General features: G+C 48.0%; 70 protein-coding genes and 2 other annotated features. Of the genes, 1 reads left to right on the top strand and 69 read right to left on the bottom strand.

The features are described 5' to 3' along the window. Positions 1-304 precede the first annotated feature (304 nt). From ITJ88_RS14945 to ITJ88_RS14935, 3 genes are all read right to left on the bottom strand, one after another. On the bottom strand, positions 305-907 hold the full coding sequence (locus ITJ88_RS14945; RefSeq protein ID WP_058266102.1) for a KinB-signaling pathway activation protein: 603 nt from the start codon (positions 905-907) through the stop codon (positions 305-307). A 2-nt stretch (positions 908-909) separates the two neighbouring features. Then, on the bottom strand, positions 910-1,941 hold the full coding sequence (locus ITJ88_RS14940) for an Mrp/NBP35 family ATP-binding protein (RefSeq protein ID WP_023466657.1): 1,032 nt from the start codon (positions 1,939-1,941) through the stop codon (positions 910-912). 144 nt (positions 1,942-2,085) lie between these two features. After that, positions 2,086-2,736 (bottom strand): M15 family metallopeptidase, encoded by a 651-nt coding sequence (locus ITJ88_RS14935; protein WP_195866127.1) that lies wholly within the window; start codon positions 2,734-2,736, stop codon positions 2,086-2,088. Between the two features lie 95 nt (positions 2,737-2,831). Between ITJ88_RS14935 and ITJ88_RS14930 the strand changes: the two genes are divergently transcribed. Continuing rightward, on the top strand, positions 2,832-3,119 hold the full coding sequence (locus tag ITJ88_RS14930; protein WP_195866126.1) for a hypothetical protein: 288 nt from the start codon (positions 2,832-2,834) through the stop codon (positions 3,117-3,119). A 93-nt stretch (positions 3,120-3,212) separates the two neighbouring features. On the opposite strand, the gene rpsI is transcribed toward ITJ88_RS14930, so the two are convergent. The 66 genes from rpsI to ITJ88_RS14600 form a co-directional block, all read right to left on the bottom strand. Continuing rightward, positions 3,213-3,605, bottom strand: a complete 393-nt coding sequence (gene rpsI, locus ITJ88_RS14925; RefSeq protein ID WP_023466655.1) for a 30S ribosomal protein S9 — start codon at positions 3,603-3,605, stop codon at positions 3,213-3,215. Positions 3,606-3,629: 24 nt separating this feature from the next. Continuing rightward, entirely contained in the window at positions 3,630-4,067 is a 438-nt protein-coding gene (gene rplM, locus ITJ88_RS14920; RefSeq protein WP_023466654.1) for a 50S ribosomal protein L13, read from the bottom strand. Positions 4,068-4,235: 168 nt separating this feature from the next. Next, positions 4,236-4,970 (bottom strand): tRNA pseudouridine(38-40) synthase TruA, encoded by a 735-nt coding sequence (gene truA / locus ITJ88_RS14915; RefSeq protein ID WP_035399345.1) that lies wholly within the window; start codon positions 4,968-4,970, stop codon positions 4,236-4,238. Then, positions 4,970-5,761 (bottom strand): energy-coupling factor transporter transmembrane component T family protein, encoded by a 792-nt coding sequence (locus ITJ88_RS14910; protein ID WP_195866125.1) that lies wholly within the window; start codon positions 5,759-5,761, stop codon positions 4,970-4,972. Before ITJ88_RS14910 ends, truA begins: the two co-directional genes overlap by 1 nt. Then, a complete protein-coding gene (locus ITJ88_RS14905; protein WP_195866124.1) occupies positions 5,758-6,612 on the bottom strand; it encodes an energy-coupling factor transporter ATPase in 855 nt (284 codons plus the stop codon). The genes ITJ88_RS14910 and ITJ88_RS14905 overlap by 4 nt, the downstream gene beginning before the upstream one ends. Next, entirely contained in the window at positions 6,600-7,430 is an 831-nt protein-coding gene (locus ITJ88_RS14900; protein WP_029343095.1) for an energy-coupling factor ABC transporter ATP-binding protein, read from the bottom strand. The genes ITJ88_RS14905 and ITJ88_RS14900 overlap by 13 nt, the downstream gene beginning before the upstream one ends. Before the next feature lie 98 nt (positions 7,431-7,528). Next, complete coding sequence (rplQ, locus tag ITJ88_RS14895) at positions 7,529-7,900, bottom strand: 50S ribosomal protein L17 (protein ID WP_023466649.1); 372 nt, start codon at positions 7,898-7,900, stop codon at positions 7,529-7,531. 33 nt (positions 7,901-7,933) lie between these two features. Then, entirely contained in the window at positions 7,934-8,878 is a 945-nt protein-coding gene (locus ITJ88_RS14890; RefSeq protein WP_023466648.1) for a DNA-directed RNA polymerase subunit alpha, read from the bottom strand. Positions 8,879-9,015: 137 nt separating this feature from the next. Beyond that, the gene (rpsK, locus tag ITJ88_RS14885) at positions 9,016-9,411 is read right to left on the bottom strand and encodes a 30S ribosomal protein S11 (protein ID WP_023466647.1); all 396 of its coding nucleotides are present in this window, start codon (positions 9,409-9,411) and stop codon (positions 9,016-9,018) included. A gap of 16 nt (positions 9,412-9,427) precedes the next feature. Further along, entirely contained in the window at positions 9,428-9,793 is a 366-nt protein-coding gene (gene rpsM, locus ITJ88_RS14880) for a 30S ribosomal protein S13 (RefSeq protein ID WP_023466646.1), read from the bottom strand. A gap of 20 nt (positions 9,794-9,813) precedes the next feature. Beyond that, a complete protein-coding gene (rpmJ, locus tag ITJ88_RS14875; RefSeq protein WP_003156543.1) occupies positions 9,814-9,927 on the bottom strand; it encodes a 50S ribosomal protein L36 in 114 nt (37 codons plus the stop codon). A 33-nt stretch (positions 9,928-9,960) separates the two neighbouring features. Next, positions 9,961-10,179, bottom strand: a complete 219-nt coding sequence (infA, locus tag ITJ88_RS14870; RefSeq protein ID WP_012369032.1) for a translation initiation factor IF-1 — start codon at positions 10,177-10,179, stop codon at positions 9,961-9,963. Positions 10,180-10,328: 149 nt separating this feature from the next. Next, positions 10,329-11,081 carry a type I methionyl aminopeptidase gene (gene map, locus ITJ88_RS14865; protein ID WP_023466644.1) on the bottom strand — a complete coding sequence of 251 codons (753 nt, stop codon included), beginning with the start codon at positions 11,079-11,081 and terminating at the stop codon, positions 10,329-10,331. Continuing rightward, positions 11,081-11,728 (bottom strand): adenylate kinase, encoded by a 648-nt coding sequence (locus ITJ88_RS14860; protein ID WP_195866123.1) that lies wholly within the window; start codon positions 11,726-11,728, stop codon positions 11,081-11,083. Before ITJ88_RS14860 ends, map begins: the two co-directional genes overlap by 1 nt. A 71-nt stretch (positions 11,729-11,799) precedes the next feature. Continuing rightward, positions 11,800-13,089, bottom strand: coding sequence for a preprotein translocase subunit SecY (gene secY, locus ITJ88_RS14855; protein WP_058705172.1), 1,290 nt, complete (start codon positions 13,087-13,089; stop codon positions 11,800-11,802). Then, the gene (gene rplO / locus ITJ88_RS14850; protein ID WP_035399353.1) at positions 13,089-13,529 is read right to left on the bottom strand and encodes a 50S ribosomal protein L15; all 441 of its coding nucleotides are present in this window, start codon (positions 13,527-13,529) and stop codon (positions 13,089-13,091) included. Before rplO ends, secY begins: the two co-directional genes overlap by 1 nt. Before the next feature lie 35 nt (positions 13,530-13,564). Further along, positions 13,565-13,750, bottom strand: a complete 186-nt coding sequence (rpmD, locus tag ITJ88_RS14845) for a 50S ribosomal protein L30 (protein ID WP_023466640.1) — start codon at positions 13,748-13,750, stop codon at positions 13,565-13,567. Positions 13,751-13,768: 18 nt separating this feature from the next. Next, entirely contained in the window at positions 13,769-14,269 is a 501-nt protein-coding gene (rpsE, locus tag ITJ88_RS14840) for a 30S ribosomal protein S5 (protein WP_023466639.1), read from the bottom strand. 22 nt (positions 14,270-14,291) lie between these two features. Beyond that, positions 14,292-14,642, bottom strand: coding sequence for a 50S ribosomal protein L18 (gene rplR, locus ITJ88_RS14835; protein ID WP_023466638.1), 351 nt, complete (start codon positions 14,640-14,642; stop codon positions 14,292-14,294). Positions 14,643-14,679: 37 nt separating this feature from the next. After that, positions 14,680-15,216, bottom strand: coding sequence for a 50S ribosomal protein L6 (rplF, locus tag ITJ88_RS14830; protein WP_058705173.1), 537 nt, complete (start codon positions 15,214-15,216; stop codon positions 14,680-14,682). Positions 15,217-15,247: 31 nt separating this feature from the next. Further along, entirely contained in the window at positions 15,248-15,646 is a 399-nt protein-coding gene (gene rpsH, locus ITJ88_RS14825) for a 30S ribosomal protein S8 (RefSeq protein WP_012369023.1), read from the bottom strand. A 31-nt stretch (positions 15,647-15,677) separates the two neighbouring features. Then, positions 15,678-15,947: a 30S ribosomal protein S14 gene (rpsN, locus tag ITJ88_RS14820; protein ID WP_023466636.1), complete on the bottom strand. Its 270-nt coding sequence runs from the start codon at positions 15,945-15,947 to the stop codon at positions 15,678-15,680. A 14-nt stretch (positions 15,948-15,961) separates the two neighbouring features. Further along, entirely contained in the window at positions 15,962-16,501 is a 540-nt protein-coding gene (gene rplE, locus ITJ88_RS14815) for a 50S ribosomal protein L5 (protein WP_023466635.1), read from the bottom strand. 31 nt (positions 16,502-16,532) lie between these two features. After that, complete coding sequence (gene rplX / locus ITJ88_RS14810) at positions 16,533-16,844, bottom strand: 50S ribosomal protein L24 (RefSeq protein ID WP_012369020.1); 312 nt, start codon at positions 16,842-16,844, stop codon at positions 16,533-16,535. Between the two features lie 34 nt (positions 16,845-16,878). Next, positions 16,879-17,247, bottom strand: coding sequence for a 50S ribosomal protein L14 (rplN, locus tag ITJ88_RS14805; RefSeq protein ID WP_012369019.1), 369 nt, complete (start codon positions 17,245-17,247; stop codon positions 16,879-16,881). A 48-nt stretch (positions 17,248-17,295) separates the two neighbouring features. Next, entirely contained in the window at positions 17,296-17,559 is a 264-nt protein-coding gene (rpsQ, locus tag ITJ88_RS14800) for a 30S ribosomal protein S17 (RefSeq protein ID WP_023466634.1), read from the bottom strand. Positions 17,560-17,590: 31 nt separating this feature from the next. Next, positions 17,591-17,794: a 50S ribosomal protein L29 gene (gene rpmC / locus ITJ88_RS14795; RefSeq protein WP_012369017.1), complete on the bottom strand. Its 204-nt coding sequence runs from the start codon at positions 17,792-17,794 to the stop codon at positions 17,591-17,593. Beyond that, complete coding sequence (rplP, locus tag ITJ88_RS14790) at positions 17,781-18,218, bottom strand: 50S ribosomal protein L16 (RefSeq protein WP_012369016.1); 438 nt, start codon at positions 18,216-18,218, stop codon at positions 17,781-17,783. The genes rpmC and rplP overlap by 14 nt, the downstream gene beginning before the upstream one ends. A 33-nt stretch (positions 18,219-18,251) precedes the next feature. Then, positions 18,252-18,908: a 30S ribosomal protein S3 gene (gene rpsC, locus ITJ88_RS14785; RefSeq protein WP_023466633.1), complete on the bottom strand. Its 657-nt coding sequence runs from the start codon at positions 18,906-18,908 to the stop codon at positions 18,252-18,254. 12 nt (positions 18,909-18,920) lie between these two features. Next, entirely contained in the window at positions 18,921-19,253 is a 333-nt protein-coding gene (rplV, locus tag ITJ88_RS14780) for a 50S ribosomal protein L22 (protein ID WP_012369014.1), read from the bottom strand. A 20-nt stretch (positions 19,254-19,273) separates the two neighbouring features. Then, the gene (gene rpsS, locus ITJ88_RS14775) at positions 19,274-19,552 is read right to left on the bottom strand and encodes a 30S ribosomal protein S19 (protein WP_012369013.1); all 279 of its coding nucleotides are present in this window, start codon (positions 19,550-19,552) and stop codon (positions 19,274-19,276) included. A gap of 63 nt (positions 19,553-19,615) precedes the next feature. Next, positions 19,616-20,446 (bottom strand): 50S ribosomal protein L2, encoded by an 831-nt coding sequence (rplB, locus tag ITJ88_RS14770; protein ID WP_023466632.1) that lies wholly within the window; start codon positions 20,444-20,446, stop codon positions 19,616-19,618. A gap of 32 nt (positions 20,447-20,478) precedes the next feature. Further along, positions 20,479-20,763, bottom strand: coding sequence for a 50S ribosomal protein L23 (gene rplW / locus ITJ88_RS14765; RefSeq protein WP_023466631.1), 285 nt, complete (start codon positions 20,761-20,763; stop codon positions 20,479-20,481). Then, positions 20,763-21,386 (bottom strand): 50S ribosomal protein L4, encoded by a 624-nt coding sequence (gene rplD, locus ITJ88_RS14760; RefSeq protein ID WP_023466630.1) that lies wholly within the window; start codon positions 21,384-21,386, stop codon positions 20,763-20,765. Before rplD ends, rplW begins: the two co-directional genes overlap by 1 nt. A 29-nt stretch (positions 21,387-21,415) precedes the next feature. Continuing rightward, positions 21,416-22,042, bottom strand: coding sequence for a 50S ribosomal protein L3 (rplC, locus tag ITJ88_RS14755; protein ID WP_058705174.1), 627 nt, complete (start codon positions 22,040-22,042; stop codon positions 21,416-21,418). Between the two features lie 68 nt (positions 22,043-22,110). Then, positions 22,111-22,419, bottom strand: coding sequence for a 30S ribosomal protein S10 (gene rpsJ, locus ITJ88_RS14750; RefSeq protein WP_029343090.1), 309 nt, complete (start codon positions 22,417-22,419; stop codon positions 22,111-22,113). Between the two features lie 316 nt (positions 22,420-22,735). Then, positions 22,736-23,923, bottom strand: a complete 1,188-nt coding sequence (gene tuf / locus ITJ88_RS14745; RefSeq protein ID WP_195866122.1) for an elongation factor Tu — start codon at positions 23,921-23,923, stop codon at positions 22,736-22,738. A 117-nt stretch (positions 23,924-24,040) separates the two neighbouring features. Next, on the bottom strand, positions 24,041-26,119 hold the full coding sequence (gene fusA, locus ITJ88_RS14740) for an elongation factor G (protein ID WP_195866121.1): 2,079 nt from the start codon (positions 26,117-26,119) through the stop codon (positions 24,041-24,043). Between the two features lie 124 nt (positions 26,120-26,243). Beyond that, entirely contained in the window at positions 26,244-26,714 is a 471-nt protein-coding gene (rpsG, locus tag ITJ88_RS14735; protein ID WP_023466623.1) for a 30S ribosomal protein S7, read from the bottom strand. Between the two features lie 49 nt (positions 26,715-26,763). Further along, positions 26,764-27,183: a 30S ribosomal protein S12 gene (gene rpsL / locus ITJ88_RS14730; protein ID WP_023466621.1), complete on the bottom strand. Its 420-nt coding sequence runs from the start codon at positions 27,181-27,183 to the stop codon at positions 26,764-26,766. A 125-nt stretch (positions 27,184-27,308) separates the two neighbouring features. Then, positions 27,309-27,560, bottom strand: coding sequence for a ribosomal L7Ae/L30e/S12e/Gadd45 family protein (locus ITJ88_RS14725; RefSeq protein ID WP_023466620.1), 252 nt, complete (start codon positions 27,558-27,560; stop codon positions 27,309-27,311). 80 nt (positions 27,561-27,640) lie between these two features. Then, complete coding sequence (gene rpoC / locus ITJ88_RS14720) at positions 27,641-31,240, bottom strand: DNA-directed RNA polymerase subunit beta' (RefSeq protein WP_304999658.1); 3,600 nt, start codon at positions 31,238-31,240, stop codon at positions 27,641-27,643. 20 nt (positions 31,241-31,260) lie between these two features. Further along, positions 31,261-34,818: a DNA-directed RNA polymerase subunit beta gene (gene rpoB, locus ITJ88_RS14715; RefSeq protein ID WP_064300988.1), complete on the bottom strand. Its 3,558-nt coding sequence runs from the start codon at positions 34,816-34,818 to the stop codon at positions 31,261-31,263. A gap of 231 nt (positions 34,819-35,049) precedes the next feature. Continuing rightward, the gene (locus ITJ88_RS14710) at positions 35,050-35,646 is read right to left on the bottom strand and encodes a class I SAM-dependent methyltransferase (protein ID WP_023466614.1); all 597 of its coding nucleotides are present in this window, start codon (positions 35,644-35,646) and stop codon (positions 35,050-35,052) included. A gap of 82 nt (positions 35,647-35,728) precedes the next feature. After that, positions 35,729-36,097: a 50S ribosomal protein L7/L12 gene (rplL, locus tag ITJ88_RS14705; protein WP_023466613.1), complete on the bottom strand. Its 369-nt coding sequence runs from the start codon at positions 36,095-36,097 to the stop codon at positions 35,729-35,731. A gap of 76 nt (positions 36,098-36,173) precedes the next feature. Then, entirely contained in the window at positions 36,174-36,680 is a 507-nt protein-coding gene (rplJ, locus tag ITJ88_RS14700) for a 50S ribosomal protein L10 (protein ID WP_023466611.1), read from the bottom strand. Between the two features lie 50 nt (positions 36,681-36,730). Beyond that, positions 36,731-36,882, bottom strand: a sequence feature (ribosomal protein L10 leader region). A 55-nt stretch (positions 36,883-36,937) separates the two neighbouring features. After that, entirely contained in the window at positions 36,938-37,624 is a 687-nt protein-coding gene (rplA, locus tag ITJ88_RS14695; protein WP_064300983.1) for a 50S ribosomal protein L1, read from the bottom strand. Positions 37,625-37,741: 117 nt separating this feature from the next. Next, on the bottom strand, positions 37,742-38,167 hold the full coding sequence (gene rplK, locus ITJ88_RS14690; RefSeq protein ID WP_023466609.1) for a 50S ribosomal protein L11: 426 nt from the start codon (positions 38,165-38,167) through the stop codon (positions 37,742-37,744). Positions 38,168-38,316: 149 nt separating this feature from the next. Next, positions 38,317-38,868, bottom strand: a complete 552-nt coding sequence (nusG, locus tag ITJ88_RS14685; protein ID WP_023466607.1) for a transcription termination/antitermination protein NusG — start codon at positions 38,866-38,868, stop codon at positions 38,317-38,319. A gap of 19 nt (positions 38,869-38,887) precedes the next feature. Then, a complete protein-coding gene (gene secE / locus ITJ88_RS14680; RefSeq protein ID WP_023466605.1) occupies positions 38,888-39,058 on the bottom strand; it encodes a preprotein translocase subunit SecE in 171 nt (56 codons plus the stop codon). 44 nt (positions 39,059-39,102) lie between these two features. Continuing rightward, complete coding sequence (gene rpmG, locus ITJ88_RS14675) at positions 39,103-39,249, bottom strand: 50S ribosomal protein L33 (RefSeq protein WP_023466603.1); 147 nt, start codon at positions 39,247-39,249, stop codon at positions 39,103-39,105. Between the two features lie 155 nt (positions 39,250-39,404). Continuing rightward, entirely contained in the window at positions 39,405-40,046 is a 642-nt protein-coding gene (gene sigH, locus ITJ88_RS14670; protein WP_029343084.1) for an RNA polymerase sporulation sigma factor SigH, read from the bottom strand. 186 nt (positions 40,047-40,232) lie between these two features. Then, complete coding sequence (locus ITJ88_RS14665; RefSeq protein WP_050677145.1) at positions 40,233-40,763, bottom strand: NYN domain-containing protein; 531 nt, start codon at positions 40,761-40,763, stop codon at positions 40,233-40,235. Then, complete coding sequence (rlmB, locus tag ITJ88_RS14660) at positions 40,760-41,524, bottom strand: 23S rRNA (guanosine(2251)-2'-O)-methyltransferase RlmB (RefSeq protein ID WP_035399377.1); 765 nt, start codon at positions 41,522-41,524, stop codon at positions 40,760-40,762. Before rlmB ends, ITJ88_RS14665 begins: the two co-directional genes overlap by 4 nt. 85 nt (positions 41,525-41,609) lie before the next feature. Next, positions 41,610-42,014, bottom strand: coding sequence for a Mini-ribonuclease 3 (locus tag ITJ88_RS14655; RefSeq protein ID WP_195866120.1), 405 nt, complete (start codon positions 42,012-42,014; stop codon positions 41,610-41,612). After that, positions 42,011-43,408, bottom strand: coding sequence for a cysteine--tRNA ligase (cysS, locus tag ITJ88_RS14650; RefSeq protein WP_087681151.1), 1,398 nt, complete (start codon positions 43,406-43,408; stop codon positions 42,011-42,013). The genes ITJ88_RS14655 and cysS overlap by 4 nt, the downstream gene beginning before the upstream one ends. After that, positions 43,362-44,063 (bottom strand): serine O-acetyltransferase EpsC, encoded by a 702-nt coding sequence (gene epsC / locus ITJ88_RS14645; protein ID WP_370567843.1) that lies wholly within the window; start codon positions 44,061-44,063, stop codon positions 43,362-43,364. The genes cysS and epsC overlap by 47 nt, the downstream gene beginning before the upstream one ends. Positions 44,064-44,090: 27 nt before the next feature. After that, positions 44,091-44,309 (bottom strand) — a binding site (T-box leader). Beyond that, complete coding sequence (gene gltX, locus ITJ88_RS14640) at positions 44,309-45,757, bottom strand: glutamate--tRNA ligase (RefSeq protein ID WP_023466595.1); 1,449 nt, start codon at positions 45,755-45,757, stop codon at positions 44,309-44,311. (Overlaps the previous feature by 1 nt.) A 43-nt stretch (positions 45,758-45,800) precedes the next feature. Then, positions 45,801-46,283, bottom strand: coding sequence for a 2-C-methyl-D-erythritol 2,4-cyclodiphosphate synthase (ispF, locus tag ITJ88_RS14635; protein ID WP_029343079.1), 483 nt, complete (start codon positions 46,281-46,283; stop codon positions 45,801-45,803). Positions 46,284-46,285: 2 nt separating this feature from the next. Continuing rightward, positions 46,286-46,969, bottom strand: a complete 684-nt coding sequence (ispD, locus tag ITJ88_RS14630) for a 2-C-methyl-D-erythritol 4-phosphate cytidylyltransferase (RefSeq protein WP_195866118.1) — start codon at positions 46,967-46,969, stop codon at positions 46,286-46,288. A gap of 132 nt (positions 46,970-47,101) precedes the next feature. Next, on the bottom strand, positions 47,102-48,187 hold the full coding sequence (locus ITJ88_RS14625) for a PIN/TRAM domain-containing protein (protein ID WP_195866117.1): 1,086 nt from the start codon (positions 48,185-48,187) through the stop codon (positions 47,102-47,104). Between the two features lie 127 nt (positions 48,188-48,314). Beyond that, positions 48,315-49,691 (bottom strand): DNA repair protein RadA, encoded by a 1,377-nt coding sequence (gene radA, locus ITJ88_RS14620; RefSeq protein ID WP_029343076.1) that lies wholly within the window; start codon positions 49,689-49,691, stop codon positions 48,315-48,317. 76 nt (positions 49,692-49,767) lie between these two features. Continuing rightward, a complete protein-coding gene (clpC, locus tag ITJ88_RS14615; RefSeq protein WP_023466588.1) occupies positions 49,768-52,215 on the bottom strand; it encodes an ATP-dependent protease ATP-binding subunit ClpC in 2,448 nt (815 codons plus the stop codon). Continuing rightward, positions 52,215-53,288 (bottom strand): protein arginine kinase, encoded by a 1,074-nt coding sequence (locus ITJ88_RS14610; RefSeq protein WP_195866116.1) that lies wholly within the window; start codon positions 53,286-53,288, stop codon positions 52,215-52,217. The genes clpC and ITJ88_RS14610 overlap by 1 nt, the downstream gene beginning before the upstream one ends. After that, positions 53,281-53,709, bottom strand: a complete 429-nt coding sequence (locus ITJ88_RS14605) for a hypothetical protein (RefSeq protein WP_029343073.1) — start codon at positions 53,707-53,709, stop codon at positions 53,281-53,283. Before ITJ88_RS14605 ends, ITJ88_RS14610 begins: the two co-directional genes overlap by 8 nt. A 25-nt stretch (positions 53,710-53,734) precedes the next feature. Then, positions 53,735-54,190, bottom strand: coding sequence for a CtsR family transcriptional regulator (locus tag ITJ88_RS14600; RefSeq protein ID WP_023466578.1), 456 nt, complete (start codon positions 54,188-54,190; stop codon positions 53,735-53,737). Between the last annotated feature and the right edge of the window lie 168 nt (positions 54,191-54,358).

The raw sequence follows: 54,358 nt of genomic DNA, 5'->3' as shown, positions 1-54,358 counted from the left end.
ACGAAGCTTGCGCTTCATTCGTTTTTGTATTCCGTAGAATACGATTTTTGCCTCATCGTTCAGTTTTCAAAGTCCAATATGTCATTTGACGACTTTTAAATCTTACAGTAAAGTAATATGTGATGTCAATTACTTTTTTGAAGTTTTTTTCGTCTGTGACGCTCGCGTTTGGCGTGTGCCTCAGCGACATGTATTAATATATCAACTCTTGTTTTTTTCGTCAACTGTTTTTCTAAAAAAACTTTAGAAAAAAGATAGACCCGCTTGAACCGGTAAAACACTACCCGTTCGCGGGTCTTTTTCGTTACGCCTGTTTTTGAGATTGTCCTTGAGAAGCAGGCTTTTCTTGCAAGCGATGCAGCATTAGAATCTGATACGCATTACAGATTAAAAGTGTCGCAAGCGCCGCCCATAACATCCGCTTATCTTGTGTTGCCTGCAAAGCAGGTACCCATTCGATCAACGTGATGACTGTCATGAGGAACAATGTCGGAATGAACGCTGTAAAGTTCGTTTCCCGTGCTTTCGTCCGCGCGACTAAGAACGCTATTAACAGCAAGACGACCATCTCACCAATATAAAGGCTCGTCTTATCAAAGCCGTATGCTAATCCGCGTAGATAAACACCATCAAATAGTGCAAATGCGATCAAGACGACCTGGACACGGTTCCAAAGCTTTGCGCCGCGGAATAAATCGAGTCCGACGCGGTGTAAGATCAAGTACGAGAAGAATCCCATCAAACTGATGGCTGTCCACGTACTACTGTAGGAGAGAGCCGTCACATATCCGCTAATCGATTGATTTCGGATATATCCAGGTTCCGCTACCAAGTTAAACACGAAGCCGGCGAGCGTTCCGATTAGGAGCGTCATCCAAAACAGCTTCAAAAATCCTTTAATCTTCATTCTTATCCCTCTACTTTTTCGATGACACGCGTGGCGAGTTCATTATAGTACGTCTCAAATGGATGTTCATCGCGATAGATCGATGGGGCGAAGTCCGCATCATTCGCATATGGTTGTCCAAGTGGAATCTTAGCTAGAATATCGGTTTTTAACGCTTCTGACAACCTCTCTCCGCCACCACTACCGAAGACATATTCTTTTTCGCCTGTCACTTTGCTTTCAAAGTACGCCATGTTCTCGACGATACCGAGGAGACGATGGTTCGTTTTGATCGCCATTGCCCCTGCTCGTGCTGCAACGAAAGCGGCTGTTGCGTGAGGTGTCGTGACGATGACTTCCTGACAGCTCGGGAGCATCGAATGAATGTCGAGCGCGACATCTCCTGTCCCCGGTGGAAGGTCAAGCAACAAGTAATCGAGATCGCCCCATTCGACGTCTGCGAAGAAGTTGTTGAGCATCTTCCCGAGCATTGGTCCCCGCCAGATGACTGGTGCATTATCTTCGACGAAGAAGCCCATTGAGATGACCTTGACGCCAAAGCGTTCTGGTGGAACGATTCGGTCGTTCACGACAGTCGGACGTGTTTCGATTCCCATCATGTCTGGAACACTAAAGCCGTAGATATCGGCATCAATCAAACCGACCTTCTTCCCTGCTCGTGCGAGGGCGACTGCTAAGTTAACGGAAACCGTCGATTTCCCGACGCCCCCTTTACCGGAGGCGATCGCGATGAACGTCGTACCGGATTCTGGTTTAAGGATCGACGGTGTCGTCGCTGCTTGGATCCCGTGATCACCGAGTGCCTCAAAACGGAGTCCCACCGTCTTGAATCCTTTTTCTTTCAGTTCCTTGACGATTTGCTGTTGGAGCACGAGTTGCTCCCCAGAACCGGATTGTGCTAAAGCGATTTTCAGACTGACATAATCACCTTTAATCCGGACGTCACGAATGCCGTTCGTATCTGCAAGCGGGCGGTCAATCGTCGGATCGACGAGCGTTCCGACTACCTCGCGAATTTCTTGTTCATTCAACATAGTGCCTTCCCCCTGAAAACGTTCGATTTAATCCTTATTAGTATAACAAAAATAAGAGAGCGCTTGCACATTTCGACACCGGAAAGGATGACTTTTCCATGTCCAGTGTCAGTTTTCATCATTTTACTCGATCATTCGCTCGTTTTAGAACATTCGGTTCCATGTACGAGGACCCACTACACCATCAACGTCAAGTCCTTGGCGTGTTTGATAGGCACGCACCTTCTGAGCCGTCTCTGCATCAAAGCGCCGAGTCACGGTTGCTTTGACTGCACGCTGGATTCGTTCGATATCCCGTGGATTCATATTAGCAGCCCCTTGATACAACGGACGACCTGGATACGGAACGATCGCACGAGAGCGATTCGGCGTTTCTTCAGACACTCCTAGTAGTTCAAAGTGTGGATAATCCTTAAAGCTCGTCCAGTCCCCACCCCAAGAAAAGCCACGTCGTTTCATCGCAGCAACAATCTTTTGAAAGCTTTGGTCGTTTCGAAACAGCGCTTGTGTACCGTCTTTTGAATATTGAAAGAGGTCGACGGCAATGCCGCGGTTATGATTCGATTGTCCCCCGCGTGCATTCGTTACGATTGGTCCCGGTAGTGTCCGTCCCTGTGCGTACAACCGATTCTGTTCTGCGATCGATCGGTACCCTTGGGCGACACCGACATAAATCCCTTGTGCATGCATCTCCCGAATGACCTCTTGCGTTCGTTTAGCGACTTCTCGTGACAGTCCCGAAGCATTCAACTTCCGATTCGCTCGCTCAAGTAACCAGCTGATCGATAATGCCATCTACGCTCCCCCCTTTGTCTCCTGTTCCCGAAAACAAAATCCGCTATACTTATGGAATGTAGAATGATTTTAACTCATATCAAAAGGAGCATCCTATGAAAAAACGCATCATTTGGACACTTAGCGTCACCTGTCTTTTACATCTTAGCTTCGTCCTGTATCTGACGCTGCAACCGACTGTCGCTACCAAGACGGAGTTACCGAACAATGCAACCGTCTTAAGTGAAGAAACCTCTTTTACGGGACATGTCGGTCAAACGACGGCACATACACCTACCCAATTCATACAATCTCTCTTTGTTTGGAGCATCCCGCTGACGATCGTCATCTTCTATCTTCTTCTGACGGTATTGCACCGATTACGCCCCACTAAATCGACTTGACTTGAATCGCTGTTCTGACACTTCGTCAGGAGAGCGGTTTTTTAGTGCACAAAAAAACCTCCCACCACAAGGGTGAGAGGAATTCGAAAAGAATTAACGTTTCGAGAATTGTGGTGCACGACGAGCTGCTTTAAGACCGTATTTTTTACGCTCTTTCATACGAGCATCACGAGTCAAGAAGCCTTTCGCTTTGAGTGCGCCGCGGAATTCTGGATCCGCTTGAAGAAGAGCACGTGAGATACCGTGACGGATAGCGCCTGCTTGACCAGTGAAGCCGCCGCCTTTGACCGTTACGATTACATCGTACTTGCCTTCTGTTTCTGTGATTACGAGTGGTTCTTTTGCAGTCATGATCAATGTCTCATAACCGAAGTATTCGCTGATATCGCGACCGTTAACTGTGACTTTACCGTCTCCAGCAACGAGGAAAACGCGCGCTGCCGCGTGTTTCCGGCGACCAGTGCCGTAGTAACGTACATCTGCCATCGTGTAGTTCCTCCTAAATTCGTATTAACCGCGAAGTTCGTAAACTTCTGGTTGTTGTGCTTCGTGCTTGTGTGCAGCTCCAGCGTAGACGTGGAGTTTGTTGAACATTTGACGACCGAGGCTACCTTTTGGAAGCATTCCTTTGATCGCGAGTTCAAGCATGCGCTCAGGTTTGTTAGCAAGCATATCGCGTGCAACAGTCTGCTTTAAGCCGCCTGGATGACCAGAGTGACGGTAGTAGACTTTTTTGTCGAGTTTGTTACCAGTTAAAACGATTTTCTCAACGTTGATGAGGATAACGTTATCCCCACAGTCAACGTGTGGTGTGAACGTAGGCTTGTGCTTACCACGGAGAAGTGATGAAACTTCGCTCGCAAGGCGACCGAGTGTTTTACCTTCAGCGTCGATAAGGAGCCATTTGCGTTCTACATCAGTAGCTTTCGCCATGAAAGTTGTGCGCATGTAAAATACCTCCTAAGGAATTAAAAGTTCTGTTTTTGATTTTTCATTTATTCACTAGGTGAATCTATCATAATCTTAGGTGTACGGGGCTAAGATTGTGGTTTCATAATAAATGAAATGCCAATAAACATTGTATGTTTTTTAATAGCCAATGTCAATTGCCTTTTTTCACTCCGGATAGAAAACTTCCCATAGATAGAGTCCATGAGGAGGCGCCGTCACGCCTGCGACGTTTCGGTCCTTTGCCAGCAACATTTTTTTGATGTCCTCTGGTGCAAAACGACCGCGTCCGACGTCAAGTAACGTCCCGACCATGATCCGGATTTGATTATAGAGAAACCCACTGCCCTGGAACCGAAAGACGAGTTCGTCACCGACTGTCATCAACTCTGCCTCGTAAATCGTCCGGACCCGGTTATCCGTTTCCGTCTTCGCAACACAGAATGAACTGAAGTCGTGCGTTCCGACGAGATGTGCCATCCCTTGACGAATTCGCTCGAGATCGAGCGGATACGGAATATGAACCGATAGATTCCGACGAAACGCATTTTCTTCACGGCGGACGAAATAGCGGTATTCCTTCCCTACGACATCGTAACGCGCTTCAAAGGTCGGTTCGACCTCCTCGCAGCTCCGGACACGAATATCCGCTGGTAAGAGCGTATTCAGTGCCTTGACGACGTTCTCCGGTGGAATCGCTAGTTCCGTATCAAAATGAATGACTTGCCCGTAGGCATGCACCCTCGCATCCGTCCGTCCCGACCCGATGATCTTGACGGGATGTTTGTGCATCCGCGCAAGTGTCGTCTCAATCACTTCTTGAATCGTCAATCCGTTTGGTTGCACCTGATACCCGGCGTAGCCGGTTCCGTCATACTGAATCGTACATTTTAAACGACGCATTAACCGATCCCTCGCAATCCTACTAAACTGATCGTCAGGAGGACGAGTAGGATCATCAGACCTGTATCCCGCATCGTCCACTTGGATTCCCGTAGACGTGTCCGTCCCTCTCCTCCACGGTATCCCCGCGCTTCCATCGCTGTCGCAAGATCCTCTGCCCGCTTAAAGGCGGAGATGAACAACGGAATCAATAACGGAATGATCGCCCGTAAACGTTCCTTGATTGGTCCTGCCGATAAATCAACACCACGTGCTTGCTGTGCCTTCATGATTTTCTCCGTCTCCTCCGCTAAGGTTGGTAAGAACCGAAGCGAAATCGATAACATGAGCGCAATCTCATGCGTCGGGACACGAACGACCTTGAACGGCTTCAACAACAATTCAATCGCATCCGTCAGTTCGATCGGTGAGGTCGTCAGCGTGACGAGTGTCGTGATCGAGACGAGATAGAAGAAACGTAATGAGACGATGATCGCGAGTCGCAGTCCTTCTTCATAGATCCGAAGCCAGCCGAACTCAAAGAGGACAGCCCCTTCGCGGGTGAAGAACAACTGGATGACGAACGTAAAGACAATCAGGAAAAGAATCGGTCGCAGTCCCTTTAGAACATAACGAAGCGGTAACCGACTACTCATGAGTGCTAAGAACGTAAAGATGAGTAAAAAGATGTTCGTTGTTGCATTGTTCGCGAGAAAGACGAGCGGAATGAAGCAGAAGGCAAAGATGATCTTCGCGAGTGCCGACGACCGGTGCAAGTACGACTGACCGGGAATATGTTGTCCGACGATCATTCGCTCACCCCTTTCGTCATCAACCACTCGATCAATTCGGTCTCCGTCCGGATCTCCGGTCGTTGCAGTCCACGCCGATCAGCGACTTGCCAAGCAAGCGATAAGACGTGCGGAAGATCGAGATGGAATTGCTCGAGCAATGTCTCTTCTTTAAATAGGTCAAGCGGTAGTCCGTCAAACGCCACCTGGGCGTCTTCCATGACGATGACACGCTCAGCATACTCAAGCACCTGATCCATGTCGTGCGTGATCAGGAGCAACGTCATACCGGTCTCTGTATGGAGCCGGGCAAACAGACTCAGCATATGCTTGCGCCCTTGCGGATCGAGCCCTGCCGTCGGCTCATCGACGATCAACACGTCTGGTTGACTAGCGAGTACGCCGGCAATTGCAACACGCCTCATTTGCCCACCAGACAGGTCAAACGGCGAACGACTCCAAAAGACTTCATCGAGTCCGACAGTCCGTAATGCCTCTTTCGCTAATTGCTCAGCGGTCGCGGCGTCATGACCGAAGTTCATCGGACCGAACATGACATCCTTTAAGACCGTCTCTTCGAACAATTGATATTCCGGATATTGAAAAACAAGCCCGACGCGACGTCTTAATGGCTTGAGGTCCTGTTTTTTCTTCGGTTCGACAATGATGTCATCGACTTGTACCTTCCCCGCTGTCGGCTTGAGCAACCCATTAATGTGCTGCACGAGCGTCGATTTCCCGGATCCGGTGTGCCCTACAAACGCAACAAGCGCCCCTGACGGAATCTCAAGATTCACATCACGTAGCGCGACTCGTTCGAACGGACTATTGAGTTGATACGTATAATTTAATTCCTGGATTAAGATTGGCATAAACGGTTCACCAATTCTCTTTCATCTAGTATCGTCTCCTCGAGTGAGAGACCTTGCGCCCGTAAACGTTCTTGTACCCGAACAACGAATGGAACATCGAGTCCGATGTCTTCTAAGAACGATGCATGACGAAAGACTTCCTGAGGGGATCCTTCTAATACGATTTTCCCGGCATCCATGACGATGACACGACTAGCCCGTAATACTTCGTCTAATTCGTGTGTAATCGCGATGACCGCCATTGGGTGGGTCGCATGGAGTTCTTGAACGGTCGACATGACCTCTTGTCGTGCTAATGGATCAAGCATCGATGTGGCTTCATCGAGCACGAGAACATCAGGGCGCATCGCAAGCGCCGAAGCGATTGCGACACGCTGCTTCTGTCCGCCGGATAGTTGATGGGGTTCCCGATCAACAAAATCCGTAAGGCCAACGCGCGCTAGACTGTCGTCGATACGACGAACCATTTCCTCGCGTGGCACACCCCAGTTTTCTAGAGCAAATGCCACGTCGTCGCGCACGGTCGTGCCAACGAATTGATTATCTGGATTTTGAAAGACGATGCCGATCGCTCGACGCATCTCCCACAGTTGCTCCGGATTCGCACTTGAAAAGCGCTCAGCAACCGTAACGGTCCCTGTCTCCGGTAACAACAATCCATTAAACAATTTCGTCAGCGTTGATTTTCCAGAGCCGTTGTGACCAACGATGGCGACCCATTCACCTGAACGAATCGTCAGAGAGACCTCGTGTAGGGCTGCTTGCTCCTGTTCCGGATACCGATAGGTGACCTGTTCCAGTTCAATCAGCTTGTCCATGATCTCTCCTCCTTCATCAAATCAATACTTTCATTTTGTAGCAAAAGGGCAGAAGCGGGATACGCACTGCCCTTTTATGGCGAATCATTTAATGAGGATTAAACGAGTTCGATGATGACCATTTCTGCGCCGTCACCACGACGTGGTCCCATTTTCATGATGCGTGTGTAACCACCTTGACGCTCAGCAAAACGTGGAGCCACATCAGCGAATAATTTTTGGATCGCGTCTTGTGCTTTGCCCTCTGCGTTTTGACCAGCAGCTTCACGGCGAACGAACGATGCAACTTGACGACGAGCGTGGAGATCACCGCGTTTACCTAAAGTGATGAGTTTCTCTACGACTGGACGAAGTTCCTTCGCTTTTTGTTCTGTAGTTTGGATACGCTCATTGATGATGAGATCAGTCGCAAGGTCACGCAAAAGTGCCTTACGTTGTGAGCTTGTACGGCCTAATTTCGAGTATGCCATGGATGGATTCCCTCCTTCGTGCAATTAATAGTATTAGTCTTCTTTGCGCAAGCCTAGTCCGAGTTCGTCGAGTTTCGCTTGAACTTCCTCGAGTGATTTACGTCCGAGGTTACGGACTTTCATCATCTCGTCTTCGCTCTTGTTCGCGAGTTCTTGAACCGTGTTGATACCAGCGCGTTTCAAACAGTTGTACGAACGAACTGAGAGATCGAGTTCTTCGATCGTCATTTCGAGTACTTTTTCTTTTTGATCTTCTTCCTTTTCGACCATGATTTCAGCATGGAGCGCTTCGTCCGTAAGACCAACAAAGATGTTTAAGTGTTCTGTCATGATTTTCGCACCGAGTGACACTGCTTCTTCAGGGCGGATTGAACCGTCCGTCCAAACATCTAGCGTCAACTTATCGAAGCTCGCATCTTGACCGACACGTGTTTTTTCAACTTGATAATTTACACGTTGAATTGGCGTGTAAATCGAGTCGATTGGGATTACACCGATTGGCATATCGTCCCGTTTGTTATCTTCAGCCTGAACATACCCACGACCACGGCGTGCTGTCAGACGCATATGAAGTGATGCACCTTCTGCAAGCGTTGCGATGTGAAGTTCTGGGTTGAGGATTTCGACGTCGCTGTCATGCGTAATGTTCGCAGCAGTGACAACACCAGCGCCTTGAATATCGATCTCAAGCGTTTTCTCTTCTTCCGAGTACACTTTGAGGGCGAGTTTCTTAAGGTTCAAGATGATTTGGGTAACGTCTTCTACAACGCCATCAATCGTCGAGAACTCATGAAGAACGCCATCGATTTGGACTGCAGTGACTGCAGCACCCGGAAGTGAAGACAATAGGATACGACGCAATGAGTTACCAAGCGTTGTACCGAATCCACGCTCAAGCGGCTCAACTACGAATTTACCAAACGTAGCGTTCTCGCTTAACTCGATCGTTTCAATCTTCGGTTTTTCGATTTCGATCATCTGAACCCCTCCTTGAATATCGTCATGTTGGCCATCGCGTTCAATCGCCAACCGCCTTGTGTACGTTTCTACTGCCTTGCTTGGTCAAACGATCAACAAAAGTCTACTCGAATCCCCGCTCTGCAGTACAAGACGGGTTACACGCGACGACGTTTTGGAGGGCGGCAACCGTTGTGTGGTACTGGAGTAACGTCACGGATTGCAGTGACTTCGAGACCGATTGCTTGAAGAGCACGGATAGCTGCTTCACGACCTGCACCAGGACCTTTAACGTTAACTTCTACAGTACGCATACCGTTATCCATTGCTGTTTTAGCAGCTGTTTCAGATGCCATTTGTGCAGCGAAAGGAGTCGATTTACGTGAGCCTTTGAAGCCCATGTTACCTGCAGTTGCCCAAGAGATTGCATTCCCTTGCATATCAGTGATCGTAACGATCGTGTTGTTGAATGTTGAACGGATATGCACGATACCAGATTCAATATTCTTTTTGACTTTACGTTTACTACGAACGTTCTGTTTGCGTTTTGCCATCTTAGTTTACCCTCCCTTACTTCTTCTTGTTCGCTACTGTACGGCGTGGGCCTTTACGAGTACGCGAGTTGTTTTTAGTGTTTTGACCACGAACTGGAAGACCACGACGGTGACGAACACCACGGTAGCAACCGATTTCGATCAAACGTTTGATGTTGAGTGAGATTTCACGACGAAGGTCACCCTCAACTTTGATTTTGTCTAAACCATCACGAAGTTGGTTCAATTGTTCCTCAGTCAAGTCGCGAGTACGAGTATCTTCAGAGATACCAGTTTCTTTCAAGACTTTTTGAGCAGTCGTTTTACCAACACCATAGATGTAAGTGAGTGAGATGACGATGCGTTTCTCACGTGGAATATCTACACCAGCAATACGTGCCATGTGTGCACCTCCTTGTTTAATTACCCTTGTTTTTGTTTATGCTTAGGGTTTTCGCAAATAACCATTACTTTGCCTTTACGGCGGATAACTTTACATTTTTCACAGATCGGTTTAACCGAAGGTCTTACTTTCATTGTGAATACCTCCTCCTGAAAAAATCGGAGTTTTTATTTGAAACGGTATGTGATCCGTCCGCGAGTCAAGTCGTATGGTGACAACTCAACCGTTACTTTATCTCCTGGCAAGATCCGAATGAAGTGCATCCGAATTTTTCCTGAGACGTGCGCGAGGACCGTGTGGCCGTTTTCTAACTCCACCTTAAACATCGCGTTTGGAAGCGGCTCGATAACCGTACCTTCCACTTCGATTACATCTTGTTTCGCCATCAATTATACCCCTTTCTCTATAAAGTTGATTGGGAGCCCAGACGATTTGTAGCGCTAGGGGCTTTCTACAAGAGCCATTGAGAGATCATCGGTCACAAACACGAGTGGATACTGGCTTATAGAAAGGTGACACCAATAACGCGCACAGCTCACTCTGCATCGACCGTTAAGATCTCGTAGCCGTCGTCTGTGATGGCGATGGTGTGCTCAAAGTGGGCGCACATGCTACCGTCCACCGTCACTACCGTCCAATTGTCGGATAGTGTGCGAACATAGCGTTTCCCGACATTGACCATTGGCTCAATTGCCAGTGTCATGCCGGTTTTCAGGCGCGGCCCTTTCCCCGGTGGTCCATAATGTGGAATTTGCGGATCTTCATGCAAATTTTGTCCCACGCCGTGGCCCACATATTCGCGGACTACAGAAAAATTCGCAGCTTCAACATGTGACTGAATCGCATGCGAAATATCTGTCAGGTGCACGCCAGCTTTGGCGCGCTCCAATCCTTTATACAGAGATTCTTCAGTTACGTCAAGTAACCGCTTCGTCTCTTCAGAGATTGTACCTACCGGATATGTCCAGGCTGAATCTCCGTGATACCCATTGTACTCTGCTCCGATGTCAATCGAGATGATGTCACCGTCCTGAAGTACACGATCTCCCGGAATACCATGGACAAGCTCTTCGTTCACGGAAGCACAGATGCTACCCGTGAAACCATTATACCCTTTAAACGATGGTGTTGCCCCTTGACTTCGAATATAGCGTTCAGCGATCGCGTCGAGTTGCCCCGTCGTGATACCTGGGCGAATGTGAGCTTGAAGCTCCTTATGCGTCCGGGCGACGATTTGTCCTGCTTTACGCATGATGTCGATTTCACGCGGCGCTTTCGTGATGATCATTACTGATCACCAAGGAGTGCCTGAACATCGGAATATACATCGTTGATTGGACGATCACCGTCCAAATTACGAAGATACCCTTTTTCTGCGTAAAAGTCAATCAAAGGTTGCGCTTGAGCGACGTTGACTTCCAAGCGACGACGTACTGTCTCCTCTTGGTCATCTTCACGTTGTACAAGTGCTGATCCGTCGATATCACAGATCCCCTCCACTTTTGGTGGGTTGTAGAGAACATGATACGTTGCTCCGCAAGTTGGGCAAATCCGGCGACCTGTCAAACGAGGGACAAGTTTCTCCGGGTCTACACCGATGTGGATGACGTGATCAATTTGTTTGCCCAGATCTTCAAGTAATGCTTCAAGAGCATCTGCTTGTTTCACTGTGCGTGGGAAACCGTCAAGGAGAAAACCATTTGCACAGTCTTCTTTGTCGAGACGCTCACGTACGATGCCGATTGTGACTTCGTCCGGAACGAGTTCCCCTTTATCCATGTATGATTTCGCTTCTTGTCCGAGTGGCGTTGAATCTTTGATCGCCGCGCGGAACATGTCGCCTGTCGAGATGTGGGGAATCGCATAGTCTTCGATGATTTTCGCAGCCTGCGTTCCTTTACCAGCACCCGGCAAACCCATCAATACTAGATTCATGTCGGTAGCCTCCACTTCTATAGCTCTATAGACACAACAGAAAGGAAAGGGATGGTCCCCTTCCTCCCGCCTTATCGGATAAAGCCTTTGTAGTGTCGTTTAACCAATTGACTTTCAATCTGTTTCATCGTCTCTAGTCCTACACCGATGACGATCAACAAGCTCGTTCCACCAATCTGCACCGAGTTCGGTAAGCCAGCAAACTTAATAAAGAATGTCGGCGTCACCGCGATGACAGCGAGGAAGAGTGAACCGAAGAATGTCAGACGGTATAGAATCTTCGTGATGTACTGCTCCGTTTGCTTACCAGGACGAATACCAGGAATGTATCCGCCTTGTTTTTGAAGGTTCTCTGCCATTTGTTCCGGGTTAACCTGAACGAATGTGTAGAAGTACGAGAACGCGATGATCAGTGCCACATAGATCGACATACCGATTGGACTCGTGTAGTCGAAGATGTCACGGATCTTCGTTGCCGTCTCCGGACTTGCAAAGAAACTCGCAATCGTTGGTGGCGTCACCATGAACGACACCGCGAAGATGACTGGAATAACACCGGCAGCGTTCAATTTGATCGGCAAGTGTGCCGATTGACCGCCAACTGGTGTCCGGTTCACCGTACGCTTAGCGTACTGAATCGGAATCTTACGTGCAGCTTGCTGAACATAGATGACTCCGACGATGACCGCGATGATGATTAAAAGCAAGAGTACGATATAAAGCACGTTTACAAACAAAGCATCCCCTGCATTTTGGAGCTTCGTTTCGTAAATCTGGCGGAATGCATTCGGGAAGCCCGCGACGATCCCAGCGAAGATGATCATTGATATCCCGTTACCAATGCCCTTCTCCGTGATGAGTTCACCGAGGAACATCAAGAATGCTGTTCCCGCTGTCAATACGAGTGCAATCATAACGTATGTCCAGGTGCCGAACTGTTCGTCGACAAGACCTGGGTAGATACGGTTAAATCCAAGCGCGATTCCAAACGCTTGGACTAAGCCGAGTACGATCGTTCCATAGCGCGTTACCGTTGCTAACTTCTTACGGCCCGCCTCTCCTTGTTTTGCCCATTCGGCAAACTTTGGAACAACGTCCATCTGTAAGAGTTGGACAACGATCGAGGCCGTGATATACGGCATGATTCCCATCGCAAAGAGTGAGAAATTCTGCAAAGCATTCCCGCCGAACGAGTTCAAGAAACCAAGAATACCATTCTGGTCAATCTTGAACACTTCCGTGTTTACCATCGGCACCGGGATATGTGCTCCGATCCGGAACACGATAACCAATGCCAAGGTAAAGAGAATGCGCCGACGAATGTCAGCTACGCGCCACATATTGGAGATCGCTTGAAACATTAGATCACCTCAACCGTACCGCCGGCAGCTTCGATTGCTTGCTTCGCAGCGTCGGAGAACTTATGAGCTTTGACTGTTAGTTTCTTTTCGATCTTACCGTTAGAAAGAATTTTCACGCCGTCTTTCATGCCTTTGACTGCACGAGTCTCGACAAGAAGTTCTGGAGTGACTTCAGTTCCTTCTTCAAAACGGTTGAGTGTGTCAAGGTTAATGACCGCGAACTCTTTACGAGTTGGGTTGTTGAAGCCGCGTTTTGGTAAACGACGGTAAAGTGGGTTTTGTCCACCTTCGAAACCTGGACGAACACCACCGCCTGAACGAGCTTTTTGACCTTTGTGACCACGGCCAGAAGTCTTACCGTTACCAGAAGACATACCGCGACCTACACGGTTGCGTTCTGAACGTGAACCAGCAGCTGGTTTCAATTCATGGAGTTTCATAGTGGGGCACCTCCTCATAAAATTATATCGAACTATTATTCTTGAATTTCTTTTACTGTCACTAAGTGTGACACGTGGTTAATCATCCCACGCATAGCAGCGTTGTCAGGTACGACAACAGTCTGGTGCATCTTACGGAGACCAAGCGTACGAGTAGTAACGCGTTGGTTCTCCGGACGACCGATCATGCTGCGTGTGAGGGTAACTGCGAGTTTCGCCATCTGTTTTCCCTCCCTTTCTTAACCGCGAAGTTCTTCGACGGTTTTACCGCGGAGTTTCGCAACTTCTTCAGCACGTTTGAGTGATGTGAGACCTTCGACAGTCGCACGAACCATGTTGATTGGAGTGCTTGATCCAAGTGATTTTGAAAGAATGTCGTTGATTCCCGCTAATTCGAGAACCGCACGAACTGGACCACCAGCGATGACTCCAGTACCTTCAGAAGCAGGCTTCAAGAAGACGTGACCTGCACCGAATACACCGTTGACTTCGTGTGGAATTGTTGTGTTAACGATTGGAACGTTAACCATGTTTTTCTTAGCATCTTCGATTGCTTTACGGATCGCTTCAGGCACTTCCTGAGCTTTACCCGTACCGAAACCTACGTGACCATTCTTGTCACCAACGACGACGAGGGCAGCAAAACGGAAGCGACGGCCACCTTTTACTACTTTCGCGACGCGGTTTACGGTAACAACGCGTTCTTCGAGTTGATCCATGTTAATTTCTAACTGGCGCATGTAGAGGTTCCCTCCTTTTCTATTAGAATTTGAGACCAGCTTCACGAGCTGCTTCAGCTACAGCTTTGATACGTCCATGATAGAGATATCCTCCACGGTCGAAAACGACTGTTTCGATACCTTTTTCAAGAGCGCGCTCAGCTGCGAGCTTACCAACTGCTGCCGCAGCGTCAGTCGTGTTGCCTTTTTCAAGGTCGAGTGATGATGCAGATGCGAGTGTTGCATGTGTTGCATCGTCAATGACTTGTACGTAAATGTTCTTGTTCGAACGGAATACGTTCATACGTGGACGTGTTGCAGTCCCGATGATTGTACGACGGACACGACCATGACGTTTTTTACGCGTAGCGTTTTTATCTGCCTTTGAGATCATTTATGCCACTCCTTTCCGGTCAATTCGCATTCGCGAATTACTTACCTGTTTTACCTTCTTTACGACGAACGACTTCATCACTGTAACGAATACCTTTACCTTTGTACGGCTCAGGTTGACGGTACGAACGGATCAATGCAGCGACGTGACCAACACGTTCTTTGCTGATTCCGCGAACGATGAGTTGCGTATTCGTAGGAACTTCGACTTCGATGCCTTGTTCCGGAGTGTACTCGATTGGGTGTGAGTAACCGAGGTTGAGTACGATTTTGTTACCTTGCTTTTGTGCACGGTAACCAACACCTTGGATATCGAGTGTCTTAGCGAAACCGTTGCTTACACCTTCGACCATGTTCGCGATAAGCGCACGAGTCGTTCCGTGGATCGTACGGTTTGCTTTCTCGTCGTTCGGACGAGTGACAGTCAATTCATTACCTTCTACGTTAATCGCCATAGCTGGGCTGAACTCACGTGAGAGTTCCCCTTTAGGACCTTTTACCGTAACCGTGTTGTTTTCAACTGTTACTGTAACGCCTGCTGGGATGACGACTGGCTTTTTACCAATACGTGACATTTAAGACACCTCCGTTCTTTTTATGCGTGTATTACCAGATGTATGCGATCACTTCGCCGCCGACTTTTTGTTGGCGAGCTTCTTTGTCAGTCATTACACCTTTAGATGTTGAAACGATAGCGATTCCGAGACCACCGAGTACTTTCGGGATTTCATCAGCTTTCGCGTAAACGCGAAGACCTGGTTTCGAGATACGTTTGAGTCCAGTGATGACGCGCTCGTTGCTTGCGCCGTATTTAAGGAATACGCGGAGCGTACCTTGTTTGCTGTCCTCGAGATATTCAACATCGCGGATGAAACCTTCACGTTTGAGGATTTCAGCGACTTCACGTTTGATTGTAGAAGCTGGCATTTCCAACTTCTCATGGCGAACCATGTTTGCATTACGAATGCGTGTAAGCATATCTGCAATCGGATCTGTCATAACCATGCGATGTACCTCCTTTCACAACTTTAATGAATTACCAGCTTGCTTTTTTAACACCAGGGATTTGACCTTTATGAGCAAGATCACGGAACTTAATACGGCTGATACCGAATTTACCAATGTAACCGTGTGGACGGCCAGTGATACTACAACGGTTGTGTAAACGAACCGCTGAAGAGTTACGTGGGAGTTTGCTCAAGCCGATGTAGTCGCCTTGTGCTTTCAATTCTGCGCGTTTTTCAGCGTAGCGCTCAACGAGTGCTTGACGTTTTACTTCACGTGCGATCATTGATTTCTTAGCCATGTTGTCGACCTCCCTTATTTTTGGAATGGCATGCCGAGTGCAGTGAGAAGCTCACGTGACTCTTCATCCGTGTTAGCAGTAGTTACGATAACGATGTCCATACCACGGACTTTCGATACGCGATCGTAGTCGATCTCTGGGAAGATCAATTGTTCCTTCACGCCTAGCGTGTAGTTACCACGGCCATCGAAAGATTTTTTCGATACGCCACGGAAGTCACGTACACGTGGAAGTGACACGTTGATCAACTTGTCGAGGAATTCGTACATGCGCTCGCCACGAAGTGTAACCTTCGCACCGATTGGCATACCTTCACGAAGTTTGAAACCAGCGATTGATTTCTTAGCTTTCGTGATGAGTGGTTTCTGACCAGTGAGGAGCTGAAGCTCTTCAACTGCCATGTCAAGTGCCTTAGAGTTCGTAACAGCGTCACCAACACCCATGTTGATTACGATTTTATCGACTTTCGGCGCTTGCATTACAGAACTGTAATTGAATTTCTCCATCATTACTTTGACGATTTCGTCTTGGTATTTAGCTTTTAAACGGTTCATCAGAAAGTGGACCTCCTTTCTTTAAATCTTCTTATTTATCTAAAGCTTCGCCCGATTTTTTAGCGATACGTACTTTCTTGCCGTCAACCACAGTGAAACCAACGCGTGTTGGGTTACCTGTCTTAGGGTCGATGAGCATAACGTTCGATACGTGAATCGGTGCTTCTTTCTCGACAATTCCGCCTTGCGGGTTGAGTTGAGAAGGTTTTGAGTGTTTTTTGATCATGTTAACGCCTTCGACGATTACGCGATCTTTTTTAGGCATAGCTGTAAGGACAACGCCTTGTTTGCCTTTGTCTTTACCAGTCATAACCTGAACTTTATCACCTTTTTTGACATGCATCGTTAGAGCACCTCCTTGTAGGAATTCTTTGGAATTAAAGTACTTCCGGTGCCAACGAGACGATCTTCATGAAGTCTTTTTCACGAAGTTCGCGTGCGACTGGTCCGAAGATACGTGTGCCACGTGGGCTTTTGTCATCTTTGATGATGACTGCTGCGTTTTCGTCAAAACGGATGTACGAACCGTCTTTACGACGAACGCCACGTTTAGTACGAACGACTACTGCGCGTACAACTTCACCTTTTTTGACAACGCCACCTGGTGTTGCTTGTTTTACTGTACAAACAATAACGTCACCGATGTTAGCAGTTTTACGACCAGAACCACCGAGGACTTTGATCGTCAAGACTTCACGAGCTCCTGAGTTGTCTGCTACTTTTAAGCGAGATTCTTGTTGAATCATACGATTGTACCTCCCTCCGGATGTTTATTCACCCGAACTAATTAGAGTTTAGATGATTACTGCTTCTTCAATGACTTCTACGAGACGGAAACGTTTGTCCTTAGATAATGGACGTGTTTCTTGAATGCGTACAACATCACCGATTTTAGCTGTGTTGTTTTCATCATGCGCTTTGTACTTTTTAGAGTAGTTTACGCGTTTGCCGTAAAGCTTGTGCTTTACTTTTGTTTCAACTGTAACTACGATCGTTTTGTCCATTTTGTCAGAAACGACGCGTCCAGTTAACACTTTGCGGTTGTTAGTGCGTTCCATTGAGTGTTCCTCCTCTCAGAATCCGAGTGAATTATGCGTTGTTGATGCCGAGTTCGCGTTCACGAAGAACGGTTTTCGCGCGTGCAATCGACTTGCGCACTTCACGGATACGAGCAGGGTTCTCAAGCTGACCAGTCGCGAGTTGGAAACGAAGGTTGAACAACTCTTCTTTCCACGAACCGACTTTACCGTTAAGCTCTTCAGTTGTTTGCTGACGGAGATCAGTTGCTTTCATTCGTATCACCACCATTTTCTTCACGTTTTACGAACTTACATTTTACTGGAAGTTTGTGTGATGCAAGACGGAGAGCTTCGCGTGCGATCTCTTCCGATACTCCTGCGATTTCGAACATTACTTTACCCGGTTTGACGACTGCTACCCAGCCCTCCGGAGCACCTTTACCTGAACCCATTCGGACTTCAAGAGGTTTTTTAGTGTATGGCTTGTGTGGGAAGATCTTGATCCACACTTTACCACCACGTTTCATATAACGAGTCATCGCGATACGCGCTGATTCGATTTGACGGCTAGTGATCCAGCTAGCTTCTTGAGCTTGGATACCGAACTCGCCGAAGTGTACTGTAGTACCACGTTTCGCTTTACCACGCATGTTGCCGCGGTGAACACGACGATATTTTACACGTTTTGGTAACAACATGTTGTGTTGCCTCCTTCCCTAGACGGATGTGGATTATTCTTCGTTTGCTGCTGCTTTTTTCGTAGGAAGCACTTCACCGTGGTGGAGCCATACTTTTACGCCAATTTTGCCGTAAGTTGTATCAGCTTCTGCAGTACCGTAATCGATGTCTGCACGGAGTGTATGAAGTGGAACTGTTCCTTCCGAATACTTCTCAGAACGAGCGATATCAGCGCCACCAAGACGACCAGAAACTTCAGTCTTGATTCCTTTGATACCAGAACGCATTGAGCGTTGGATTGATTGCTTCATAGCACGACGGAACGATACGCGACCTTCAAGTTGGCGAGCGATGTTCTCAGCGACGAGCTTAGCAACTGCATCCGGGTTTTTCACTTCAACGACGTTAACGTGAACGCGTTTGCCTTTTGCAAGGTTAGTGATGTCTTTACGAAGTGTTTCGATTTCAGAACCGCCTTTACCGATAACCATACCAGGCTTAGCAGTGTGAAGTGAGATGTTCAAGCGGTTAGCTGCGCGCTCGATTTCTACTTTAGAGACACTAGCGTCTTTAAGACGTTTTTCGATATATTCACGAACTACGTAGTCTTCATGAAGGAGATCAGCATAGTCTTTATCTGCGAACCAACGTGATTCCCAGTCTTTGATGATACCTACGCGAAGACCAGTTGGGTTAATCTTCTGACCCACGGTAATCCCTCCTTATTTTTCAGATACCACGATGTGAACGTGGCTCGTACGTTTGTTGATGCGGCTTGCGCGACCCATTGCACGTGGGCGGAAACGTTTGAGCGTTGGACCTTCGTTTACGTAAGCCTCAGTGACTACGAGGTTTTCGATGTTCATGTCGAAGTTGTGCTCAGCGTTCGCGATTGCCGATTTCAATACTTTCTCAACGATTGGCGTTGCTGCCTTGTTCGTGTAAGCAAGAATCGAAAGTGCTTCGCCGATTTGCTTCCCGCGGATTAAGTCTACTACGAGACGTGCCTTACGAGGAGCAATGCGAACCATATTAGCCGATGCTTTTGATTGCATAATGAGTACCTCCCCTCAGATTAACGTTTCGTTTTCTTATCGTTTCCAGCATGTCCTTTGTAAGAACGTGTTGGAGCGAATTCACCAAGTTTGTGACCGACCATATCTTCTGTCACGTAAACCGGTACGTGTTTACGACCATCGTAGACAGCGATCGTGTGACCGATGAACTCTGGGAAGATTGTCGAGCGGCGTGACCAAGTTTTGATGACATGTTTGTCACCAGCTTCGTTGGCTTTATCAACCTTAGCGAGCAGATGGTGATCTGCGAATGGACCTTTTTTCAAGCTGCGACCCATAGTTGTACCTCCCTTTGGCATGATTCAGGAACGGTTCCTACGAACCGTCCAGAAATCATGTAATTATTTTTTAGAACGACGGACGATATATTTATCGCTCGCTTTGTTTTTCTTACGAGTTTTGTATCCGAGTGCCGGTTTACCCCAAGGAGTAAGTGGGCCCGAACGACCGATTGGAGCACGTCCTTCACCACCACCGTGTGGGTGATCGACTGGGTTCATGACAGAACCACGAACTGTAGGACGTTTTCCGAGCCAGCGTGAACGACCAGCTTTACCGATATTGACGAGCTCGTGCTCTTCATTACCGACAGCGCCGACTGTTGCACGGCAAGTAGCAAGGATCATACGAGTTTCGCCTGATTGAAGACGAACGATCGCGTATTTACCATCTTTACCGAGAAGCTGAGCAGAAGTACCAGCTGCGCGAACGAGCTGACCACCTTTACCTGGCTTAAGTTCGATGTTGTGGATCAACGTACCGACTGGGATGTTTGAAAGTGGAAGAGCATTACCGACTTTAATGTCAGCTTCTGGTCCAGCCATGACTTGCATGTCTACTTTCAAGCCTTTCGGTGCGAGGATGTAGCGTTTTTCACCATCGATGTAGTGGATCAATGCGATGTTAGCAGAGCGGTTTGGATCGTACTCAATTGTAGCGACACGACCAGCGATGCCATCCTTGTTCCGTTTGAAGTCGATGATACGATATTTACGTTTGTGTCCGCCACCTTGGTGACGTACTGTCAAGCGACCTTGGTTGTTACGTCCGCCCTTTTTCGAAAGCTTTTCAGTTAACGATTTTTCAGGACGTGAAGCCGTAATCTCAGCAAAGTCAAGCGCAGTCATATTACGACGACCGTTAGTGGTCGGTTTAAACTTTTTAATTCCCATCGAGAGTTCCCTCCTTTTCTACAGAGTTCCGATTAACCGAGGTAATCGAGTTCTTTGCTATCTGCAGTAAGCGTGACGACCGCTTTTTTGCGGCGTGCTGTGTAACCAGCGTGACGACCTACGCGTTTTGCTTTTGGTTTTGAGATCAATGTGTTGACTTTGTCAACTTTCACTCCGAAGATCGCTTCAACTGCATCTTTGATTTGAGTCTTAGATGCCTTCACGTCTACTTCGAATGTGTACTTTTTCTCAGCCATTTGGTTTACTGAACGTTCAGTAATGACAGGACGTTTGATAATGTCGTGTGTGTGTGCCATTATGCAAGCACCTCCTCTACTCTCGCAACAGCGTCCTTCGTAATGATGACTTTGTCATGAGCGACAAGATCAAGGACGTTTACACCTGCAGCGTCAACGACTGTGACACCTGGGATGTTGCGTGTTGAAAGAACGACTGACTCGTTGTAATCAGCAGTAACGACGAGAACTTTACGTTCGATTGAAAGAGCAGCGAATACTGCGATCATGTCCTTAGTTTTAGGAGCATCGATTGTCAATCCTTCAAGAACGATGAACTCGTTGTTAGCGACTTTCGAAGAAAGTGCTGAACGAAGTGCGAGACGACGAACCTTTTTAGGAAGTTTGTAAGCGTACGAACGTGGTGTTGGACCGAAGACAGTTCCACCGCCAACCCATTGTGGCGAACGGATCGAACCTTGGCGTGCACGACCAGTACCTTTTTGTTTCCATGGTTTACGGCCGCCACCGCGAACTTCCGAGCGACCTTTTGTATCATGTGTACCTTGGCGACGTGAAGCTTGTTGCATGACGATTGCATCGTATACGACTGCTTCATTTGGCTCGATTCCGAAAACGGCATCTGCGAGCTCGATGTCTCCAACTTGTGTACCTGTTTGGTTAAGCAAAGCTACTTTAGGCATTCGTTATTCCTCCTTTCCTTGCAAACGGATTAGTTGCCTTTAACCGCAGATTTGATGACAACTTGGCTCTTACGTGCGCCTGGGATAGCACCCTTGACGAGGAGTAAGCCGCGTTCTGCATCAACTTTTACGATTTCAAGGTTTTGAACAGTGATTTGCTCTCCACCCATGCGTCCAGGGAGCAATTTCCCTTTGAATACACGGTTAGGAGCAACAGGACCCATTGAACCTGGGCGACGGTGGTAACGCGAACCGTGAGCCATTGGACCACGTGATTGGTTGTGACGCTTGATTGCACCAGCGAAACCTTTACCTTTCGACGTACCTGTTACATCAACCATTTCGCCTGCAGCGAAAGTATCTGCTTTAATCTCTTGACCGATTTCGAAATCTGCTACTGATGTACGGATTTCTTTAATGAAGCGCTTAGGTGTCGCGTTTGCTTTCGCAGCGTGACCTTTTTGCGGTTTGTTTTGACGACCTTCTTTGATATCACCAAAGCCGAGTTGGACTGCTTCGTAACCGTCAACTTCCGTTGTTTTCAATTGAAGAACAACGTTACCTTCGACTGAAACGACAGTAACAGGGACGACTTCGCCTGACTCGTTGAAGATTTGTGTCATACCGAGTTTAGTTCCTAAGATTCCTTTAGCCATGAGATACACCTCCTAATATTGAATGATTTTGATCTTCTGGCTAGTATCAACTATCTATAGAAGAAAAATTAAAGTTTGATTTCGATGTCAACGCCCGATGGAAGTTCGAGACGCATAAGCGCATCAACAGTTTTCGGTGTTGGGTTAACGATGTCGATCAAACGTTTGTGTGTACGCATTTCGAACTGCTCACGAGCATCTTTGTACTTGTGAACGGCACGAAGTACTGTGTAGACCGCTTTCTCCGTTGGGAGTGGGATCGGACCAGATACAGTAGCACCTGAACGTTTTGCTGTGTCGACAATCTTCTCAGCCGATTGATCAAGCACGCGGTGATCGTATGCTTTCAAACGGATCCGAATTTTTTCATTTGCCATGTTATTTCCCTCCTTTTCGCCTATTTCGTAAATAGACATTCTCCGCGGAAATTTCCACACTAGCCATGGCAATGCCGCCTGGTGTGTCATAACCTCCCGCTTCATCGCGTTGTGTTTGTGACCAACATATTCTATCATACTTAATCACCAGCAAGAATGCAAGCACTAATAAAATAGAATATGTATTCAAGTCTCTCACCACTCGCACAAACACTTTCCTCAGTATATAAGATGTCAGACCATGTTGCAAGACTGTTTTCAAAGAAATGAAAAAAGGTCTTCCGCCACGGGAGACGGAAGACCTTTGTCTTAAAAATTACTCAACGATTTCTGTAACTGATCCAGCGCCTACTGTACGGCCACCTTCACGGATTGAGAAACGAGTTTCTTTTTCAAGAGCGATTGGTGCGATGAGTTCAACAGTCATTTCGATGTTGTCCCCAGGCATAACCATTTCAGTACCTTCTGGAAGTTGAACCATACCAGTTACGTCAGTTGTACGGAAGTAGAACTGCGGGCGGTAGTTCGCGAAGAATGGCGTGTGACGGCCACCCTCTTCTTTAGAAAGAACGTAAACTTGCGCTTTGAACTTTTTGTGTGGTGTGATTGTGTTTGGTTTCGCGAGAACTTGTCCACGCTCGATGTCGTCACGTGATACACCACGGAGAAGAGCACCGATGTTGTCGCCAGCTTCAGCATAGTCAAGAAGCTTACGGAACATCTCTACACCAGTACATACTGATTTTTTAGTTTCTTCGTGAAGACCAACGATTTCGATCTCGTCGTTGACTTTAAGAACTCCACGCTCAACGCGGCCAGTAGCAACTGTACCACGACCAGTGATTGAGAAGACATCCTCAACTGGCATCATGAAGTCTTTTTCAGTGTCACGAGTTGGTTCTGGGATGTACTCATCGACAGCTGCCATGAGTTCAAGAATTTTTTCTTCCCATTTAGCTTCGCCGTTAAGCGCGCCAAGAGCAGAACCTTGGATAACTGGGAGGTCATCACCTGGGAAGTCGTACTCAGAAAGAAGCTCACGGATTTCCATTTCGACGAGCTCAAGAAGCTCTTCGTCGTCAACCATGTCAACTTTGTTCATGAATACTACGATGAAAGGAACACCTACTTGACGTGAAAGCAAGATGTGCTCACGTGTTTGTGGCATTGGACCATCTGTTGCAGAAACAACGAGGATCGCGCCGTCCATTTGTGCAGCACCAGTGATCATGTTTTTAACATAGTCAGCGTGACCTGGGCAGTCAACGTGTGCATAGTGGCGTTTTTCTGTTTCGTACTCGATGTGAGCTGTTGCGATTGTGATACCGCGCTCGCGCTCTTCTGGAGCACCATCGATTTGGTCAAACTTAGTTGCAGCTTTACCTTGTGCTTTTGCAAGTACAGCTGAGATAGCTGCTGTTAAAGTTGTTTTACCGTGGTCGACGTGGCCGATTGTACCAACGTTAACGTGCGGTTTAGAACGGTCGAATTTTTCCTTACCCATTCTGAATTCCTCCTCTATGTGTCTAATAATTTTTTATAACTAGGAAGGTGAGTCGTAAGATAACGTACACCTTCCTTAGCTTACACTAATCATAAAAGCGTGACAACCTGTGAAGGATTAGCCGTTCGCTTTTTTGATGATTTCTTCCGCAACTGATTTCGGTACTTCTTCGTAGTGATCGAAGTGCATCGAGTACGTTCCGCGACCTTGTGTGCGTGAACGAAGACCAGTAGCGTATCCGAACATTTCAGAAAGTGGAATCATTGAACGGACAACTTGAGCGTTACCGCGTGCTTCCATACCTTCTACGCGACCACGGCGTGATGTAACATCACCCATGATGTCTCCCATGTATTCGTCTGGGATGACGATTTCAACTTTCATCATTGGCTCAAGGATAACAGCGCCGCTCTTATCTTTGAGTTGTTTGACTGCCATTGAAGCCGCAACTTTAAATGCCATCTCGTTTGAGTCGACATCGTGGTACGATCCGAAGACGAGTGAAGCTTTTACGTCAACGACCGGGTAACCAGCAAGGATACCGTTTTGAAGTGCTTCTTCGATTCCGTTCTCAACCGCTGGGATGTATTCACGTGGAACAACACCACCGACGATTTTGTTGTTGAACTCGAAGCCAGCGCCTTCTTCGTTCGGCTCGAATTCTACGACGACGTGACCATACTGACCACGACCACCAGATTGACGAGCGAACTTCGAATCGATCTTCGCCGCTTGGCGGATCGTTTCACGGTAAGCTACTTGTGGAGCACCAACGTTTGCTTCGACTTTGAACTCGCGACGCATACGGTCAACGATGATGTCGAGGTGAAGCTCACCCATACCTGAGATGATCGTTTGACCAGTCTCTGGGTTTGTTTCAGTGCGGAACGTTGGATCCTCTTCAGCAAGCTTAGCGAGGGCTTGACCCATTTTATCTTGGTCAGCTTTCGTTTTTGGTTCGATAGCGACCGAGATAACTGGTTCTGGGAATGTCATTGATTCGAGAACGACGTTGTCTTTCTCTGCACAAAGCGTATCTCCAGTAGTCGTATCTTTCAAACCTACAGCTGCAGCGATGTCACCCGCGTATACCATCGGGATCTCTTCACGGCTGTTTGCGTGCATTTGAAGGATACGTCCAAGACGCTCACGTTTGCCTTTTGTTGAGTTTTTAACGTACGATCCTGCCGAAGCTGTACCAGAGTACACACGGAAGAATGTAAGTTTACCGACGTAAGGGTCAGTCATGACTTTGAACGCGAGTGCAGAGAATGGTGCGTCGTCCGAAGACTCACGTACGATTTCTTCATCCGTATCCATGTCGATACCTGAGATCGCTTTTACGTCGATTGGTGATGGGAGGTAATCGAGAACTGCGTCAAGCATAAGCTGAACACCTTTGTTCTTGAATGCCGAACCTACGAGTACAGGATAGAAGTCAACTGTCAGAGTTGCTTTACGGATAGCCGCTTTCAACTCGTCGATTGTGATTTCTTCACCCTCGAGGTATTTCATCATCAATTCTTCTTCATAATCCGCAACTGCTTCGATCAATGATCCACGGAGTTCTTCAGCTTGATCAGCAAGATCAGCTGGGAAACCGTCAGTCACTTCGATGTCAGTTCCGAGATCGTTACCGTACATGTATGTTTTCTGTTCGACGAGGTCGATGATTCCTTTGAATTCATCTTCCGCACCGATTGGAAGTTGGATCGCGTGTGCGTTCGCTTGGAGGCGTTCGCGAAGCGTTCCGACCGAGTACAAGAAGTCTGCACCGATTTTATCCATTTTGTTAACGAAAACGATACGTGGTACGCCGTAAGTTGTAGCTTGGCGCCATACTGTCTCAGTTTGTGGCTCAACACCAGACTGAGCGTCAAGTACTGCTACCGCACCATCAAGTACGCGAAGTGAACGTTCAACCTCAACTGTGAAGTCTACGTGTCCAGGTGTATCGATGATGTTTACGCGGTTACCTTTCCATTGAGCAGTTGTTGCTGCCGATGTAATCGTGATCCCACGCTCTTGCTCTTGCTCCATCCAGTCCATTTGTGAAGCACCTTCGTGCGTTTCACCAATCTTGTGGATACGACCCGTGTAATACAGGATACGCTCAGTCGTTGTTGTTTTACCAGCATCGATGTGAGCCATGATCCCGATGTTACGAGTGTTCTTAAGGGAGAATTCTCTTGCCATCTTTAAACATTCTCCTTTCGCATTTTAGTTTAGTGGTCGTGTGTTGCCACACGTCATGACTATACCCGAAAGCCACCTCATAATTCCATTAAAAATGGCATGCATGAGGTGGTGATTTTCGGAATTACCAGCGGTAGTGGGCAAACGCTTTGTTCGCTTCCGCCATTTTGTGCATATCTTCGCGCTTCTTAACAGAAGCACCAGTGTTGTTTGCAGCGTCCATGATTTCGTTAGCAAGGCGCGCATCCATAGTTTTTTCGTTACGGAGACGTGAGTAGTTCACGAGGTAACGAAGTGCGAGTGTCGTACGACGCTCTGGGCGAACTTCGACAGGAACTTGATAGTTAGCTCCACCTACACGGCGTGCTTTAACTTCAAGAACTGGCATGATGTTGTTCATCGCTTCTTCAAAGACTTCCATTGCATCGCGACCTGAACGTTCAGCGATAGTTTCGAAAGCTTTGTATAAGATTTGTTGAGCAGTACCTTTTTTACCATCTAACATAAGACGGTTGATAAGGCGGGTAACGAGTTTAGAGTTGTAGATCGGATCAGCCATTACATCACGACGTTCTGCTTGACCTTTACGTGGCATTCCGAGTCCCTCCTTTCATATAGTGAGGTGATATCTTAAGATATCTAGATTATTTTTTAACTTTAGGACGTTTCGTACCGTATTTCGAACGACCTTGCATACGGCCGTCAACACCAGCTGTATCAAGCGCACCACGAACGATGTGGTAACGTACCCCTGGTAAGTCTTTTACGCGGCCGCCGCGGATAAGAACAACACTGTGCTCTTGAAGGTTGTGGCCGATACCTGGGATGTAAGCTGTTACTTCCATTGTGTTCGTCAAACGTACACGTGCGTATTTACGAAGAGCCGAGTTCGGTTTCTTCGGAGTCATTGTACCTACACGAGTACAAACACCACGTTTTTGTGGTGAGCTGATGTCAGTACGAGCTTTAATGAAGCTGTTGTACCCTTTGTTCAGCGCTGGCGAATCTGATTTCACAACTTTTGATTGACGTCCTTTACGGACTAATTGGTTGATAGTAGGCATCTTTGAGATCCTCCCTTCCTGAATTCATGACAAATTTCAAAACCACCGAGCCGGGTGGTTCATCGAAAGTCATAATGAAACGTTTTGCGTGGCTCAGGCATTCCATCGCCACACAAAACGCATTATCAAACTTTCTTAATGGCAACAGCGGTTGCTGCGACATCGATTCCACAAGCTTTTCCAAGCTCTTGCTTAGAAGGAACATTCACGACTGGAACGTTTGCTTGTTTCGCCGCATCGAGCAATGCTTGTTTTACGTGTTCATCTGCGTCATCCGCAATGATCACTTCCGACGCCTTGCCAGATCGCAATGCTTTGAGCGTTTGCTTTTGACCGACAAACTTCAAATCTGCGCCGACTACTTTTTTGTAAGACATGAAGATATCCTCCAAAATAACACAGCCGGTTGGCAACACTATATCATAGTAGCACCGCCATACCGGCGTGTCAAGGCGTTTTATTCTACCGGAGAATCGGCTTCTACAGGTGCTTCGCCAGCTACTTCGAGATCAATCTGACGGTAACGTGACATCCCAGTACCAGCTGGAACCAACTTACCGATGATGACGTTCTCTTTCAAGCCGCGAAGGTAGTCGCTCTTCCCTTTAATCGCTGCATCCGTAAGGACACGAGTCGTTTCTTGGAACGACGCAGCCGATAGGAATGAATCTGTTTCAAGTGACGCTTTCGTGATACCGAGAAGAACTGGTTTCGCCGAAGCGAGAGCTTTCCCGTTACGGAGCGCTTCTTTACAAGCTTCCTTGAACGTGCTGATATCGACGAGCGAACCTGGTAAGAGTGAAGTCTCACCAGACTCGATGACACGTACGCGACGGATCATTTGGCGAACCATGACCTCGACGTGTTTGTCACCGATCTCAACCCCTTGCATCCGGTATACTTTTTGAACTTCTTGGAGCAAGTAGTTCTGAACGCCGGATACACCTTTAACGTTCAAGAGTTCTTTCGGATCGATCGAACCTTCCGTGAAGACTTGACCAGCTTTGACCTCGTCCCCGAGCTGAACACGTAGACGCGAACCGAATGGGATCGTGTATGTGCGTGTTTCGCTGAGTCCTTGGACCGTCAATTCACGTTTGTCACGCGATTCCGTGAAGTCGATAACTTGACCATCGATTTCCGAGATGACCGCTTGACCTTTCGGGTTACGCGCTTCGAACAACTCTTGGATACGCGGAAGACCTTGTGTGATATCGTCTCCGGCAACCCCACCTGTGTGGAAGGTACGCATCGTAAGCTGCGTTCCTGGCTCACCGATTGATTGTGCCGCGATGATACCGACAGCTTCGCCGACTTCGACGTCGTTGCCTGTTGCCAAGTTGCGTCCGTAACATTTCTTACAGACACCATGGCTTGTGTTACATGTGAAGGCAGTACGGATCTCAACGTTGTCGACACCAGCGTCCGTGATGGCACGCGCGAGGTCTTCATCGATGAGTTCGTTCGTTGAAACGAGGACTTCTCCTGTTTCAGGGTGAACGACGTTTTCGAATGCCGTACGGCCGACGAGACGGTCGTAGAGGCTTTCGATCTCTTCCGTTCCTTCACGGAGTGCTGTGACGCGGATACCACGATCCGTTCCACAATCATCTTCACGGATGATGACGTCTTGAGCAACGTCAACGAGACGACGAGTCAGGTAACCCGAGTCAGCCGTTTTCAAGGCTGTATCGGCAAGACCTTTACGTGCACCGTGTGTTGAGATGAAGTATTCCTGTACCGTTAGACCCTCACGGAACGATGATTTGATCGGGAGCTCGATGATCCGTCCACTTGGAGCGGCCATAAGTCCACGCATACCAGCGAGCTGCGTGAAGTTCGACGCGTTACCACGGGCACCGGAGTCACTCATCATGAAGATCGGGTTGAGACGGTTGAGGGATTTCATCAGACGAGACTGAATTTCATCCTTCGCATCATTCCACGATTTAACGACGCGCTCATAGCGCTCGTCTTCTGTGATGAGACCACGACGGTACGATTTCATGACGCGGTCGACATTGTCCTGCGCTTCAACAAGAATTTCTTGTTTGTCCGGAAGAACGATGATGTCCGCGATCCCTACCGTGATACCGGCACGAGTCGAGTGTTTGAATCCGAGGTTTTTCATGCGGTCGAGCATGCGGCTTGTTTCTGTCGTCTCAAACCGTTTGAATACTTCCGCGATGACATTTCCAAGGAATCCTTTTTTGAACGGATCGATGATCGGACGATTCTTCAGTTCCGCTTCGACATCTGTTCCTTTTTCAAGGAAGTACTTGTCTGGCGTCGCTTCTTGAAGGTTCGTCATCGTTGGTTCGTTCAAGTAAGGGAACGTCGTTGGGAGGATCTCGTTGAAGATCAACTTACCGACTGTTGTAATCAATAATTTCTCGTTTTGCTCTTCCGTGAATGTCGGGTTCTTGAGAACGCCGGCTGGAATCGCAACACGTGTATGGAAGTGCGCATAACCATTTTGGTAAGCGATGAGCGCTTCGTTCACTGTCGAGAAGATTTTACCTTCGCCGATCGCGTTTTCGCGCTCGAGCGTGAGGTAGTAGTTACCGAGGACCATATCCTGCGATGGTGTAACAACAGGTTTACCGTCTTTCGGGTTCAAGATGTTTTGTGCAGCGAGCATGAGAAGACGCGCTTCTGCTTGTGCTTCTGCCGAAAGTGGTACGTGAACCGCCATTTGGTCACCATCGAAATCGGCGTTGTATGCCGTACATACGAGTGGGTGAAGGCGAATCGCGCGTCCTTCGACGAGCGTTGGTTCGAACGCCTGGATACCGAGACGGTGAAGTGTCGGTGCACGGTTCAAGAGAACCGGATGCTCACGGATGACCTCTTCGAGGACATCCCAGATTTCAGGTTGAACGCGCTCGATTTTCCGTTTCGCACTCTTAATGTTCGGTGCGATGCCACGAGAGACAAGTTCTTTCATGACGAACGGTTTGAAGAGCTCAAGGGCCATTTCTTTTGGAAGACCACATTGATACATCTTCAAGTTTGGACCAACGACGATAACCGAACGACCAGAGTAGTCGACACGTTTACCGAGCAAGTTTTGACGGAAACGTCCTTGTTTCCCTTTCAACATGTGTGAAAGTGATTTAAGCGGACGGTTACCTGGTCCAGTGACTGGACGACCACGACGACCGTTATCGATCAAAGCATCGACTGCTTCTTGAAGCATCCGTTTTTCATTCTGAACGATGATGTTCGGAGCGCCAAGGTCAAGAAGACGCTTGAGACGGTTGTTACGGTTGATGACGCGGCGGTACAAGTCGTTCAAGTCAGACGTCGCGAAACGTCCGCCATCGAGTTGAACCATCGGACGAAGTTCCGGTGGGATGACTGGAAGTACTTCAAGCACCATCCATTCTGGATTGTTGCCTGAGTTACGGAACGCATCGAGGACTTCAAGGCGTTTGATCGCACGAGTACGACGTTGTCCTTGAATCATACGAAGCTCTTCACGTAATGCAGCGACTTCTTTATCGAGTTCCACGTCACGGAGCAATTTACGAACTGCTTCCGCACCCATTTCAGCAGTGAACGAACGACCGAACTTCTCACGATATGCACGGTATTCTTTCTCTGAAAGGAGTTGTTTCTTCTCAAGTGTCGATTCGCCTGGATCTGTGACGACGTACGACGCGAAGTAGATGATCTCTTCTAACGCACGCGGTGACATGTCGAGGACGAGTCCCATACGGCTAGGAATTCCTTTGAAGTACCAGATGTGCGAAACCGGTGCTGCGAGCTCGATGTGACCCATGCGCTCACGACGGACTTTCGACTTCGTGACTTCAACGCCACAGCGGTCACAAATGATTCCTTTATAGCGGATCCGTTTGTATTTACCACAGTAACATTCCCAGTCTTTTGTTGGACCAAAAATACGTTCACAGAACAAACCGTCTTTCTCCGGTTTGAGTGTACGATAGTTGATCGTCTCCGGCTTTTTCACTTCCCCGAAAGACCATGAACGGATCTTTTCGGGGGAAGCGAGGCCGATTTGCATATATTCAAATCTATTAACATCTACCAAGGGGTGGACCTCCCTTTCGCTTATTCCTCTTCAGTAACAACTGGTGCGACAGGCGCTTGAACTTCTTCGAGTGCTGGAGTCGCGTTCGGGATATTGTCCTCGTCTTCGTCGCGCATTTCGATTTCTTCATCATCAGCAGACATCATCTTGACGTCCATACCGAGTGATTGAAGCTCTTTAATGAGGACTCGGAACGATTCCGGTACGCCCGGTTGTGGTACATTCTCACCTTTGACGATTGCTTCGTACGCTTTAACACGACCGATCGTGTCATCCGACTTGATTGTAAGGATCTCTTGGAGCGTGTAGGCTGCGCCGTATGCTTCAAGTGCCCATACTTCCATCTCACCGAAACGCTGACCACCGAACTGGGCTTTACCACCGAGCGGTTGTTGTGTAACGAGTGAGTATGGTCCTGTCGAACGTGCGTGAAGTTTATCATCGACCATGTGAGCAAGTTTAATCATATACATGACACCGACAGAGATGCGGTTATCGAACGCTTCACCCGAACGACCATCATAAAGGACAGTCTTCGCGTCGCGATCCATACCTGCTTCTTCAATCGTTGCCCAAACATCTTCCTCACGCGCACCATCGAATACCGGTGATGCGACTTTGATGCCGAGTTGACGTGCTGCCATCCCGAGGTGAAGCTCGAGCAACTGCCCGATGTTCATCCGTGATGGAACCCCAAGTGGGTTCAACATGATGTCAATTGGCGTACCGTCTGGCATGTACGGCATGTCTTCTTCTGGAAGGATACGCGAGATAACACCTTTGTTACCGTGACGACCCGCCATTTTGTCACCCTCGTGAATCTTACGCTTCTGAACGATGTAAGCACGGATCAACTGGTTGACACCAGGTGAGAGCTCGTCCCCATTATCGCGGTCGAAGATTTTGACGTCGAGGATGATTCCATCACCACCGTGTGGTACACGGAGAGATGTATCACGGACTTCACGTGCTTTTTCACCGAAGATTGCATGAAGAAGACGTTCTTCCGCTGTCAATTCCGTTACACCCTTCGGCGTAACTTTACCGACGAGGATATCGCCGTCCTTGACTTCCGCACCGACGCGGATGATTCCGCGATCGTCGAGGTTTTTCAAGGCATCATCACCGACGTTCGGAATATCACGTGTGATTTCTTCCGGTCCGAGTTTCGTATCACGCGACTCACATTCGTATTCTTCGATGTGGATCGATGTGTAGACGTCGTCTTTGACAAGACGCTCACTCATGATGACAGCATCCTCATAGTTGTAACCATCCCATGTCATGAAACCGACGAGTACGTTGCGACCAAGCGCAAGTTCCCCACCGTCCATCGATGGACCATCTGCAAGGATCTCGCCTTTATCGACTGGGTCGCCTGCTTTGATGATTGGTTTTTGGTTATAACACGTTCCTTGGTTAGAACGGATGAATTTTTGAATCTTGTAACGGTCGAGTTCACCTTCAACGATGTTGCCATCGACTTCCGTCGTACGACGGACAAGGATTTCACGCGCCGTGACACGCTCAGCGATCCCTGCGTGCTTCGCAACGACAGCGGCTCCTGAGTCTTTCGCAGACACGTACTCCATTCCTGTACCGACAATCGGAGATTCCGGGTTCAGAAGTGGGACGGCCTGACGTTGCATGTTCGCTCCCATGAGGGCACGGTTCGAGTCATCGTTCTCAAGGAACGGGATACAAGCCGTTGCGGCAGATACAACCTGCTTCGGTGAAACGTCCATGTAATCGACACGTGCTGGTTCGACAGACAAGTTTTGTCCACGGAAACGTGAAAGGACGTGTGAATCTTTAAACGTCTTCTCTTCCGTCAACAACATGTTTGCCTGTGCGACGACGTAGAGATCCTCTTCGTCAGCAGTCATGTAGTGGATTTCATCCGTGACGACGCCCGTTTCCGGATCGACACGACGATATGGCGCTTCGATGAAGCCGTACTCATTGACCTTCGCGTACGAAGACAACGAGTTGATCAAACCGATGTTTGGTCCCTCTGGCGTTTCGATCGGACACATACGGGAATAGTGCGAGTAGTGTACGTCACGAACTTCGAAACCAGCGCGCTCACGTGTCAAACCACCAGGTCCGAGTGCTGAAAGACGACGTTTGTGCGTCAATTCCGCAAGCGGGTTCGTTTGGTCCATGAACTGAGACAACTGCGAGCTACCGAAGAACTCTTTAATCGATGCGATAACTGGACGAATGTTGATCAATGCCTGTGGCGTGATCGCATTCTGATCCTGAATCGACATCCGTTCCTTAACGACACGTTCCATCCGTGAGAGACCGATCCGGAATTGGTTCTGGAGCAGCTCACCGACTGAACGAAGACGACGGTTACCGAGGTGGTCGATATCGTCTGTCGTACCGACTTCATGCAACAAGTTGAAGAAGTAGTTGATGGAAGCAATCATGTCAGCAGGCGTGATGTGCTTGATGTCACGATCGATGTTACCGTTACCGATGATATTGATGATGCGTTCACCTTCAGCATCGTCCGGTGCGAACACCTTGATTGACTGTAAGTTGAAAGCCTCACCCTGCGTCACGCCGCCTGTAGGCGTCGCTTCGATGTAACCAACGGATCCCTCGAGGAATGGAAGGACTTTATCGAGCATACGACGATCAAGGACCGTTCCTGCTTCCGCGATGACTTCACCTGTCTCAGGATCAACAAGCGTTTCCGCGAGTTTTTGACCGAAGAGACGGTTCTTAAGATGAAGCTTTTTATTGATTTTATAACGACCAACGTTTGCCAAATCATAACGTTTCGGGTCAAAGAAGCGCGACACGAGCAACGCTTTTGCGTTTTCGACTGTCGGCGGCTCTCCCGGACGTAGACGCTCATAAATCTCGATGAGGGCTTTTTCCGTTGATTCCGTATTATCTTTTTCAAGTGAATTCCGGAGGTACTCATCATCACCGAGAAGATCGATGATTTCCTGATCCGTACCGAAACCAAGAGCACGTAAAAGAACCGTTACTGGAATCTTACGCGTGCGATCAATGCGAACATAAACGATGTCTTTCGCGTCTGTCTCGAGCTCGAGCCATGCACCACGGTTTGGGATGACTGTTGCGGAGAATCCACGCTTACCGTTCTTATCTAACTTATTGTTGTAATAAACACTTGGCGAACGAACAAGCTGCGAAACGATTACGCGCTCCGCTCCATTGATGATGAATGTTCCCGACTCCGTCATAAGCGGGAAGTCACCCATGAAGACTTCTTGTTCTTTCAATTCACCCGTCTCTTTATTTTGAAGACGGACTTTAACGCGTAGTGGTGCCGAATAGGTCACGTCGCGCTCTTTCGATTCATCGATCGAATACTTCGGCTCTCCGAGCGAGTAGTCGATGAATTCTAATACGAGATTCCCTGTGAAATCGGAAATCGGCGAAATGTCATGAAACATCTCACGAAGACCTTCCCGCAGGAACCACTCATACGAATTCGTTTGAATCTCGATTAAGTTTGGAAGTTCCAATACTTCGCTGATACGTGCATAGCTTCTTCTCTGACGGTGACGACCGTACTGAACAAGTTGACCAGTCAACTGATTCACCTCTCAGACCCACTTCTTCTTATAGAGAAGGACGGGTGTAATATCGAACATTGAAGCCATTTTTTGATTGATAAGCGCAAAAAAGCGACGTCTTGTCTACTCAATCATCTGTAGTCGAGAACGCCAGCTGCTTTCAAACATCTTATCCAAAAATCACTCCAATGGCATTTTATAATACTATCATAGACACAACATGCGGTCAACGACAAATCCTTCGATTTGTCAAGACCGAATTGATTTAAATATCGAGTACCCTTTATCGCGGGTAACTGTCTCACACATACCGAATACGTCTTCCATCAATTTCTTCGCTGATGGTCCACCTTGTTTCTTTTGAATGACGACCCAAAGCTCGCCTCCGACGACAAGGTGATCATACGCTTCCCGGAGAATACGATGAACGACCGTTTTTCCCGCCCGAATCGGTGGATTCGTCACGATCGCTGCGAATGTCGATTCGCCTACCCCATCATACCCGTCACTCACACCGGTCGTCACGGAAACACCGTTCGCGCGCGCATTGTCTGCCGCTAGTTCGAGCGCCCGTTCATTGACATCGATCAAGTGCGCCGGACGACCCGTCGACTTCGAAAGCGCGATGCCCATCGGTCCGTATCCGCAACCGACATCCAAGATGTCTCCCGCTACAGCCGGTTCCGTGAATGCCTCGATCAACAAACGGGAACCAAAATCGATTCCGTTCTTCGAAAAGACACCATGGTCCGATGTAAAGCGGAGCGTCTGACCACGCAGAACATATTCCCACGTCTTCGGATCTCGTTTCGATGAAGGGTCATTCGTATAATAATGATCCGCCATGTTTCCTTCCCCTCTCATGTAAAAGATGAAAACAAAAGAAGCTCGCAATGCGAGCTTCTCTTGTTTCTACGGAAGAAGAAAATTACTTAACTTCTACAGTAGCGCCAGCTTCTTCAAGCTTAGCTTTCATTGCTTCAGCGTCTTCTTTCGAAACGCCTTCTTTAACTGGTGCTGGAGTTCCGTCTACGAGAGCTTTCGCTTCTTTAAGACCGAGACCAGTCAATTCGCGAACTGCTTTGATGACGTTGATTTTACCAGATCCAGCGTTAGTAAGGATAACGTCGAATTCAGTTTGCTCTTCAGCTGCTGCGCCTGCGCCAGCACCTGCAACTGCTACTGGAGCTGCTGCTGATACGCCGAATTCTTCTTCGATTGTTTTTACGAGTTCGTTAAGTTCAAGAACAGTCATGCCCTTGAGGTCTTCGATAAATTGCTCTTTGTTGAAAGCCATTATGGTTTTCCTCCTTTGATTTAGCCCACGTTGGGGTGTGAAAATTGTGTTGGTTGCCTATCCCGCTAAGCAGAAATTAAGCAGATTGTTCTTCTTTTTGCTCTGCGATTGCGTTCGTTGCCACCGCGAGTCCACGGATTGGCGCTTGAAGCACGCTGAGGAGCATCGAAAGGAGACCTTCGCGTGATGGAAGTTCCGCAAGGGCTTTGACATCTTCTACTGAAGTGACTTTGCCTTCGATGATACCACCTTTAAGTTCGAGAGCCTTGTGCGTTTTAGCGAAGTCGTTCAAGATCTTAGCTGGCGCGATAACGTCTTCATTGCTGAAGGCGATCGCACTAGGACCTGTGAAGACTTCATCAAGACCTTCGAGGTTGCTTTGAACTGCCGCGCGGCGGAGGAGACCGTTTTTGTAAACTTTGAATTCAACGCCCGCTTCGCGGAGTTGTTTACGAAGTTCAGTGACTTCTTCTACTGTGAGACCACGGTAGTCGACGACAACTGTTCCTGCGCTCGCTTGGAGTTTCTCAGCGATCTCAGATACGAGATCCGCTTTGACAGCGATAACTTTTTCGTTTGCCATTTCTGTTGCACCTCCTGGTAGATGAAATGTACCGGTGCGAGGGGCTGCTCGATTTCAAATAAAAAGCCTCCGTCTGCAGAGCAGAGGAGGCGTAATCGTCAAAAAGGATACCTGAACAAACAGGCTCTCTGAGCAAGAACACCTCGGAAGGATTTATGCCCATGTGAGCACCTTCTGTCTACGGTATGTCGAAATATATCAACGTTTTATACTGTAACAGCGTTCTTAGAACGTTGTCAAGTTCGTTTTAGACGAAATTATTTCGCGAAGTCAGCTGAAGATACTTTTACACCAGGACCCATTGTAGAAGCGATCGCGATGTTCTTAAGGTATACACCTTTAGCAGTAGCAGGCTTAACTTTTACGAGAGTTTCGATAACTGTGTTGATGTTATCAACGAGTTTCTCGTTATCGAATGATTTTTTACCGACAGGAACGTGGATGTTACCTGATTTGTCGACACGGTACTCAACTTTACCAGCTTTGATATCGTTGATTGCTTTTGTGACGTCAAATGTAACTGTACCTGTTTTCGGGTTTGGCATGAGGCCTTTTGGTCCGAGAACGCGACCAAGTTTACCAACTTCACCCATCATGTCTGGTGTCGCGACGATAACGTCGAAGTCGAACCATCCTTGTTGGATTTTGTTGATGTACTCAGCATCACCAGCGTAATCTGCTCCAGCAGCTTCCGCTTCTTTTAATTTCTCACCTTTCGCGAAGACGAGAACTTTTTGTGTTTTACCAGTACCGTGTGGCAATACGACTGCTCCACGGATTTGTTGGTCTGCTTTCTTCGGATCTACTCCGAGACGAACAGCCAATTCGATAGTCTCATCGAATTTCGCAGTTGCAGATTTTTTAGTCAAATCTACAGCTTCTGCGAGTTCGTATGAAACCGTACGATCGATAAGCTTAGCAGCTTCTTTGTACTTCTTACCCATTTTAGGTTCCTCCTTTGTGGTTGTGCGGAAAATCCTCCCACATAATGAAAGGGTAGCAGGCTTCAAGAAACTATCCGCCTGCGACCCTCATCGTTGTTCATGGTAATCAAAAAGACATTAGTCTTCGATTACGATACCCATAGAACGTGCAGTACCTTCAACCATCAACATTGCTGTTTCAACAGATGATGCGTTAAGGTCTGGCATTTTTGTTTCAGCGATTTCACGAACTTTGTCACGTTTGACAGTCGCTACTTTCTTACGGTTCGGTTCACCTGAACCACTCTCAATTCCAGCTGCTTTCTTCAAGAGAACTGCTGCTGGAGGAGTTTTAGTGATGAATGTGAATGAACGATCTTCAAAAACCGTGATGACTACAGGGATAATCAAGCCGGCTTGGTCTTGTGTACGAGCGTTGAACTCTTTACAGAAGCCCATGATGTTCACACCTGCTTGACCGAGTGCCGGTCCAACTGGTGGAGCTGGGTTTGCTTTGCCCGCAGGAATTTGAAGTTTTACGAGTTTCATAACCTTCTTCGCCACGAGACACACCTCCTTAATTCTTTAATGTGGTTTAATTGGACGTTGCGCGTCCTCCCACTCATTCTATTCGACGAGTTATTTATCGAAATAAGCACAACATCAAACACGAAAAATTGTATCATTAAAACAAAACATTCGCAATAGGAAACTTAATCGATTTTATCGACCTGTGCGAAATCAAGCTCGACCTTCGTTTCGCGACCGAACATATCAACAGAGACTTTCATTTTCTCAGCATCTGTATCAAGCTCCTCGATCGTACCTTCGAGATTTTCGAAAGCTCCTTCTTTGATTCGGACGATTTGTCCGAGTGAGAAGTCGTAACGGCTCTTCAGATCGACGAGACCCATTGATCCAAGGATGTTTTCTGCTTCTTCCGGAAGGAGTGGTGTCGGTTTTGAACCGCCGCCGACTGATCCGAGGAAGCCTGTGACGTTCGGAGTATTCCGGACGACATACCAAGAATCATCCGTCATGACCATCTCGACGAGGACATACCCCGGGAAGATCTTGACTTCACGTTCCTTGATTTTCGTTTCTCCCTTTTTGTTCGTTACTTCTTCTTGTACCGTTTCAATCGGAACGAGTACACGGAAGATTTTTTCGTCCATGTTCATGGATTCAATCCGACGTTCAAGGTTCGCCTTGACGTTGTTTTCGAATCCGGAATACGTTTGGACGACAAACCATTGTTTCTCCATGGTAGGCCACCTCTTCTTTTTACTTAATCAACCAGCTCATCAATGCGCTAAGCCCTGAATCGACGCCGAAGATGAAGACACCCATGAAGATCACCATACCGATGACCGTCAATGTGTATTTCGTCAGCTCTTTCCGTTTTGGCCAGCTCGTCTTTTTCAATTCATTCCATACGTCACGCAAAAATTTCATCGTACTTTCCCTCCAGGATGTAATAAATCGGGACAGATGAAGCCTTATTTCGCTTCTTTATGAATCGTATGCGCGTTACAACGACGGCAGAATTTCTTCAATTCCAAGCGGACAGTGACGTCCTCTTTTTTCATCGTCGTATAGTCGCGGGCACCGCAATTATCACAAGCAAGGCCTACTTTCTTCGCCATCTCAAAGTCCTCCTTCTTTGCCACTCTTCTCTTCTGTTAAGATACTTTCCTTCCGAAAAAGAGCGTAAAAAAAAACGCCTATGAGCGGCGTCTCGCTAGTAAGGCGCTAGTTATACAGTAGCATAGGAAGGGATTACGGTCAATCTACCTCTCTGTTAGACCGTCATCTTTCGTGCTTCAAGATATCGCTCAAGCTTGCGCTTGACACGTTGCAAGGCATTGTCGATCGATTTAACGTGACGATCGAGATCGTCAGAGATTTCCTGATACGTCCGTCCGTCGAGATAGAGCGCGAGGACCTTGCGTTCGAGGTCGCTCAGAATCTCATCCATTTTCGATTCGATGTCTGCGTATTCTTCCCGGTTGATGATCAAGATTTGTGGATCAGAAGGTGCTGTCGACGTGATGATATCAAGTAACGTCCGCTCCGATTCATCGTCATAGATCGGTTTATCGAGCGAGATGTACGAGTTCAACGGGATATGTTTCTGACGTGTCGCCGTCTTGATCGCAGTGATCATCTGTCGAGTGATGCATAATTCGGCAAATCCTTTAAACGAGGCGAGCTTATCCGTTCGGTAATCCCGTACCGCCTTATAGAGACCGATCATTCCTTCTTGAATGATGTCTTCCCGGTCTGCCCCGATCAAAAAGTAAGAACGGGCTTTAGCACGTACGAAATTTCGATACCGCTCGATCAAAAATTCGAGCGCATCGCTGTTATCGAACTCTTTCGCTTGTTCTACAAGCGCTTCATCGGTCATGCACTCAAACTGGTCGAACGAAACCAAACTCATCCTGTATCCCTCCAAGCATCATTGACGAATAGTTCAATTGTTTTTAATTATACAATAATTACCTATCGCACGACAATGAAAATTGGCATGACCTCTTTTGTTGCATCCAAAATGTATCTTTTCTATAAAAAAATCCATCGCTCTTCCGAATGAAGAACGATGGATTGCTCATACGAATGGTTCATATCATGTATCTGAATTCTTTCGGCGACGAATCGCTTCGAGGCGCGCGACGACGTCTTCCGGTAAATCAATCTTCGAACGCGGTTGAGCCGTCGTCTTCGCAGACGTCGTTTGTTGCTTGATGACAGCAACGGCTGCTTTCCACTCACGCCTTAGTTCCTGCGCCGATATACGGAGTGCGCCAAGCGTGAAGATGACCCATTGCTCCGTGTAGTCGTTCGTCGCTACCGTCAGCTTGACCCGGATATCCTGCAGCCAGTCAGCAGCTGTTTTCTCAATCCACTCGTCCGCCGTCTCGTTTTCGCGTGTATAGACGATATCGATTCCGCTTTTTAGCATCCGAGACTCACGTCCTGGTTGCAGATAGGCATCAAAGACGATCGTAACGCTGATCCCTGTGACGGCTTGGTACTCCGCCATCGCATGAATCAACCGTTCCCGTGCTAATTCAAAGTCTTGCTCCCGCAACGTCCGAAATTCTGGCCATGCGCCAATGATATTGTAGCCATCTACGATGAGGCGATCATATTTCATCGCGCATACGGCTTTCTAGTCCGGTAGACTTCATATAATAATAGCGAAGCCGCGACCGATGCGTTGAGTGACGTGACATGTCCTGCCATCGGGAGGTGGACGAGGAAGTCACATTTCTCACGGACGAGCCGGCTCATTCCTTTTCCTTCACTTCCAATGACGATTCCGAGCGGCATCGTACCATCGAGTGTTCGGTAGTCGTCACTTTCACGTGCATCCGTTCCGACGAACCAGATGCCTTGTTTCTTTAAATCCTCCATCGTCCGCGCGAGGTTCGTCACGCGAACGACCGGGATATGTTCGATCGCGCCTGTTGATGCCTTCGCGACGACTTGCGTCAAACCGACTGAGCGACGCTTCGGAATGATGATTCCGTGTGCTCCGACAGCATCTGCCGTCCGCAAGATTGATCCGAGGTTATGTGGATCCTCAAGTTCATCAAGCATGATCAAGAGTGGTGTTTCATCCTTTTGACGTGCAAGCTCGAAGATATCTTCCATCTCGGCGTACTCATACGCAGCAACCGCTGCGACGACACCTTGGTGATTTTCCGTTCCAGCTAAACCGGTTAACCGCGAACGCGGGACGAGCTGGATTTGAATGCCCGCTTCCTGCGCCATCGCATGGATAACGGCAAGCGGTCCTTTTTGTTGTCCTTCCTGCAAGAACAGCTTGTTCATCTCTCGTCCACTCCGCAATGCCTCTAAGACCGGATTACGACCTGACAAGAAATCTTGTCCTTCTTCGAGTGGTTCGATCACGACGGGCTGTTCCTTGACTGGAGCGGCTTTTCGTTTCTCTTGCGCTGGGCGCTGCGCCTTCGTTTTCGGCTTCGCGCCGGTAGCCTTAGGATTCGTCTGTTTTTTCGGCTTCGAGTAGTTCGAACGCTTGTCCGATGAGTTCTTCAAGGCGATCCCCTCCTTCTGAAAGATAAATATAACCGAGCAATGCTTCAAATGCTGTCGCGTAGCGATACGTGTGGACGTCCGTGCTCTTCGGGACAGAACCGGATTTCGCGTTCTTTCCGCGCCGGACGACCGCTGCCTCTTCTTCTGTCAACGCATCCGTGTTCAACCAGTGCGTCACGACCATTGCTTGTGCTTGAGCCCGAACGTACCGGACAGCTGCTTTATGCAACTCGCCCGGCTTCACATAACCTTGTTCGAGCAATCGCTCCCGCACACGAATCTCATAGACGACATCGCCCATGTACGCTAACGCGAGTGCATTCAGTTGTTTGTAGTTCTTCATCCGCGCTTCCACCGCATCCCTTGTGCTGTGTCTTCCAGCAATATCCCTTGATCACGCAGCTGATCGCGGATGGCGTCCGCTCGTGCGAAGTCACGATTTTGACGGGCTGTGTTCCGCTCTTCGATCAACTGTTCGACTTCTTCATCGAGTAAGCCTTTGTCGACTGTCAACGTGACACCGAGGACATCTGATAATTCCGAGAAGAGTGCGAGGAACTGTTCGAGCACCTGTTTCGACACATGTGCTTCTCCGAGGTACAAGTTGGCTTCTTTTGAGAGATCGAATAAATCCGTCACAGCGTTCGCTGTATTGAAATCATCATCCATCGATGTGATGAAGTGTTCCTTGATCGCCGCTAGACGATTCAACCATTTCTCGTCACCTGTTCCGAGATCGGCCGTCATTTCAAGGCGGTGTTCGATGTTTGCGACCGATTCTCGAATCCGTGCGAGACCGTTCGCTGCTTGATCGATTAGTTCACGACTGTAGTTGATCGGGTGACGATACTGAACCGATAACATGAAGAAACGTAACACCATCGGATCGACTGCTTGGATCGCTTCATGGACTGTCAGGAAGTTACCGAGCGACTTCGACATCTTCTCGTTTTCGATGTTTAAGAACCCGTTATGCATCCAGTAGTTCGCGAATTTCTGTGAGTTGCATGCTTCCGACTGGGCGATCTCATTCTCATGGTGCGGGAACTTCAAATCTTGTCCGCCAGCATGGATATCAATCGTCTCCCCGAGGTATTTCTTCGCCATCGCCGAGCACTCGATGTGCCAGCCTGGTCGTCCTTCGCCCCATGGACTTGTCCATGCCGGCTCCCCTGGTTTTGCTGCTTTCCAGAGCACGAAATCAAGCGGATCTTCTTTTTTCTCTCCAACTTCAATTCGTGCGCCTGCACGCAATTCATCAATCGACTGTTGGCTCAATTGTCCATAATCATCGAAGCTACGCGTCCGGAAGTAGACATCTCCGCTTGATGCGTAGGCATTGCCTTTTTCGACGAGAACTTCGATGAAGGCGATGATATCGTCCATCGTTTCCGTGACAAGCGGATGGATGTCCGCTTTTTGGACATTCAAGGCGCCCGTGTCCGCGTGATACGCCTCGATGAAACGTTTCGTCAACGCATGATAGTCTTCTCCGAGTTCGTTCGCTGTCCGGATGATCTTATCATCGACGTCCGTGAAGTTCGAGACATATTTGACTTCATATCCGCGGTATGTGAAGTAGCGGCGGACCGTATCGAAGACGATGGCTGGACGTGCGTTCCCGATATGAATGTAGTTGTATACCGTCGGGCCACAGACATACATCTTGACCTTTCCTTCTTCTAATGGTTTAAATGGTTCCTTTTTTCCGGTCATGCTGTTGTACAGTTGAATCATGACGTCGCCCTCCTTTAATCCGTTCAATTTCTTGTTTTAATACTTCTAGTTCCTTTTCAATCCGCTCTTGGCATTCGCTGACCGGATCCGGGAAACGATGATCAAGTGGTGCTTCGACCTTCATGCCGTCCTGAATGACGACGCGTCCCGGAATACCGACGACGGTTGCATTTGGAGGAACGTTTTTTAAGACGACGGAACTGGCACCGATTTTCGAGTATGCCCCGATCGTGATATCACCAAGGACACGGGCACCGGCTGAGACAAGTACACCGTCTTCGATCGTCGGATGACGCTTTCCTGTTTCTTTCCCCGTTCCGCCGAGCGTCACGCCTTGAAACAACGTGACGTCATCACCAATGATCGTCGTCTCACCAATGACGACACCCATCCCGTGATCAATAAAGAACCGGCGTCCGATCGTCGCTCCTGGATGAATCTCGATGCCTGTCAAAAAGCGACTGAACTGCGAAATGAATCGACTGAGTAAGCGGAATTTTGCATTCCAGAGTCGATGGGCCAGGCGATGCATCCAAATCGCATGTAAGCCCGGGTATGTCAAAATGACTTCTAACGTGCTGCGGGCAGCTGGATCTTGCTCAAACACATTGCGGATATCTTCTCGTATCCGTGCCATATACGTTCTCCTCTCCATAAGAAAAAGCGCCTCCATGCATTGCTGCACAGAGACGCTAACGAAGCGCGGTCCCACTCTGTTTGGACGATTGACTCGTCCCTCTCGACGTCCGTTAACGCCGGAGATACGTCTGCGCCTACTCTCACGGATTTCGGGCAGCACTCAGAGGGGCATTTCATGATTCGCTTCTTCAAGCCCTCGCACCATTCGAGCTTGTCTCTGGAGAAGAAGACGCATCGTTACTTTCCTCGTCTACGCTTTCGTTATTCTGCTTCAAGCCGTGCAAGCACACGGTCTTTTCCTAGTAATTGAATCGTGTTCGGGAGTTCTGGACCATGTGTCTGTCCTGTCGTCGCGACACGAATTGGCATGAACAAGTTTTTACCTTTTTGACCAGTCGCTTTTTGCGTCGCTTTGATCGATGCTTTAATCGCTTCTGGTGTCCACTCTTCGAGAGCGCGTAACTGGTTCGCGAATTCTGCAAGTACAGTCGGAACCGTCTCGCCACTCAAGACAGTGTTTGCCTCTTCATCATACACCACTTCGTCCTCAAAGAACATCTCTGAAAGCTTGACGATTTCCGCGCCATGCGTCATCTGTTCGCGGTATAACGCGACGAGATCACGTGCCCAAGCGAGCTCTTCTTCTGAAGGTGACGCTTCGACGCGACCTGCTTCTTGTAGGAACGGAAGACTGGCTTCGAACACTTCTTCGAACGATTGATGTTTCATGTACTGGCTGTTGATCCAAGCCAATTTGTTTTGGTCAAAGACAGCTGGACTCTTCGAGAGACGATCCGCGTCAAAGATTTCGATGAACTCTTCTTTCGTGAAGATCTCTTGTTCGCCGACTGGTGACCAACCGAGAAGCGTGATGAAGTTGAGCAATGCTTCCGGGAGATAACCGAGCTCTTTATACTGCTCGATATACTGAATGATCGAGTGATCACGTTTCGAGAGTTTCTTGTGTGATTCGTTGACGATCAATGTCATGTGACCGAACGTCGGGTATTCCCAACCGAACGCATCATAGATCATCATCTGTTTCGGTGTGTTCGAAATATGATCATCCCCACGAAGAACATGGCTGATCGCCATCAAGTGATCGTCGATGACGACGGCAAAGTTATACGTCGGAATGCCGTCTTTTTTGACGATGACCCAGTCGCCGAAGTCTTTTGATTCGAATGAGACATCGTCTTTAACGATATCATTCCATGTATACGTGACATCTTCCGGTACACGAATCCGAATGGACGGCGTGCGACCTTCTGCGCGGAACGCTTCTTCTTGTTCTGCTGTCAGGTTACGGTGTGCTCCTGAATAACGTGGTGCTTCTCCACGTGCGATTTGTGCTTCGCGTTCTGCTTCGAGCTCTTCCGATGTCATGTAGCAACGGTAAGCAAGTCCTTTTTCAAGTAACTCGTCCGTGTACTTTTGATAGATATCGAGACGCTCCATTTGTGAATAAGGACCGTACTCGCCACCACGACCCGGACCTTCGTCCCAATCGACACCGAGCCACTCGAGGTTCTTCATTTGACTCTCGACACCGCCTGCGATATTCCGCTTTTGGTCCGTATCCTCGATTCGTAATACCATCTTACCGCCTAAGTGGCGCGCAAACAGATAGTTAAATAATGCAGTCCGGGCATTCCCGATATGCAAGTGTCCTGTTGGACTTGGGGCATAACGTACTCGTACTTCTGCCATTGCCAATCACTCCTTCGACTAAAATTCGCTTATCTAGTATACCTTATTCTTCGATTCGTTTCAGTAGAATCACTGCTTGACAAGCGATTCCCTCTTCTCGTCCCGTAAAACCTAACCATTCCGTCGTCGTTGCCTTGACATTGATCTGTTCAATGTCCGCTTCGAGCAATTCCGCGATCCGTGCACGCATCGTGTCGATGTACGGACGGAGCTTTGGTGCCTGTGCGATGACTGTCGCATCTAGGTTGCCAAGCTCATACCCTTGTTGTTTAACGAGCGCGTAAACATGCTGCAGCAATTTTGCTGAATCGGCATCCTTGAATTCCGGATCCGTATCCGGAAAATGTTTTCCGATATCCCCTGCTGCGATTGCACCAAGTGCCGCGTCGGCAATCGTATGTAACAAGACGTCTGCATCCGAGTGACCGAGCAATCCTTTCGTGTGCGGAATCTCGATGCCGCCTAAAATCAATTTCCGATCTTCTGCAAAGGCATGTACATCAAAACCTTGTCCAATTCGAATCATCGTCATTTCCCTCGTTTCATTAGAATCGCTTCACCGAACCACAAATCGTCCGGTGTCGTCATCTTGATATTTTCGTAGTGACCGTGGACGATCGTTACTTTTCCTCCGTCCCATTCTATCAAACTTGCATCATCGGTTCCTAGGTATTTCGTTGCCGCTTTTTCATGAACCGTGCGAATCGTCGCAAGATCAAACGCTTGTGGTGTCTGCGCTGCCATCAGGTGTTCCCGCGGGACGGTCTCACTGATGTGATTTGCTTCGATCCGTTTGACGGTATCTTTGATCGGCACGGCAAGAATCGCCGCCTGATCTAGGACTGCTGCTTGTACAACCGCATGAATCGCTGCTTGTGAAATGAATGGTCGGGCACCATCATGGATCAGAACGATCCCCTCGCCTTCTAACGCCTCAAGACCACGGAGCACACTTTCCTGACGTTCGGCACCACCCGCGACAAGTCTAATCGATGTCTTATAAGACGCGATAATACTTGTAAACCACTCCCGTTCTAATGGATTGATCGCAAGGACGATTTCCGTACATGCCGGATCTGCCTCGAAGACATCCAGTGTCCAAGCGATGATTGGACGTTCTCTTAGTTCAAGCATCAATTTATTACGATCTGCGCCCATCCGCTTACCGGCACCGGCAGCGGGGATGACGACGCGATATGTGGCTGTAGACATCCCATTCCCTCTTTTCTCTCTCACTGATCATCGTGATCCATTCCATCACACCGAAAACGGACTCGATCATGAAATCGAATCCGTTGCGGGGTCTATCCGAATGCCTCTCGATGTCTCTCTAGGCATAGTGTCTCATTTTTCTTGTGGTTTCGCAAAAATCATTCGTCCAGCTGATGTCTGCAAGACACTCGTGACGACAACGCCAATCGTTTTCGAAATGAGGTGTTTGCCTCCTTCAACAACGACCATCGTTCCATCTTCGAGATAGGCAATGCCCTGTTTTTGTTCTTTTCCTTCCTTGATGACAAGGACGGTCATCTCTTCTCCTGGAATGACGACTTGTTTGACGGCATTCGCCAGATCATTGATGTTGAGAACAGGAACATGTCGGACTTCACAAACTTTGTTCAAGTTATAGTCGTTCGTGACGACGATCCCTTTGACGAGTTCCGCGAGTTTGATCAGTTTAATATCGACTTCCGGTACATCCTCGAAATCGCCATCATAAATTTCGACTTCGACTCCAGGAATCTCTTGTAACTCTTTTAAGACATCGAGTCCACGACGTCCACGGTTTCGTTTCAACGTATCGGAAGAATCGGCGATGTACTGCAACTCCCCGATGACGAATTGCGGGACGATCAGTTTTCCTTCGACGAAGCCGGTTTTTGTGATATCCGTAATTCGCCCGTCGATGATGACGCTCGTATCGAGTACCTTACTGTTTGACTTTGCTGGGACGACGACTTCTGGCGTCGCCTTTTTTTCACTTTGGTTGCTACGTAAGAAGATTTTCGTCAATTCATGACGTTTACGATATCCGACCGTAAAGCCAAGATATCCGAATAACGCGGTCACGAAGATTGTTAAAACGTTACTGAGGACAGGAATACCTACCAAATCAATCAATGTACTGACGAGAAAGGCCAGTACCAACCCAATCAACAAACCAAATGTTCCAAAAAAGAGATCTGCCACCGGGGCTTTGACGAGTCGTTCTTCTAAAAATCGGAGAAGTCGAATTACCGAATCCGTAATGAATAATCCAATTAATAAGAATATGAGTGCACCAATCGTTCCAGTTACGTATTCGCTCATCAACCATGCAGGGAATGTCGTATTCGTTGCCGTTTCAATTAATTGGAAGAACTGAGGAAGCAACAAAATCCCGAGGGCAAGTCCGAGTAATGCAAAAAATACCCGAATGACGATTTTCAATCTTCTCACCTCCTTTGCTTATTTTAAGTTCATTGTAACATGTACTGATTTGAACTACCTACGCCGGAAGGAGGGGAAACTGTTTACATATCCATTACAGTTCCCCCATTTTTTGCGTCATTCCAGCTTAAAACGGAATCGTTTCACGTAATGCTTCGTCCACACTCTCGACACCGACGACCGTAATCCCGTCCGGATACGTCCAGCCGCCTAAGTTATTTTTCGGAATGATCGCCCGTGTGAAACCGAGTTTAGCTGCTTCTGCTACACGTTGTTCAATCCGCGATACACGGCGAACCTCACCTGTCAATCCGACTTCACCAATCACGACATCCGTCGGACGCGTCGGCTTGTCACGGAAACTAGAAGCAATCGCGACACAAACCGCCAAGTCAATCGCAGGTTCATCAAGCTTCACACCACCGGCTGCCTTGAGGTACGCATCTTGTGTCTGTAAGAGAAGACCCGATCGTTTCTCAAGCACAGCCATCAATAAGGCCACCTTATTTTGATCGATTCCGGTCGCCATCCGTCTAGGATTCCCGAATGACGTCGGTGAAATCAACGCTTGCAGTTCGACGAGGACCGTCCGTGTCCCTTCCATGGAAGCGACGATCGTCGAACCGGATACACCGGACGTCCGCTCCTCGAGGAAAATTTCTGAAGGATTCAAGACTTCTTCAAGACCAGACTCCCGCATCTCAAAAATTCCGATCTCATTCGTTGAACCAAATCGGTTTTTGACGGCACGCAGAATCCGGAACGTATGATGACGTTCGCCTTCGAAATACAAGACGGCATCCACCATGTGCTCCAGTAAACGTGGTCCAGCAATCGAACCCTGTTTCGTGACGTGACCAACGATGAAGATCGCAATCCCGCGACTCTTCGCAATTTTCATCAGCATCGCCGTACATTCACGTACCTGTGTCACACTCCCGGGTGCAGACTGGATTTCATCAATGTAAACGGTTTGAATCGAGTCGATGATTAAAAAACGTGGCTGTTCTTCATCGACGACACGTTCAATCATGTTCATATCCGTCTCACTGAGGACGAACAAATCCTGAGTTGGTAAGCCAAGCCGTTCCGCGCGCAATTTAGTTTGTTTGAGCGATTCTTCTCCTGAAATGTAGAGCACTTTTTCGCCGCGTTGGGCAAGACGTGCGCTCGTCTGCAGTAAGATCGTCGACTTCCCGATCCCCGGATCTCCTCCAACAAGCACCATCGAACCTGGAACGATACCGCCTCCGAGGACACGGTCGAATTCACCACTTCCGGTAAAGACGCGACTCTCTTCTTGTGAGACGATGTTCGCGAGGCGCTCTGGCTTCAATTGTTTTGTCGTCGTATGAACGAAAGCGGCACCGCGCCGTCCTTTTTTCTCTTCGACGACTTCTTCGACCATCGTGTTCCATTCTCCGCATCCAGAACAACGTCCCATCCATTTCGGTGATTCGGTCCCACAGCTTTGACAAACGAATTTTGTTTTTAACTTAGCCAATCGATTCATCCTTTCTGTTTCAAAAAAAGAACCAGCTTCGCTCAGAAAGTGCGAAAGCTGGCCCTGTGCTCAGTGCTTATTCCGTTGCGGCAGAACTCACGTGATTCCGGCGAACGATGAATTCGTTCTCTTCGACATCAAGCGCAACACGTTCTCCTTTTTGGATATCGCCTGCGAGCAATGCTTCTGACAACCGGTCTTCCGCTTCCCGTTGAAGGGCACGACGGATTGGACGTGCGCCGTACTCTGGATCGTATCCGATATCGGCAATCTTCGAGAGGGCAGCTGGTGTCAATTCGAAATGAATTTCCTGTTCAGCCAAACGTTTTTCAAGGGTTTTCGCCATCAACTTCACGATCTCTTCGATGTGTTGTTTCTCGAGTGAGTGGAAGACGATCGTTTCATCAATCCGGTTCAAGAACTCTGGACGGAACGCCCGTTTGAGTTCTTCCATGACTTTATCTTTCATGTCTTTGTATTCGCGATCCGTATCTTCCGAAACAGCGAATCCGACATATTTATTCCGTTTAAGGGCACTTGCACCGACGTTCGATGTCATGACGATGATCGTGTTACGGAAATCAACCGTCCGACCTTTCGAGTCTGTTAAGCGTCCATCATCAAGTACTTGCAAGAGAATGTTGAAGACTTCCGGGTGCGCTTTTTCGATTTCATCAAGTAAGATGACTGAGTATGGTTTCCGGCGAACTTTTTCCGTTAATTGACCGCCTTCTTCGTAACCGACATATCCTGGAGGTGAACCGACGAGACGGCTCGTTGCATGTTTCTCCATGTACTCTGACATGTCGATCCGGATGATCGCATCCTCATCTCCGAACATCGCTTCGGCAACCGCACGAGCTAGTTCTGTCTTACCAACCCCAGTAGGACCGAGGAAGATGAATGAACCGATCGGACGTTTTGGATCTTTCAGTCCAGCACGTGCGCGACGGATGGCTTTTGAAATTGATTTAACGGCTTCATTTTGACCGATGACACGATCGTGAAGGATTTCTTCGAGGCGAAGGAGACGATCCGTCTCTTCTTCCGCGATCTTCGTAACCGGTACACCTGTCCAGTTGGCAACGACTTGTGCGATGTCATCTTTTGTGACTTCCAATTTTTCGTTGCCTTGTTTATTCTGCCATTCCTCTTTCAAACGCTCAAGCTCATCGCGTAATTTTTGTTCCGTATCGCGGAGGCTTGCTGCTTTTTCGAACTCTTGGCTTTGGACCGCTTCGTCCTTGTCCTTGCGGATACCTTCAAGTTTCGCTTCGACTTCTTTTAAGTTCGGTGGTGCTGTGTATGAACGCAACCGAACTTTCGATGCCGCTTCATCAATCAAATCGATCGCTTTATCCGGAAGGAAACGATCCGAAATGTATCGATCTGACAATGTGACGGCTTCTTGAATCGCTTCGTCTGTGATTGTCACACGGTGGTGTGCTTCATAACGATCGCGAAGACCAAATAGGATTTGTGTTGCTTCATCCGTTGTTGGCTCTGCAACTTGGATCGGTTGGAAACGACGTTCGAGTGCCGCATCTTTCTCGATGTATTTCCGGTACTCATCAAGAGTCGTTGCTCCAATACACTGGAGTTCGCCTCGTGCGAGCGATGGTTTAAGGATGTTCGATGCATCGATCGCACCTTCTGCTCCACCCGCTCCGATCAATGTATGCAACTCATCAATGAAGAGAATGATGTTACCCGCTTGACGAATCTCATCCATGACCTTTTTCAAACGATCTTCGAATTCACCACGGTATTTCGTACCAGCGACGAGTGTCCCCATGTCAAGTACCATAACGCGTTTATTGCGTAACGTCTCCGGTACTTCATTGTTGATGATTTGTTGAGCGAGACCTTCGACGACAGCCGTTTTACCGACCCCTGGTTCCCCGATCAAGACCGGGTTATTTTTCGTCCGGCGGCTCAAGACTTCGATGACGCGTTGAATTTCTTTCGCACGACCGATAACTGGATCAAGACGTGTTTCACGCGCTTGCTGTGTCAAATCACGAGCAAGACCATCAAGTGTTGGTGTTGCGACACCTGAACCTGCTTGCGACGCGTTTGCTGTCGTTTCACTGTTCCCGAGCAACTGGAGTACTTGCTGACGGGCTTTTGAAAGACTGATGCCTAAGTTATTCAAGACACGAGCAGCAACGCCCTCTCCTTCTCGGATCAATCCGAGTAAGAGGTGTTCTGTTCCAACGTAAGAGTGGCCTAGTTTACGTGCCTCATCCATTGATAACTCGATGACTTTTTTCGCACGTGGTGTATAGTGAATCGTCGTTGCACCATCTTGTCCGCGACCGATCAATGCTTCGACTTCCATCTGAATTTTATCTGAACTGAGACCGAGTGCTGTTAAGGCTTTCGCAGCGATTCCGTCTCCTTCACGTACAAGTCCGAGTAAAATGTGTTCTGTTCCGATATTGTGGTGCCCCAACCGTACTGCCTCTTCTTGAGCAAGTGCCAATACACGTTGTGCACGTTCTGTGAATCGTCCAAACATCATTATGCAAAACCTCCTTGTGTGTGATCCCTGTTTGTCTGTTCGGTTAACATCGTCCGGATTCGTTTCGCCCGTTCAATGTCCCGTTCTCTAGATGTTAATTGTTTCCCGAAATGCTTTTGTAGAAAACCTGTTTGTAATGAAACGAGCAGTTGATGAAAAAGATTTGGAGGAAGATTGACTTCTAGTCCCAGACTGTCTGCTAAGCGAACATCCGATAGTCGTTCCGTTGCTTCCCGCGCCGTAATCAGTCGAGCTGATGTCAGGACACCGTAGGAACGATATAGTCTGTCCTCTAGTTCTTCTTGATACATCTCCAATAATCCTTTTCGTGCTGCCTGTTCTGCTTCAATTAATGCTTCGACGGCAAATTGATAGTCCGTGATCAGCATATCTTCACTTGCCCCAAGCGTCCGTTGGTTCGAAAGTTGGAACATGCGACCAGAGGCATCGCTTCCCTCGCCGTAACGCCCACGAATCGCGAATCCGAGCTGTCGTAAGTGTTTGATATAGCCTTGAATCTGATTCGTCAGGACCAGTCCCGGTAAGTGCAACATCACGGAAGCACGAAGACCTGTTCCGACGTTACTCGGACATGTCGTTAAATAACCAAGCGTATCATCAAAAGCAATTTTAAATCGTTCACTGATCAAACGATCGACTTGTTTTGCGATCCGAAACGCTTCTTCAAGTTGAAGTCCCGGTAATAACGTCTGAATTCGGAAATGATCCTCTTCGTTTACCATGACACTAATCTGTTCATCCTCACTAATGAAGAGTCCTGTCCGTGGATGACTTGCTAACGCTGGACTGATCAGATGCTTTTCTACTAAAGCGGTTCGCGTCAGAACATCTGCTTGATCAACGCGACCAAACCGGAACCCTTTCATCCCGTTTAGTTGGCGTTCGGTCTCTTCAATGAGCGCATTCGCTTGTGCTTCTGACAACATCGTTGAGAACGGATAACGTGTCGTATTACGCGCCAACCGGATCCGTGTCGAAACGACGATGTCGTCAAAGGGAGAAGATTGATTCATCGATTCGCTTAAAGGGTGTTGGAGCAACTCTTCAAACATGACGCAAATCCTCCTCGACACTCTCAATCTGTTGTTTTATGATTTCTGCTTCTTCATAATCTTCTGCTAAGATTTTGCGGTTGAGTTGTTCTTTCAGTCGACTGAGCTGCTGGTTCAATCGTTTTTCAACGGATTCCTCATCAGGCCGTGAGCCATAATGTTGCGTATGACCGTGTTGGAATTGACGAACCATGCCGTCGACTTCGTCTTTAAAAAATGAATAACAAGTCGGGCAACCGACTTTACGAAGATGAAGCAATTGTTGACGGGTCATACCACAAGACGGACACGCCGTCCCTTGATATTCACGTGCTAACTCCCGCACACAAACCGAGCATAAGAACTTTTCATCGGTTTCCGATTCTTGTGGAAGTTTGACACGGACGATTGCTTCTCGTTCGCCACATCGTTGACAACGCATCATGCATTCCTCCAATGTCCGACGACTAGAGTCGCTTCATGGTTTGAAGAAGCGTCCGCATCAAGTGGGCACGCATCCGGTGTTGATCTTCGACCGCCATTGGCAAACTCTCTTTTTGCAACAGCGATTGAATCAAAATAGCTTCCCGCCGCGTCAGTAATTGTTCGTTCATCAAACGAATCAAATAATCTTCTGCAGCTTGTTCCGTCAAATGATCACCAATCCATGAACTGACTTCGTCTAATAGATCGTGACTATCGAGCACAACGATTTTTTGAATGCGAATGTATCCACCGCCACCCCGTTTACTTTCAACAAAATAGCCCTTCTCGACCGTAAAACGAGTATTAATGACGTAGTTGATTTGTGATGGAACACAGTCAAAACGTTGTGCAATTTCTTGACGTTTGATTTCAATCGTCTTTTCGTCGTGTAAAATTTGCTTTAAATAGGCTTCGATGATATCTGTGATGTTTTGCATTGGCACCACCTCTCTGACCATCTTTGACTATTGTTTGATTTAATAGTAATCATCTAAAAAAAGAAATGCAACTGATAAGGCTTTTTAGAAAACACAAAAAGACCGACCTGCAATCTGCAGATCGGTCAAGTGCCTGGCAACGTCCTATCCTCACAGGGGGAAGCCCCC

Source organism: Exiguobacterium abrahamii (assembly GCF_015645365.1).
GTDB lineage: Bacteria > Bacillota > Bacilli > Exiguobacteriales > Exiguobacteriaceae > Exiguobacterium_A > Exiguobacterium_A abrahamii.
The sequence above is the reverse complement of the archived record's forward strand: the minus strand, read 5'-3'. Positions and strand labels throughout refer to the sequence as shown.

What these genes read in the sequence shown, in the direction of transcription:
- nusG (WP_023466607.1), bottom strand. Translation starts at nt 38,868, where the DNA reads ATGGAGAAACAATGGTTTGTCGTCCAAACGTATTCCGGATTCGAAAAC.
- sigH (WP_029343084.1), bottom strand. Translation starts at nt 40,046, where the DNA reads ATGAGTTTGGTTTCGTTCGACCAGTTTGAGTGCATGACCGATGAAGCG.
- clpC (WP_023466588.1), bottom strand. Translation starts at nt 52,215, where the DNA reads ATGATGTTTGGACGATTCACAGAACGTGCACAACGTGTATTGGCACTT.
- secY (WP_058705172.1), bottom strand. Translation starts at nt 13,089, where the DNA reads ATGTTTCAAGCGATCTCCAATATGTGGCGCGTAGCTGACATTCGTCGG.
- rpmC (WP_012369017.1), bottom strand. Translation starts at nt 17,794, where the DNA reads ATGAAAGCAACTGATCTCCGTCAGCAAACAACTGAAGAGCTTAACGGT.
- infA (WP_012369032.1), bottom strand. Translation starts at nt 10,179, where the DNA reads ATGGCGAAACAAGATGTAATCGAAGTGGAAGGTACGGTTATCGAGCCG.
- ITJ88_RS14900 (WP_029343095.1), bottom strand. Translation starts at nt 7,430, where the DNA reads ATGGACAAGCTGATTGAACTGGAACAGGTCACCTATCGGTATCCGGAA.
- rpsL (WP_023466621.1), bottom strand. Translation starts at nt 27,183, where the DNA reads ATGCCTACTATCAACCAATTAGTCCGTAAAGGACGTCAATCAAAAGTT.
- ITJ88_RS14610 (WP_195866116.1), bottom strand. Translation starts at nt 53,288, where the DNA reads ATGTTTGAAGAGTTGCTCCAACACCCTTTAAGCGAATCGATGAATCAA.
- ITJ88_RS14605 (WP_029343073.1), bottom strand. Translation starts at nt 53,709, where the DNA reads ATGCGTTGTCAACGATGTGGCGAACGAGAAGCAATCGTCCGTGTCAAA.
- ITJ88_RS14725 (WP_023466620.1), bottom strand. Translation starts at nt 27,560, where the DNA reads ATGTCTTACAAAAAAGTAGTCGGCGCAGATTTGAAGTTTGTCGGTCAA.
- ITJ88_RS14710 (WP_023466614.1), bottom strand. Translation starts at nt 35,646, where the DNA reads ATGGCGGATCATTATTATACGAATGACCCTTCATCGAAACGAGATCCG.
- ITJ88_RS14890 (WP_023466648.1), bottom strand. Translation starts at nt 8,878, where the DNA reads ATGATCGAAATCGAAAAACCGAAGATTGAAACGATCGAGTTAAGCGAG.
- secE (WP_023466605.1), bottom strand. Translation starts at nt 39,058, where the DNA reads ATGAAATTTTTGCGTGACGTATGGAATGAATTGAAAAAGACGAGCTGG.
- rplL (WP_023466613.1), bottom strand. Translation starts at nt 36,097, where the DNA reads ATGGCTTTCAACAAAGAGCAATTTATCGAAGACCTCAAGGGCATGACT.
- rpsQ (WP_023466634.1), bottom strand. Translation starts at nt 17,559, where the DNA reads ATGGAACGCACTAACAACCGCAAAGTGTTAACTGGACGCGTCGTTTCT.
- truA (WP_035399345.1), bottom strand. Translation starts at nt 4,970, where the DNA reads ATGCGTCGTTTAAAATGTACGATTCAGTATGACGGAACCGGCTACGCC.
- ITJ88_RS14655 (WP_195866120.1), bottom strand. Translation starts at nt 42,014, where the DNA reads ATGAAGAACTACAAACAACTGAATGCACTCGCGTTAGCGTACATGGGC.
- rplX (WP_012369020.1), bottom strand. Translation starts at nt 16,844, where the DNA reads ATGCATGTCAAAAAAGGTGATAAAGTTCAGGTTATGACTGGTAAAGAC.
- tuf (WP_195866122.1), bottom strand. Translation starts at nt 23,923, where the DNA reads ATGGGTAAGGAAAAATTCGACCGTTCTAAACCGCACGTTAACGTTGGT.
- ITJ88_RS14905 (WP_195866124.1), bottom strand. Translation starts at nt 6,612, where the DNA reads ATGCCAATCTTAATCCAGGAATTAAATTATACGTATCAACTCAATAGT.
- gltX (WP_023466595.1), bottom strand. Translation starts at nt 45,757, where the DNA reads ATGGCAGAAGTACGAGTACGTTATGCCCCAAGTCCAACAGGACACTTG.
- rplO (WP_035399353.1), bottom strand. Translation starts at nt 13,529, where the DNA reads ATGAAACTCCATGAATTGAAACCAGCTGCTGGTTCACGTTCAGAACGC.
- rpsM (WP_023466646.1), bottom strand. Translation starts at nt 9,793, where the DNA reads ATGGCACGTATTGCTGGTGTAGATATTCCACGTGAGAAACGCATCGTC.
- rplQ (WP_023466649.1), bottom strand. Translation starts at nt 7,900, where the DNA reads ATGGCATACTCGAAATTAGGCCGTACAAGCTCACAACGTAAGGCACTT.
- rplA (WP_064300983.1), bottom strand. Translation starts at nt 37,624, where the DNA reads ATGGGTAAGAAGTACAAAGAAGCTGCTAAGCTTATCGATCGTACGGTT.
- cysS (WP_087681151.1), bottom strand. Translation starts at nt 43,408, where the DNA reads ATGATTCAACTGTACAACAGCATGACCGGAAAAAAGGAACCATTTAAA.
- rpmJ (WP_003156543.1), bottom strand. Translation starts at nt 9,927, where the DNA reads ATGAAAGTAAGACCTTCGGTTAAACCGATCTGTGAAAAATGTAAAGTT.
- rpsI (WP_023466655.1), bottom strand. Translation starts at nt 3,605, where the DNA reads ATGGCAGATGTACGTTACTACGGCACTGGTCGCCGGAAACACGCGGCA.
- map (WP_023466644.1), bottom strand. Translation starts at nt 11,081, where the DNA reads ATGATCATCACGAAAGCGCCGCGTGAAATCGACATCATGCGTAAAGCA.
- ITJ88_RS14945 (WP_058266102.1), bottom strand. Translation starts at nt 907, where the DNA reads ATGAAGATTAAAGGATTTTTGAAGCTGTTTTGGATGACGCTCCTAATC.
- ITJ88_RS14860 (WP_195866123.1), bottom strand. Translation starts at nt 11,728, where the DNA reads ATGAATCTAGTATTGATGGGTTTGCCGGGTGCTGGTAAAGGAACGCAG.
- rplF (WP_058705173.1), bottom strand. Translation starts at nt 15,216, where the DNA reads ATGTCACGTATTGGTAAAAAGCCAGTCGTCATCCCAGCAGGCGTTACA.
- ITJ88_RS14665 (WP_050677145.1), bottom strand. Translation starts at nt 40,763, where the DNA reads ATGAAATATGATCGCCTCATCGTAGATGGCTACAATATCATTGGCGCA.
- rplC (WP_058705174.1), bottom strand. Translation starts at nt 22,042, where the DNA reads ATGGCTAAAGGAATCTTAGGAACTAAACTCGGTATGACACAAATCTTC.
- ITJ88_RS14910 (WP_195866125.1), bottom strand. Translation starts at nt 5,761, where the DNA reads ATGATCGTCGGACAACATATTCCCGGTCAGTCGTACTTGCACCGGTCG.
- rplE (WP_023466635.1), bottom strand. Translation starts at nt 16,501, where the DNA reads ATGAACCGTTTAAAAGCTAAATACCAAGACGAAATCGTCAAAGTAATG.
- rpsS (WP_012369013.1), bottom strand. Translation starts at nt 19,552, where the DNA reads ATGGGTCGCAGCTTGAAAAAAGGTCCATTCGCAGATCACCATCTGCTC.
- ispD (WP_195866118.1), bottom strand. Translation starts at nt 46,969, where the DNA reads ATGTCTACAGCCACATATCGCGTCGTCATCCCCGCTGCCGGTGCCGGT.
- rplD (WP_023466630.1), bottom strand. Translation starts at nt 21,386, where the DNA reads ATGCCTAAAGTAGCTTTGCTTAACCAAACAGGTACACAAGTTGGAGAC.
- ITJ88_RS14935 (WP_195866127.1), bottom strand. Translation starts at nt 2,736, where the DNA reads ATGGCATTATCGATCAGCTGGTTACTTGAGCGAGCGAATCGGAAGTTG.
- rpsG (WP_023466623.1), bottom strand. Translation starts at nt 26,714, where the DNA reads ATGCCACGTAAAGGTCAAGCAGAACGTCGTGATGTAATGGCTGATCCG.
- fusA (WP_195866121.1), bottom strand. Translation starts at nt 26,119, where the DNA reads ATGGCAAGAGAATTCTCCCTTAAGAACACTCGTAACATCGGGATCATG.
- rplR (WP_023466638.1), bottom strand. Translation starts at nt 14,642, where the DNA reads ATGATCTCAAAGGCAGATAAAAACGCTACGCGTAAAAAACGTCATGGT.
- rpsE (WP_023466639.1), bottom strand. Translation starts at nt 14,269, where the DNA reads ATGCGCCAGTTAGAAATTAACATGGATCAACTCGAAGAACGCGTTGTT.
- rplM (WP_023466654.1), bottom strand. Translation starts at nt 4,067, where the DNA reads ATGCGCACAACTTTCATGGCGAAAGCTACTGATGTAGAACGCAAATGG.
- ITJ88_RS14940 (WP_023466657.1), bottom strand. Translation starts at nt 1,941, where the DNA reads ATGTTGAATGAACAAGAAATTCGCGAGGTAGTCGGAACGCTCGTCGAT.
- rpsH (WP_012369023.1), bottom strand. Translation starts at nt 15,646, where the DNA reads ATGGTTATGACAGATCCGATTGCAGATATGCTTACACGCATTCGTAAT.
- rpsJ (WP_029343090.1), bottom strand. Translation starts at nt 22,419, where the DNA reads ATGGCAAATGAAAAAATTCGGATCCGTTTGAAAGCATACGATCACCGC.
- rpmD (WP_023466640.1), bottom strand. Translation starts at nt 13,750, where the DNA reads ATGGCGAAACTCGCAGTTACCCTCACACGCAGCATGATCGGTCGTCCG.
- rplN (WP_012369019.1), bottom strand. Translation starts at nt 17,247, where the DNA reads ATGATTCAACAAGAATCTCGCTTAAAAGTAGCAGACAACTCAGGAGCT.
- rplW (WP_023466631.1), bottom strand. Translation starts at nt 20,763, where the DNA reads ATGGCACACACACACGACATTATCAAACGTCCTGTCATTACTGAACGT.
- rplJ (WP_023466611.1), bottom strand. Translation starts at nt 36,680, where the DNA reads ATGGCAAACGAAAAAGTTATCGCTGTCAAAGCGGATCTCGTATCTGAG.
- ITJ88_RS14600 (WP_023466578.1), bottom strand. Translation starts at nt 54,190, where the DNA reads ATGCAAAACATCACAGATATCATCGAAGCCTATTTAAAGCAAATTTTA.
- epsC (WP_370567843.1), bottom strand. Translation starts at nt 44,063, where the DNA reads ATGGAGAGGAGAACGTATATGGCACGGATACGAGAAGATATCCGCAAT.
- rplB (WP_023466632.1), bottom strand. Translation starts at nt 20,446, where the DNA reads ATGGGAATTAAAAAGTTTAAACCGACCACTAACGGTCGTCGTAATATG.
- rplP (WP_012369016.1), bottom strand. Translation starts at nt 18,218, where the DNA reads ATGTTGTTACCAAAACGTGTAAAATATCGTCGTGTTCACCGCGGCAAC.
- rplV (WP_012369014.1), bottom strand. Translation starts at nt 19,253, where the DNA reads ATGCAATCAAAAGCATCGGCTAATATGGTTCGCATTGCTCCTCGTAAG.
- rpsK (WP_023466647.1), bottom strand. Translation starts at nt 9,411, where the DNA reads ATGGCAAAACGCAAACAGAACGTTCGTAGTAAACGTAAAGTCAAAAAG.
- rpsN (WP_023466636.1), bottom strand. Translation starts at nt 15,947, where the DNA reads ATGGCTAAGAAATCAATGATCGCACGTGAAGTAAAACGTCAAGCACTC.
- ITJ88_RS14930 (WP_195866126.1), top strand. Translation starts at nt 2,832, where the DNA reads ATGAAAAAACGCATCATTTGGACACTTAGCGTCACCTGTCTTTTACAT.
- rpmG (WP_023466603.1), bottom strand. Translation starts at nt 39,249, where the DNA reads ATGGCGAAGAAAGTAGGCCTTGCTTGTGATAATTGCGGTGCCCGCGAC.
- ispF (WP_029343079.1), bottom strand. Translation starts at nt 46,283, where the DNA reads ATGATTCGAATTGGACAAGGTTTTGATGTACATGCCTTTGCAGAAGAT.